At 60.3% G+C, this 50,595-nt stretch carries 43 protein-coding genes and 1 pseudogene; 12 read left to right on the top strand and 32 right to left on the bottom strand.

Annotation, left to right across the window (positions count from 1 at the left end; translation table 11 throughout):
• The coding region (locus C7I87_RS36285; RefSeq protein WP_246696516.1) for a LuxR C-terminal-related transcriptional regulator at window positions 1–125 on the top strand (125 nt) is incomplete at its 5' end.
• Here the strand turns inward: C7I87_RS36285 and C7I87_RS32835 are convergent.
• On the bottom strand, window positions 122–1,795 hold the full coding sequence (locus C7I87_RS32835) for a sensor histidine kinase (protein ID WP_246696515.1): 1,674 nt from the start codon (window positions 1,793–1,795) through the stop codon (window positions 122–124). The genes C7I87_RS36285 and C7I87_RS32835 overlap by 4 nt on opposite strands.
• Window positions 1,796–2,331: 536 nt before the next feature.
• Here C7I87_RS32835 and C7I87_RS32830 point away from each other — a divergent pair.
• Window positions 2,332–2,856, top strand: a complete 525-nt coding sequence (locus C7I87_RS32830; protein WP_246696514.1) for a helix-turn-helix transcriptional regulator — start codon at window positions 2,332–2,334, stop codon at window positions 2,854–2,856.
• Window positions 2,857–3,019: 163 nt separating this feature from the next.
• Here C7I87_RS32830 and C7I87_RS32825 read toward each other — a convergent pair whose 3' ends face one another.
• From C7I87_RS32825 to C7I87_RS32795, 7 genes are read right to left on the bottom strand one after another with little or no spacing between them, the layout of a single operon-like run.
• Window positions 3,020–4,600 (bottom strand): nucleoside/nucleotide kinase family protein, encoded by a 1,581-nt coding sequence (locus C7I87_RS32825; protein ID WP_149908105.1) that lies wholly within the window; start codon window positions 4,598–4,600, stop codon window positions 3,020–3,022.
• A gap of 30 nt (window positions 4,601–4,630) precedes the next feature.
• On the bottom strand, window positions 4,631–6,085 hold the full coding sequence (locus C7I87_RS32820; protein WP_149908104.1) for a lipopolysaccharide biosynthesis protein: 1,455 nt from the start codon (window positions 6,083–6,085) through the stop codon (window positions 4,631–4,633).
• Complete coding sequence (locus C7I87_RS32815; RefSeq protein ID WP_149908103.1) at window positions 6,082–6,885, bottom strand: hypothetical protein; 804 nt, start codon at window positions 6,883–6,885, stop codon at window positions 6,082–6,084. Before C7I87_RS32815 ends, C7I87_RS32820 begins: the two co-directional genes overlap by 4 nt.
• A 19-nt stretch (window positions 6,886–6,904) precedes the next feature.
• Entirely contained in the window at window positions 6,905–9,160 is a 2,256-nt protein-coding gene (locus C7I87_RS32810) for a GumC family protein (RefSeq protein ID WP_149908102.1), read from the bottom strand.
• A gap of 1 nt (window position 9,161) precedes the next feature.
• The gene (asnB, locus tag C7I87_RS32805; protein ID WP_149908101.1) at window positions 9,162–11,159 is read right to left on the bottom strand and encodes an asparagine synthase (glutamine-hydrolyzing); all 1,998 of its coding nucleotides are present in this window, start codon (window positions 11,157–11,159) and stop codon (window positions 9,162–9,164) included.
• A 1-nt stretch (window position 11,160) separates the two neighbouring features.
• Window positions 11,161–12,384, bottom strand: a complete 1,224-nt coding sequence (locus tag C7I87_RS32800; protein WP_246696513.1) for a polymerase — start codon at window positions 12,382–12,384, stop codon at window positions 11,161–11,163.
• A gap of 32 nt (window positions 12,385–12,416) precedes the next feature.
• Entirely contained in the window at window positions 12,417–13,631 is a 1,215-nt protein-coding gene (locus C7I87_RS32795) for a glycosyltransferase family 4 protein (RefSeq protein ID WP_149908109.1), read from the bottom strand.
• 442 nt (window positions 13,632–14,073) lie between these two features.
• On the opposite strand from C7I87_RS32795, the gene C7I87_RS32790 reads away from it, so the two are divergent.
• From C7I87_RS32790 to C7I87_RS32765, 6 genes are all read left to right on the top strand, one after another.
• Window positions 14,074–15,534 (top strand): calcium-binding protein, encoded by a 1,461-nt coding sequence (locus C7I87_RS32790; RefSeq protein WP_149908099.1) that lies wholly within the window; start codon window positions 14,074–14,076, stop codon window positions 15,532–15,534.
• Window positions 15,535–16,018: 484 nt separating this feature from the next.
• A complete protein-coding gene (locus C7I87_RS32785) occupies window positions 16,019–16,927 on the top strand; it encodes an MBL fold metallo-hydrolase (protein ID WP_149908098.1) in 909 nt (302 codons plus the stop codon).
• A gap of 10 nt (window positions 16,928–16,937) precedes the next feature.
• Complete coding sequence (locus tag C7I87_RS32780; RefSeq protein WP_149908097.1) at window positions 16,938–17,405, top strand: metallophosphoesterase family protein; 468 nt, start codon at window positions 16,938–16,940, stop codon at window positions 17,403–17,405.
• A gap of 113 nt (window positions 17,406–17,518) precedes the next feature.
• Window positions 17,519–18,358, top strand: coding sequence for an FMN-binding protein (locus C7I87_RS32775; RefSeq protein WP_149908096.1), 840 nt, complete (start codon window positions 17,519–17,521; stop codon window positions 18,356–18,358).
• A 31-nt stretch (window positions 18,359–18,389) separates the two neighbouring features.
• Window positions 18,390–19,106, top strand: a complete 717-nt coding sequence (locus tag C7I87_RS32770) for an FAD:protein FMN transferase (RefSeq protein WP_246696511.1) — start codon at window positions 18,390–18,392, stop codon at window positions 19,104–19,106.
• Window positions 19,103–20,614: an RnfABCDGE type electron transport complex subunit D gene (locus tag C7I87_RS32765; RefSeq protein WP_149908094.1), complete on the top strand. Its 1,512-nt coding sequence runs from the start codon at window positions 19,103–19,105 to the stop codon at window positions 20,612–20,614. Before C7I87_RS32770 ends, C7I87_RS32765 begins: the two co-directional genes overlap by 4 nt.
• On the opposite strand, the gene C7I87_RS32760 is transcribed toward C7I87_RS32765, so the two are convergent.
• From C7I87_RS32760 to C7I87_RS32720, 9 genes are all read right to left on the bottom strand, one after another.
• The gene (locus C7I87_RS32760; RefSeq protein WP_246696510.1) at window positions 20,593–21,756 is read right to left on the bottom strand and encodes a sensor histidine kinase; all 1,164 of its coding nucleotides are present in this window, start codon (window positions 21,754–21,756) and stop codon (window positions 20,593–20,595) included. The genes C7I87_RS32765 and C7I87_RS32760 overlap by 22 nt on opposite strands.
• A 203-nt stretch (window positions 21,757–21,959) precedes the next feature.
• Entirely contained in the window at window positions 21,960–22,625 is a 666-nt protein-coding gene (locus C7I87_RS32755) for a response regulator transcription factor (protein WP_149908092.1), read from the bottom strand.
• Window positions 22,622–22,951: a PepSY domain-containing protein gene (locus C7I87_RS32750; RefSeq protein ID WP_149908091.1), complete on the bottom strand. Its 330-nt coding sequence runs from the start codon at window positions 22,949–22,951 to the stop codon at window positions 22,622–22,624. Before C7I87_RS32750 ends, C7I87_RS32755 begins: the two co-directional genes overlap by 4 nt.
• 78 nt (window positions 22,952–23,029) lie before the next feature.
• Window positions 23,030–23,665, bottom strand: a complete 636-nt coding sequence (locus C7I87_RS32745) for a cytochrome b (RefSeq protein ID WP_246696509.1) — start codon at window positions 23,663–23,665, stop codon at window positions 23,030–23,032.
• Between the two features lie 313 nt (window positions 23,666–23,978).
• Entirely contained in the window at window positions 23,979–24,167 is a 189-nt protein-coding gene (locus tag C7I87_RS32740) for a hypothetical protein (protein ID WP_149908090.1), read from the bottom strand.
• Window positions 24,168–24,234: 67 nt separating this feature from the next.
• Entirely contained in the window at window positions 24,235–25,098 is an 864-nt protein-coding gene (locus C7I87_RS32735) for an SDR family NAD(P)-dependent oxidoreductase (protein WP_188394095.1), read from the bottom strand.
• The gene (locus C7I87_RS32730; RefSeq protein WP_188394094.1) at window positions 25,091–25,948 is read right to left on the bottom strand and encodes an SDR family NAD(P)-dependent oxidoreductase; all 858 of its coding nucleotides are present in this window, start codon (window positions 25,946–25,948) and stop codon (window positions 25,091–25,093) included. The genes C7I87_RS32735 and C7I87_RS32730 overlap by 8 nt, the downstream gene beginning before the upstream one ends.
• Window positions 25,945–27,300, bottom strand: coding sequence for a flavin-containing monooxygenase (locus C7I87_RS32725; protein WP_149908087.1), 1,356 nt, complete (start codon window positions 27,298–27,300; stop codon window positions 25,945–25,947). Before C7I87_RS32725 ends, C7I87_RS32730 begins: the two co-directional genes overlap by 4 nt.
• A gap of 42 nt (window positions 27,301–27,342) precedes the next feature.
• Window positions 27,343–28,791 (bottom strand): APC family permease, encoded by a 1,449-nt coding sequence (locus C7I87_RS32720; RefSeq protein WP_149908086.1) that lies wholly within the window; start codon window positions 28,789–28,791, stop codon window positions 27,343–27,345.
• Between the two features lie 194 nt (window positions 28,792–28,985).
• Here C7I87_RS32720 and C7I87_RS32715 point away from each other — a divergent pair, with 194 nt between their 5' ends.
• Window positions 28,986–29,588, top strand: coding sequence for a TetR/AcrR family transcriptional regulator (locus tag C7I87_RS32715; protein WP_188394093.1), 603 nt, complete (start codon window positions 28,986–28,988; stop codon window positions 29,586–29,588).
• 80 nt (window positions 29,589–29,668) lie between these two features.
• On the opposite strand, the gene C7I87_RS32710 is transcribed toward C7I87_RS32715, so the two are convergent.
• The 8 genes from C7I87_RS32710 to C7I87_RS32675 form a co-directional block, all read right to left on the bottom strand.
• A complete protein-coding gene (locus C7I87_RS32710; protein WP_149908084.1) occupies window positions 29,669–30,613 on the bottom strand; it encodes an ABC transporter permease in 945 nt (314 codons plus the stop codon).
• Entirely contained in the window at window positions 30,610–32,124 is a 1,515-nt protein-coding gene (locus C7I87_RS32705) for a sugar ABC transporter ATP-binding protein (protein ID WP_188394092.1), read from the bottom strand. Before C7I87_RS32705 ends, C7I87_RS32710 begins: the two co-directional genes overlap by 4 nt.
• A gap of 1 nt (window position 32,125) precedes the next feature.
• Entirely contained in the window at window positions 32,126–33,148 is a 1,023-nt protein-coding gene (locus C7I87_RS32700) for an ABC transporter permease (RefSeq protein ID WP_188394091.1), read from the bottom strand.
• A gap of 76 nt (window positions 33,149–33,224) precedes the next feature.
• Window positions 33,225–34,256 (bottom strand): sugar ABC transporter substrate-binding protein, encoded by a 1,032-nt coding sequence (locus C7I87_RS32695; RefSeq protein ID WP_188394090.1) that lies wholly within the window; start codon window positions 34,254–34,256, stop codon window positions 33,225–33,227.
• Window positions 34,257–34,336: 80 nt separating this feature from the next.
• On the bottom strand, window positions 34,337–35,362 hold the full coding sequence (locus tag C7I87_RS32690; protein WP_149908080.1) for a zinc-binding alcohol dehydrogenase family protein: 1,026 nt from the start codon (window positions 35,360–35,362) through the stop codon (window positions 34,337–34,339).
• 153 nt (window positions 35,363–35,515) lie between these two features.
• The gene (locus tag C7I87_RS32685; RefSeq protein WP_149908079.1) at window positions 35,516–36,436 is read right to left on the bottom strand and encodes a sugar ABC transporter substrate-binding protein; all 921 of its coding nucleotides are present in this window, start codon (window positions 36,434–36,436) and stop codon (window positions 35,516–35,518) included.
• Between the two features lie 87 nt (window positions 36,437–36,523).
• Window positions 36,524–37,312, bottom strand: a complete 789-nt coding sequence (locus C7I87_RS32680; RefSeq protein WP_149908078.1) for an ATP-binding cassette domain-containing protein — start codon at window positions 37,310–37,312, stop codon at window positions 36,524–36,526.
• A complete protein-coding gene (locus tag C7I87_RS32675) occupies window positions 37,309–38,352 on the bottom strand; it encodes an ABC transporter permease (protein WP_149908077.1) in 1,044 nt (347 codons plus the stop codon). Before C7I87_RS32675 ends, C7I87_RS32680 begins: the two co-directional genes overlap by 4 nt.
• A 146-nt stretch (window positions 38,353–38,498) precedes the next feature.
• Here C7I87_RS32675 and C7I87_RS32670 point away from each other — a divergent pair, with 146 nt between their 5' ends.
• On the top strand, window positions 38,499–39,401 hold the full coding sequence (locus C7I87_RS32670; RefSeq protein ID WP_149908076.1) for a GntR family transcriptional regulator: 903 nt from the start codon (window positions 38,499–38,501) through the stop codon (window positions 39,399–39,401).
• Window positions 39,402–39,468: 67 nt separating this feature from the next.
• Here C7I87_RS32670 and C7I87_RS32665 read toward each other — a convergent pair whose 3' ends face one another.
• The 6 genes from C7I87_RS32665 to C7I87_RS35475 form a co-directional block, all read right to left on the bottom strand.
• Window positions 39,469–40,278 carry a hypothetical protein gene (locus C7I87_RS32665; RefSeq protein WP_188394089.1) on the bottom strand — a complete coding sequence of 270 codons (810 nt, stop codon included), beginning with the start codon at window positions 40,276–40,278 and terminating at the stop codon, window positions 39,469–39,471.
• A gap of 234 nt (window positions 40,279–40,512) precedes the next feature.
• Window positions 40,513–41,094 (bottom strand): CatB-related O-acetyltransferase, encoded by a 582-nt coding sequence (locus tag C7I87_RS36915; protein ID WP_149908075.1) that lies wholly within the window; start codon window positions 41,092–41,094, stop codon window positions 40,513–40,515.
• A gap of 352 nt (window positions 41,095–41,446) precedes the next feature.
• On the bottom strand, window positions 41,447–42,883 hold the full coding sequence (locus C7I87_RS32655; RefSeq protein WP_149908074.1) for a methyltransferase domain-containing protein: 1,437 nt from the start codon (window positions 42,881–42,883) through the stop codon (window positions 41,447–41,449).
• A 76-nt stretch (window positions 42,884–42,959) separates the two neighbouring features.
• A complete protein-coding gene (locus tag C7I87_RS32650; RefSeq protein WP_149908073.1) occupies window positions 42,960–43,571 on the bottom strand; it encodes a class I SAM-dependent methyltransferase in 612 nt (203 codons plus the stop codon).
• A 33-nt stretch (window positions 43,572–43,604) separates the two neighbouring features.
• On the bottom strand, window positions 43,605–46,409 hold the full coding sequence (locus C7I87_RS32645) for a glycosyltransferase family 25 protein (RefSeq protein ID WP_149908072.1): 2,805 nt from the start codon (window positions 46,407–46,409) through the stop codon (window positions 43,605–43,607).
• Between the two features lie 1,252 nt (window positions 46,410–47,661).
• Entirely contained in the window at window positions 47,662–47,799 is a 138-nt protein-coding gene (locus C7I87_RS35475; protein ID WP_188394088.1) for a hypothetical protein, read from the bottom strand.
• A 74-nt stretch (window positions 47,800–47,873) separates the two neighbouring features.
• Between C7I87_RS35475 and C7I87_RS32640 the strand changes: the two genes are divergently transcribed.
• Together C7I87_RS32640 and C7I87_RS36275 are read left to right on the top strand one after the other, a co-directional pair.
• Window positions 47,874–48,188 carry a hypothetical protein gene (locus C7I87_RS32640; protein WP_149908071.1) on the top strand — a complete coding sequence of 105 codons (315 nt, stop codon included), beginning with the start codon at window positions 47,874–47,876 and terminating at the stop codon, window positions 48,186–48,188.
• An 86-nt stretch (window positions 48,189–48,274) separates the two neighbouring features.
• Window positions 48,275–48,724: pseudogene (locus C7I87_RS36275) on the top strand (DUF4347 domain-containing protein); the annotation flags it as partial.
• Window positions 48,725–49,068: 344 nt separating this feature from the next.
• Here the strand turns inward: C7I87_RS36275 and C7I87_RS36270 are convergent.
• On the bottom strand, window positions 49,069–50,595 hold a 1,527-nt coding region (locus C7I87_RS36270; protein ID WP_246696507.1), incomplete at its 5' end, for a DUF4573 domain-containing protein.

Below are 50,595 nucleotides of genomic sequence, written 5' to 3'. Positions count from 1 at the left end.
ATTTGGACATTGCCGAAGCGACGACGAAGATCCACGCTGCGGCCGTCTTGCGCGAGCTTGGGGTGCGAAACCGAACCGAAGCGGCCGTGTTGCTGCAAACCTGGCACGCGAAAAACGTGGGTTAGAATTCGATTTCCTTTCGCGATAGCCGCAGCGAATATCGCAGTCCGTGGTCCGTGATTTCCAGTTTTGGTGAATGCCCGACGAGCGGCGTACCGTCCAGGCCGATTATCATGGAACCGAAACCGTGACGCACGACGCTTGGGGTCATCCGCCTCCCCGATTCCACCCAATCGAACGCGACATCCTCAGTCGCGTCGCCGGATGCGAATTCCCACTTTACTTCAATCCGCCCGTGTGAATCCCCCAGCGCACCATATTTCACGGAATTGGTGGTCAGCTCGTGAAGAACCATGGCAAGGCTCTCCGCGGCGCCGGCCGGCAACATCACGGAAGGGCCAGCGATTGTTATGTTCCGCGTCTCCACAAAGGGTTTCAACTCCCGGGCAACAAGATCATGGAGCATCCCCGATGAGTTGGTGTGGCGTGAAAGGAGCAAATGCGTCGCTTCCAGCGCTCGAATCCGATCGATCAGCATATCTTTGTATTTTGCAACATTGTTCTCGGGAACATTGATCATCTTCACCAGCGCCGTGATCACGGAGAACAGGTTGCTGAACCGATGGCGTTGTTCGAGCATGATGCGCTCGCGTTTCTTTGCCGCGGCTCGCAGAAGCGTGGTCTGTCGACGCTCGGTCAGGTCAGCGGCCACGCCGACACGCAACAGACGGTCGCCATGTTTTTCCTGACGCCCGCGCAGGGCGACCCAGCGTATATGACCGTCTGCCCGCCGGACACGAATTTCAGTGTCGTAATTCAACACTGATGAGGGCCTTATCGAGGCTTCCAGCTTTGGCCAATCTGCCGGATGGACCACGGTCGAAAGCTCTTCCAAAGGGCGCATTGGAGCCGACGACAGGCCGAGAATATCCCAGAACTTACCCGAGCCTGTGACTGTCCCGTCCTTGACATCGATTCGCCATGTACCCAGGCGTCCGGCAGACAGGACTAGATCAAGCCATTCCTTCTGAGCCCGAAGCGCCTCGCGCGCCGTTCTTCGCTCCGAAATGTCGTCGACCACCACGAACACGCTCTCCGAGAGAACTCCGTCGGGCCGGGACGACGACAAGGTCAGCCGAACCCAGAGCGCCGCGCCGTCCTTTCTTAGCAGCCGGACCTCCGATCCAAACGAAGTCGCGTCATTCTCGAGACCTTCCAATAGCTGCTGCACGGAATCTTGATCGTCCGGGTGAACGAGTGCCTTGAGCGGCAATTGGGCAAGCTCCCGTTCCTTGTAGCCTGTCATCTCACAAAGACGCCTGTTGGATTGCAACACCTCGCCCTTCTTGTTGGTGTTTGCGAAACCCATCGCAGCACGCTCGAAGGCCCAACGGTAGCGGCTCTCGGTCGCCTCGACGGCAGCGAGCCTTTGCTCTGCGACCTCGAGCGCCTCACGCAAGTCTTGTCGCAGGCGGTGAAACACCGAGGCGATTACGCCACCCGAGACCAGGAGGAGGATGACGCGCGTCCAGTCTTCAGATGAGATGTGCGCGTTCAAGACGCTTCGCGCCCATAGGCCGGCAACCGCCATCGCAAGCGTCGCGGCTATCGCGGCCGCGCGGCCCTCAAGGTATACAATGATGATAATGGCAGGAATACATGCAATAAAGTCCCCACCTTGGCCAATATGTACTGAATTTGTTGTTTCGAATAGCACCGAAACTGTCAGCACCACTATGGAAGCCACATGGGCTAACGGTGTGCCTGACACGTAGGAATTCAACCAGCGCAAATACGACCCCATGCTCCAGGCTACAACCTTCTGACTAGATCGTCGAGACTAGACGCAAATGGGCAACCTAGTACCACTGCCGGATTGCCAGGCCTTTGCCGGCGAATAGAATCAGGTTGGTTGGACTTATCAGAAATACATGTCTCATCGAATGCGGCGGCTCTAAACCCGCCGCAAATAGGTACAGTCGTTTCGAAATTCAAGACAGGTGAATAATCCGCATCAATGAATCTTGGGAAACTAGGAGTAATTTTGAGGGCTTACTCCTCGCCGAAGACGATTAGGTTGGGCAACTAGGTTGGGGTCGAAAAATGAACGTGATTGACAGGCGCAACGATACGTTTGCGGGCGGACAATATATTGTGCTGAGGAATGGATATTCCCAACAGGCACACACAACGCAATCTTCAAATACTTCGGATCGGCCAAACGCTCGGGTTGACGGGTCGACGCGGCGCGGTTGGGAATCCGTCACCGGCATGCTTGACCGCATCGGCTGTGGCTATCTGGTACTGAACCGCGAAAAAAGAGTGATCGAGTGGAACGCGGCCGCCCAAAACACGCTTGAGCGCCCGGGCGAAGCGGCCAATATGGCCAGCGAACTTTCGGCTGCGCTAAGGCGGCTGGTTGCGAATGTTCCGGCCCATTTCCTGCCGGGGTCGCTCTCTTGGGTAGTGATCTGCAGCAGGGACGACAGGCCGGTGATCCTGAATGAAACGGGCCTCCTCGCACCTGACGGAACGTGTATCGTCGCATTGCTCGATCGCAAGAACAGATCGGCGGCAAATCCCGGGACCCTGCAGAGGATGTTCGGCCTGACGAGTGCGGAAACGCATCTCGCGTTGCGCCTGGCTCAAGGCGATGCGCCCCTGGATATCGCCCGCAGCTGGCGCCTCAGCCGCACGACGATCCGCTCCCAGCTTGCCTCCCTGTTCGCCAAGACCGAGACGAAGCGCCAGGCGGAACTGGTAGCCCTTCTGGGGCGCATTTCGGTCTTGCCGTGAGGGCTGCGCTCTAGGGGCCGAGGCCGATTAATCTGGTCGAATCGCCTGGATCATGCTCCGGATATGCATGATCCCAGGCGATCCTTATGGCGCTGTCGCGGCAGGCGAAAGACCGCCTCTGATCATGAGACGTTCCTCTCAATCGTGATTTCACATATCCAGCTCAAAGCATCCGCCAGATCGCGGCCTTGGCCGCGCGGATAACGTCGACCAGTGGTTGGCCGGCATCTACACTCACCACGGTTGCAGCTCGAAAGGTCAGTCGCTGCAGGGCCGGCACCCGCTTTTGAACGACCAGGGGATCCATGTCCGGCTCGCGCGACATGATGACTTCGGAGCTCGTCTGCAATTTGATCACGAGATCCGGCGGCAGACGGCGAGCAAACGCATAGGCGTCGGCCTCAAAACGCCGAAGCCAGGTCGGGACTTTGGCCAATCGGGGCAGCAGCGGAGCATCGTTGAAGTCTCCGATCTCGTCCTGGGGGAACCGGTCGGCGATGACAACCATTCCTCGATCCGCGCCACGTCGCGCGGCCACCAGCTTCATCAGCTTCTCCCAAGCGACGACAGTTGCCCAGATGGCAAGAAGAATGCTGTAGAAAGGCCCTGGTGCGCGGCCCGAGACCGTGCCGTGCGAGCTGCCCGCCGGCTTGGTTCCAAGCGCCAAGGTGGCCAGCGGTACCAGCAACTTGAACGGCAGCAACAGCAGCGATGGCTTGCCGCCACCTGTACCGAAATAGATGGGGAGCACGTCGACCTCCGACCCAAGCCATTGGCGGATCGCTGTGACCAAGGTTGTCTTGCCACTCCCATCGATGCCAACCACGGCCACGACGATACCACCGCCGGGGGCATGTCGGCCCCAGGGTCGGGGTACTTGGAAGAACCGTTTGTTCAGGCTCCCGACGGTCCAGAGGATCACTCGGCTGATGCGGCGCAGGGCGACCTCGGTGGTGTTGTAGGTTCGATACACCGCCAGGTCCTTGCGGACATGTCTGTGAAGGCGATGCTGGGTTGCGAGGGGCTGAGGCCCGGACATCGCACCGGCAATCGCTTCCGCCAGATCGTCTTTCACCAGTTTTGCCGCCAGATCACGAAGACCGCGGGAATCAACGTGCGGCGCCAGATGCAATCGGTCGAGTTCGAATTTCTCCTGCGTCGCCCGCCAGTCGCGAAGTGCTATGGGATCTCGGCGCCGGAATTCGAGACTGGCTCGCACCAACAGCAGAAGTGCTTCGCTTGTCGGGTCCAATACCCGAATGGGCAGGGTTGGATGTGGGATTGTCGAGGCCAGAATAAGCTGTTCCCAGGGGAGTTGATAGTTTCTCAGGAGGCGCTCGCCGACGACCAGGCGAAAGTGAATGTGGAGGTGGACGATGCGACCACTGGGCTCGTCATAGCCAAGAAAGCTCTGTATCGCGGGATGGCTGCGGCAAGGCACGGAGTCGAAGCGCTTGAAGCCACAGGCAAGTAGCACCTGAGCGGCCAGATGCTGGTCGGACCTTGCAACAAGCAGGTCGAGGTCCGACTCGCCCAGCAAGACTGCCTGCAAGCGCCGGCTGCTCTTCCAATAACAGCATTCGACGTTGCTTTGCCGCAAGGCGTCAAGCGCAGTGAGCAGAACATCCAGGACTTGGGATTCCCGCACGACGTTGGGGTCGCCTGCGATGGCGGGCGCGGAGGCGGCCTGAGAATTGGACTTCGACGGCGGAAACCCGCTGGCCTGATAACGGGCGAATGTCATGGCGCCAACCTCCAGCGGAGGGACATGCTGCTATCTCCACCGAACTGTGACTTGTCCCGACCTGACGGCCAAGGCAGCAAAGATCAGACCGGGCAGGATGTTCAATCGTTTGCGGATATAGAATGCCATCGCCGAGTTCCAGACGACCAAAGCGAGCACAACGCCCGCGGCCGCTCCGATCGTTCCGTCCAATTCCATGCCGATCGCACAGGCCACGATGTTGGCCATGGCGCCAGCAACCATCGTCGTTGCAGCGGCCCATTCGTGTCCGGTCATCGTCAGAAGATTGAGCTGGGGCCCACAGAGCGCGGTGCAGACGTAACCCATGATGAGGATCCGCGCGATCAGTGCTCCCGCCGCAAAATCCTCACCGAACCAGCGCAAGAGCGGTTCGGTGACCAGCAGCAATGGAACAGCGATCGCCAGCGCCCCACCGGAACTTAGAACGGCAGCGCGCGAAAACAGCCGTTGCAACGCTTCGTGATCCTTGCGGGCATGAAGATCCGCCGCTGTTGGCGAGAACATCGTGCTGACAGCGACGCTGGAAAGACCCACGAGCAGTGCCACGTTCAGGCCCAGGGCAAAAATACCGGCCTCGCGGACCTGACCGGTCCAGCCCAGAAGCACGACCCCAGTGCGGCTGATGAATACGTCGAGCCCGGTGACAAGCATGGTCGGGGGCACCGCCGACCACCATTGGCGCCCAGTGTAGGTCGCCTGAGTGTCTCGCAGGCCGGCCGGCCATAGTTTCATTGCTGTGACGAACACGAGCCCGACCGTGACGGCTGAGCTTGCAACGATTGCCATCATCGCCAACGGTGCATCCAGGGTCCACCAGCCCGAAAACGCCGCGCCACCCAATAGAGCCAACAGAAGTCCGTCGCGCGCAACGCGCTCGGGCAAAAGAGCCGACACCACGCCTCCAAAGGCACGAACCAGGGTAGCGCCAAGGGCATAGGCCGTGATCAGCGGCACGGCCGCCATACCGAGGAGCATTGTCGTCTGAAGCTCCTGGTGAAGGTGGTTCGAAGGCAGAAAGACGATGAGCGCGGCTCCGGTCAACCCCGCAAGCGTCGCCGCCGACAGCGACCACCACAACGCTGATGTGATTACCCCGCGAGCCAGGTCCAAACGCCCGGCAGCCTTGTATGCCGGCACGAAGCGAAGAAGCGAAATATTGAAGCCGAGCATCGAGAGCGAGGCGAGAACCGTGCTCCAAGCCAGAGAGTAGGAATAGATGCCGTAGCTTGTGGCGCCGACCAGGCGCGCGATGCCGAGTTGTGCCATGCTGGTCAGCCCGGCACCCCCAATATAGACCAGAAGGGCGAAGATGCTTGCATGAACGAGGCGTCGGCCAACGTCGTGACGCCGAGCAGGCACCGCAATGGAGGCGGTGCCCCCGGCGACGACAGACAGCGGCAAGATGTCGGCGACCGCGTCGGCTGCTTGATACTGAAGCGGATCTCCTTCGGAGCGGTCGTTCATACCTCGTTCTTTCTGTGCCTGCGCCTGATAGGCAATTCGCTTCGCCGCTTTTTGATGACGGGAACCGCGATCGGGGATAGCCGCGCTAGGATTTCCTCTTCCACCCGACACAGGCCACGGAAGGTCGATTGAGGATCAACTGGTTGAACCGACACGATGCTTCGGTGCGCCCTCGAGAGGACATCACCAATGTTGTCGAATACTTGAAAGGAGTTCATGTTGCCTGCGACATCCACTTCAAAGAGGCGCTCTGCCGCTGGTTCGGACATCATCCTTGCGTGCAGTCGCGCTTCCACGTCATCGCGCGGCACGGCCACCCGAACCACGAGATCGGCCTGAGGCGCGAAATGAAGCGCCTGTGCGATCGACTCGTCATCTGCCGCGCCGTTAAACATCGCCAGAGACCCGACCGCCTGAACGAAGCCCTGATCAAATATCGTTATGTCTGTCGATTTCCGCGCCTGCTCCCAGCAACTCGACAAACGAACCATGTACTGCCACATCCTAATACGCCATATAATACTTTTAGGCGGCATAATATTTACCAGACAACCAGCTGTTCTTAACTCTAATTTGGCCCAATTCTCTGAAAATAACACCGATACTATTGAAAATACCGCTGACGAAATTCTGGAAATTATTGAAAATACCCCGAAAAAACTCCAACTCCCACCCCTACTGCGAGGCTGATAGCAGAGAATGACCGTGGCCACGTATCCTCTGTCGCGCAAGCGGCTGGCGAGCGCATGCGCAAGGGTTGTTTTACCGGATGCGGGTGGTCCGAAGAATTCAATGATCATGCCAATTCAAATCCTGGAGTCAGCGGCCGGCGACCAAAACGTCGCCACCGTCCCCGAACCGGTATCTGGCGTGTTGCTTCAGATTAACCTGCGTTAGAACGCTGGCGGTGGAAGGGGGCGGATTCCAAGGCAGGTTCTCCTCGACGCCGATGAATTCCAAGACATTGCGAGCGATGTTCCGCGGCGTCTCGCCCCAGCGCACGGCCAAAAGGACGACGTCCGCCCAACTGGCCAGGTATCTGGTTTCCGGGCCCGCCAGCCCTGACGGTCCGTCTATGATCACGACGCTGTACTTCTCTCTTAACCTGTCCATGATCTTCACTGCGTCCGCCGTCGATACGAGGTGGAGGACATCGTGCGAATTCGGCGGCGCAGGCATGAAACTGAGCCGAATCTCCGGCATGTCTTCAACCGTGTCGGGCAGTGGCCGGTTGCCGATAAGGAAATCGGCAACCGTGCATTTGGTCTTGGATGTGCTGAACTCACTCCGAAACTCACGCGTCATCCGTGCTCCCTGCTGATCGAAATCGAGGAAAAGTACGCGCTCTCCGAGCCGCGCGGCAGTCAACGCAAGGCTCCATGCAAGCGATGTCTTGTCTTCGCCACTGTCGCTGGCCATGACCAGAATTATCCCTGGCAAGCGCAATCTCGCATTGGCCAGGGAAATCAGCAGCGACCCGACGGCACGCGTGTAGGGAGCCTTGTGTTGACCCAACAGCACACCGCAGAGTCGTCTTGCGCGCGGCCGAACTATCCTTGGAAGAAGACTGACGCACGGAATCCCCAGTGCGGCCTCGGCCTCGGCCGCACTGTGCAAAGTTCGATCGAAGCGCCGGCGAACGAGCACGAGAACGGCAGCGGCGAGGCCGAATACGATTGCCCCCGGAGGAACCAGAAAAATCGGAGATAACGTCACCGGACGCGCAGGCGGCCACGCCGCGGACAGGATAGCGACGTCCGACCTCGGGGTCCCGACCCGCTGCAGCAAGTCCTGTTGCCGCGTCAGCAAGTCGTTGTAGCGTTGAGAGACGACATCGGCCTGCAATTCGAGCGCGCGCAGGCCTGAAAGGCGGCTGACGGCGTCGGCAGCGGCAGCCTTGAGCGCTCCGCTCCGCTCCTCAAGCGATGCTACCTGTGCCTGATAGACGTGCCGTTCGACATCCAGGCGAGCGATCTGCCGTTCGATCTCGCGCGCGATTGCCAGGTGGTCCGGGACGCTCTCAGTCGCCGGGACGACGCCAGTGTCGTCCGCCGCGCCCGCCAGAGGGTCGATCGATACTGGCGACCCGATCGCATCCGCCAGCTCCGTAGCGGTGGCGTCGGTCTTGCGAAGGTCCCGGACGCGTTCGAGCCGCGCCTCGACCGCGGCGAGATTGGCTTTGACCAAGGATATCTGCTGCCCGAGTGCAACGATCTCCCGGCCGTTGTCATCGGCACTTCCACGATCGGGAGCACCATTGGTCAAACGATAGGTTTGCAACTGATCCGTGGCGCGCGCCAGTTCGCCCTGCATCTCGGACAGGCGAGAGACAATCGAGGCGAGATCGCGCTGGTCCGAGGCGCGATTTTGCTGCGCCGTGTTGTCGACGTAGACAGTGGCGACGGTGTTGGCAACCTGCGCGGCGCGTGCCGGATCGCGATCGGTGAATCCGATGCTGATAATTCTGGAACGCAGTTCCTGACCGACCCTCAGTTGATCTTTCAATGCCTTAAGCATAACGGCCTCCGCCGCTTGTGGCGTTGCAGCGGGAGCCTGCGGGCCGAACCAGCCCCCCCACAAGAGGCTGCTCAACTGAGCCCGCGCCTTCTGCACCATTGCAAGAACTGCGCTGTGTATAGAGCCTGGTTCGGTCTCGGCCGAGGCCGAGTGTGCCGGCCCCTGCTCCTCGTCCGCTTTGCGCAGAACGGCGAGCACGTTCCTCAGATGCGCTTCGGACGAAAGCACCGTCAGATGGCCGTCGACAATTGCGGCCAGCATATCCTGCGGTGCATTCGCCGTGCCGGTGGACGCACCGTTGCCAGGCAGGTCGACGATCATCTGCGTGCTGGCCTCATAAAGGGGCGAGCGCGCCATCCCGGCAAATCCGGTCAGGATACCACCCAGAATGGCCATTCCGAGGACGAGCCACTTTTTCCCCCAGACAGTGACCGCGACTTGCTGGAAGGGCGTTGAGTTCTCTGTTTTTTCGAAAGGCACACGCCGCAGCCGCGCACTGGATTCGTGCGTCGGCACCGACGTTTGCTTCGGCCGCAGAAATTGAATTTGGTTGACCATTTCAATCACCCAGCAACGCGTAATCTCGAGACAGGCTTGCTTCGGGCGCGCCCGGCCGCATGGCCTCGTCGCGCCACGCCTGGAACATCAGCACCGGCCACAGATCGCGAGCGCGGTCCTGTCTTCCATCGATGTGATCACGCCAGCAGGCATCGACCTTTGCCAAGTCGAGAATTCCGTCGCCCGAACGGCGTGCACCGGCAACAAGATCTGACGCCCATTCGCGCAGAGGCCCCTTGAGCCAGGCTCCAATCGGAACATCGAAGCCTTGCTTTGGCCGATCAGTCAGTCGCCGCGGTACGTAGCGACCCAGCAGTTGGCGAAGGATCCACTTGCCCTTGCCATTTCGGACCTTGGCGTTGGTCGGCAAGCGCCAGGAGAATTCAACCACGCGATGGTCGAGAATCGGGCATCGACCTTCGAGACTATTGGCCATGCTGGCACGATCGAGCTTCACCAATATGTCGCCAGGCATATAGCCGGTCATGTCGTCGAACAAGAGACGGGACAACAGGTCGCCGAGCTGCGGCGCGCTGGAAATCGACGGCGGCAGCTGGCGACGAACCAGGTTCTCGGTCGAAGATGCCATCAACCGCTGAAGCAGATCGTCCTCATTTGCCGCCTCGAGCAGGTTGGCGAGGCGAGTCAACCGGTCGCTTCGCAACGTGTGCCGCACACTTGCCGAAAGCGGCAAGCTGTCGATGAGATCGTGCAGCGGGTTCTGGGCCAGCAGCCCGGCCCCCGCGGCCAACATCCGGCGAAGTGGTGATGGAAGCTGCTGTTGCTTTCTCAGGCGGGCTGCCAGGAAGTGCCGGGAGTACCCAGCGAAACACTCGTCACCGCCGTCTCCCGAGAGAGCCACCGTGACATGCTGGCGGGCGAGCCGCGACACCAGCAGCGTCGGTATCTGGGATTCGTCGGCGAATGGCTCGTCCCAGATCCGCGGCAACTCTGGAATGACGTCGCGCGCGGCGGCCGGCGAGAGGTGAAGCTCCGTATGATCGGTGCCCAAATGCCGCGCAACCGCTGCGGCATGAGGCGCCTCGTCGAATCCGCCCTCACCGAAGGCAATGGTGAAAGTGCGCACGGGCTGGGAGGACTGCGCCTGCATCAGGGCAACAATGGTTGAGCTGTCTATTCCGCCCGACAGGAAGGCACCGAGCGGCACGTCGGCGACCATCCGTTGGCGCACCGCAAGGCCAAGCAGGTTTTCGAGCTCGGTCGTCAATTCTTCATCGCTGCCGGCGATCTGTTCCCGCCGTTCCTTCGCCGCGACCTCGGTCAACGACCACCAGCGTCGGATGTGATGCGTGAGGGAGGCGCCGTTGCGGGCGTTTGCAAAATCCGCGGCCGTCACGGATAGAACCGAACCCGGCAGCAACTTGAATACGTCGCGCCAGATGCATCGGTTGTCCGGCACCCATCCCTTCGCAAGCATCGTTGCCGCCGCATCGAGATCGAGTTCGGGAGAGAAACCGGGAAAACACTCGATCGCCTTCAACTCCGAGGCGAAGATAAGCGCTTCGCCTGTCGAGGCGACATAGAGGGGCTTTTTGCCCATTCGGTCACGGGCGAGATGAAGGACCCGTGTCTTCAGATCCCACAGCCCAAACGCAAACATGCCGGCAAAGCGAGCGAGCGCGGCGTCGAGCCCCCAGGTCTCGATCGCACACAGCATGATTTCGGTGTCGCTGGTGCCGCGGAAACAGTTGCCCGCACCTTCCAGTTCGCGGCGCAAATCCCGGAAATTGTATATCTCGCCGTTAAAGGTGATGACATAGCGCCCACTTGCCGACTGCATTGGCTGGCGACCTGCCTCCGACAAGTCGACGATAGCCAGACGCCGGTGACCGAAGGCAACACCGGCCTCGCGGCTCATCCAGAACCCCTCGCCATCCGGCCCCCGATGACGAAGGGCTGTGGTCATTTGCCCTATCGCCCTGAGTAGCTTCGCGTCGGCTGCATTGGGTGCAAGAAGAATTCCAGCAATCCCGCACATGCTAATTCCCCCAGCGGCGAACGGTCGCCGGGATCGTCTGCGGAGTTCCGGCCACGAGGGCCATGGTCAGCACAAACCATACAATCGGATGGCGGATGATCAGGTGCGGAATGCCGAAGACGACCGTCGACGCAAGCAGCGCCAAAAGGGCGTCGGACTTTGCGCGCCATGCGGATAAGGTGGCCGAGCCGACGATCCACACGAGGGCCAGGACCGCGATCAAGCCCCCTTGCGTATAGAGATCGATGACCGTGCTGTGGGCCTCGAAAGGCCGCGGCAGAAACTGCTTGTCGACGATGGGCGGCCGTTCAAGGTGCGGGCCTGGGCCAAGGCCCAGCGACCCCGATTCCCCTCCCTTGCCCAACGCTTCATCCCAGAGAAAAAGGCGCAGCGCGGCGGTTTCCTCGGTCGCCTCCCCGCCTTTGTCCTTGGTAAGGCTCTTGGCGAAACTTTCGACGCTGCTGACCTCCGCGAAGGCATAAGGGGTCAACGACATCGCCAGCGGAAGGAATCCGACCATCAGCAGGAGTGCAACCTGCCGTAAAAGGCTGGTATTGCCGCCGCCGGCAGCAAGCCAAGTCCCGACACGCAGCGCAACAAATATCAGGCAGGTCAGGATGCTTGTGTAAAGATAGGTATCGCTCTTTGTCAGCCTGCCGACATAGAAGGTCAGGACAAGGCAGCTTAGTCCAAGCAACCTGCCCCATGGACTGCTGGTGGTCGTCGCTAGGTGCAAGGCCAGCGGACCAAAGAGTGCGCAATAGAGCGCGAGTTGGTTTGGATTCTCGGACCAGCCACGGAAGCGGTCCCAATACCAGGGATCGACGCCGGATTGGTGAATCCAACCCCAGCCAACCCCTATCTGAATGACGAAGCAGGCATTTGCGATGGCGATTATCCACCAGGCACTGCGACGCAGATGGACGCCAGCGTCGGGCTCTGCGGCTACGAGACAGGTGACGCAGACCAACAGCAGGTAGGCTATCGTGTCATGCAAGAGCGGATCCAGGTACAGCACCGTTGTCAGAAAACCAACGATGGTACCCACTCCCAGGGTAAACGTCAGGATCAACCAGAAGCCAGCGAGCTTGGCCAGGGCCGGCGTCGCTTCCAGACGACCTCCGGCGAGGATCCGACCGATCGACAGCATGATCCAAAGCACGAGGAACAGTTCGCCATATCCAAACGGCAACCTCGGTATGTCGAGTTGCGTCGCATAGGACATTGCGACACCGCATGCCAGGAGCGCGTTGCGTATCATTGTCGCGCCTCGCCCAATTGCGGGTTTCCCGCCCCCTTTGCCGTCGAGATCGCGGGCGCCGAGTTGCCGTGGGTTCTGCCAGCGAGGACATCCTGGTACAGGTCGCAATACTGGTCGACGACGCCCGAAAGCCCAAACCGCTCGCGGACAGATTCGACGGAACGGGCGCCCATCATTTTTGCGCGGGCGCGATCGGACAGGACGTCGATTATCCTGGATGCAAGGCCGTTTGCATCACGCGGTGCGACGAGGTAGCCGTTCCACCCGTCTTCGACCACGTCATTGCAACCGGGCATCCTTGAGGCCACGATTGGCAGTCCGGCCAATCCGGCTTCCAGCAGGACGCGCGGGACACCTTCACGATACTGCGTGGGGAAGGCGAACAGATCAGCCATGGCAAGGAGGGCCGGAATATCCCGCCTCGGTCCAAGGCTGATCACATAAGGAGCGTAGCGGTCGATCTCTGCTTTGTCGACGGCGAACTGACCCTCGGATTCACGCGGGCCGACAAGAACGAACCGTGCATTAGGCCTTTCGGAGAGGATGCGGGGGATCGCCTCCAGCAGGGTCGGTATCCCCTTCTGGCGGGTCAATCGACCGACAAAGATGATGACCTCGGCGAACTGGAGTCCAAGCTCCTCGCGCATCGTCGCCGGCGAGGGACCGCTATGCCTCGCCACCGCGAACGCATCCGCATCGATTCCGGAACCGGCGATCAGCCGTCCCTTCTCCCGTCCGACCAGCCGATAGCGATCGAAGAAAGCCTGGTCATCCCGGTTCTGGAAGACGGTTACGGCTGTCCAGAAGGACGCAAGCCCCTGCAAGCCGCAAAGGACTGGACGCAAAGCCAGAGCCCGCGGCTCCCGCGAGGAGAAGGTCCAGCCAAGGCCATTGATCGTGCGGACAACCGGCACCTGTCCACGCATCGCCAGCGGCGTCAGGACGTTGGGCTTGGTGTCGAAACTTTGGACGATGTCCGGCCGCAGCTCGGAAATCAACCTGCGGACCGAGCGCAGAGCGCTCCATCCGCCACGGCCACTGGTAAAGCGATCGAACCCAAATCGGCGATGGGGAATGCCATGCGGTAAAAAGGCGGAGCCATCGTCACTGGACAGCGCTGTGACCCGAAATCCTCTTTCGCGCAACGCCGTCAGGAACGGGATTCTCAAGGGGTGATCCACGCCCCCCACGCAAACCAGGTGCGGGCTCATCCTGCCTCTCCCGAGTGCGCGCGGTGCCTCGATCGCACGAAGTGGCTGGCGTCTGGATTTGCTCTCATGGCCGGTCTGATCGCTTCCGTCCGAATAACACCCAACCCACGCTAGGGGCATGCTTGCCCACTGTCCTCGTCCGTTTGAATGAAGCAGAGTGCGTTCCGACAACGCGGCGAAGCGCCGGAACTGTTTCGGCGGCTACGCATCGGATCAGCCACCGACAGCGCGCCGAATTTGTATCGCATTCCAGGAACGACGGAACCGCCGTGGCAGGGACGGATCGCCACCCCAAAGGCTCGCTCCAGCCGCACGACTTCCCGCCGCGACCCTGCGCCTGATCACCTATTCTGACCAGGCGATAGCGGTATTTTACTTGTCGCTAACATGGCCTTCACGTAGGCAGACACAGGGCTTGGGCGAATCAGACGAGGGAAATCGGATGACAACGCTCCACTACACATCAGGGTCAGGCGGACTGGGCACCAACATTGCAGCGGCCGGATTCAATCTGGTTGATGTTCAATCCGTTGCTCAGCTCAACGCCCTGCCGGCTGGCATGAAGGGGCTCGTCTGGCTGGATGAGGTCAATGGGACATCATCCTCCTTTATCCAGAAGGTCACCCCATTCATTGGCAACCCGAATCTCTACGGATTCTTCCTCGTCGACGAGCCGGATCCCACCGGCAAGTGGGGGACCTATGCTTCCGCCGCGAATCTGATGGCGGAATCCGACTGGATCCACTCCCATCTGCCTGGCGCCAAGACCTTTATCACCATGATGAATATGGGGTCTTCCGCGAACCCGGACTTTACCAACACCTACAATCCCGCCAACACGCATATCGACTACTACGGACTGGATCCCTACCCGGTGCGCACAGGTACAACCACGATCGACTACAACATGATCGACAGAGCCGTGACCGCGGCAGTGGCGTCGGGCATCCCGGTCAGCCAGATCGTTCCCGTCTATCAAACGTTTGGAGGCGGCAGCTACACCACCGACACTGGCGGCCAATATGTGATGCCCACCGCGTCCCAGGAACAGACCATGATGGACCACTGGGCCTCGCTGGACCCGTCTCCCGCCTTCGACTATGCGTATGCCTGGGGTTCGCAGCAAGGCGACACCGCGCTTGGAAGCGATCCGACACTGCAAGCCTTTTTCCTTCAGCACAATCTCCAGGGTTCCACCACACCGCCACCCAGCCCGCCACCTCCGCCCCCGTCTAGTCCTCCGCCCCCAACCAGTGGCGGTACTTTCTATGGCACCCACGGCGCGGACGTTCTTCAGGGAACCACCGGCGCCGACACGCTGATCGGCGGCGCCGGCAACGACACCTACTACGTCAACAATGCCGGCGACAGGGTGATGGAGGCGATCGGCGGCGGCACGGACAAGGTGCTTGCCTCGGTGAGCTATGCTCTCTTGCCTGGCTCGGAGATCGAGTTTCTCGCTACCGCAAACCGATCCGGCACCACACCAATCAACCTGACGGGCAACGAATTCGCCCAGACCATCCAGGGCAATGCCGGCGCCAACGTCATCCACGGTGGCGGCGGCGCCGACACGCTGACTGGTTTTGGAGGCAAGGACGTCTTCGTTTTCAACACCGCGCTCGGCACCGGCAATGTCGACAAGATCACGGACTTCAGGGTCACCGAAGACAAGATCCAGATCGATCACACCGTGTTCAAGGGACTCCAGCCAGGTGCTCTGCCAACGGAGGCATTCCACATTGGCTCGGCTGCGCACACCAGCAGCCAACACATCATCTACAACAGTTCGACCGGAGCGCTGTCTTTCGACAACGACGGCGCCGGCGGCGCACATCAGATACAGTTCGCCGTCCTTTCTCCGCACCTCTCTCTCACGGCATCTTCATTCGTTGTGACCTGAGCCCTTTCGGCGAAACGCTTGGCTCTTGGGATGGATCCGACCGAGCGTTTCTCGAGCATTGCGGTGTTACGAACGCATACGGCACGGATCATCGGCAGGCGCAACGCTCGGGTTCGACACTTGCCCGCAGCCGCCTAATCGTGAGCGACGAGCGCAGTTGGCTGCTGATCATGCGTCCGCGCAAGCGCTGATGCCAAATACATGAATGGTGCAGTTTGCGGGCGCCGTGCACAAGTCGCCGTCGCTGTCGATTTTCAAGCGTCACCGTATGGTGTCAGCGCTCGTTGGGAAAAGGCCGTAGCGGTCTTCGGCCACATCGTACAACAGGCGTGGAAGCCGACGCATTGATCCGGTAAACCCCACAGGCGTTCTCGGCCAGCAAGTTCGCCGACAACTGTTGCGCCAAGCCGGTTACGCGAAGTCTATCCAGGACCGCTCCTTCGCCCGCTTTGAGGTCTCGTTGCCCGCGAGGTAGACTGCTCGCATGACCTTCAGGCTTATCTTCCTCGGCACCTCGGCCAGCGTGCCCTCGGCTGAGCGCAATCACCCGGCGCTGCTCGTTGAAGCCGGCGGTCAGCGGGTGCTGATCGATTGCGGGGAAGGCACCCAGCGTCAGCTTCTGCGCAGCGGCGCCGGATTCAGGCGACTTGATCGCCTGCTCCTCACGCACGCGCATTTCGACCATGTGCTCGGGATTCCAGGCTTGTTCTCGACGCTTCGGCTCCGGCAGAGCGATGACCTTGTTACCATTCATGGCAGCGCAGATACTCTCGACGTCGTCGCCCGCATGCTCGCTGGCCTGTGGGGTGAGGGACGCGCGCCGATCCCGCTGCAACTCGTGCCGCTTGTCCCCGAACGCGTGTTCGAGGTGGATGAGTTCACGGTCGACTGCTTTCAAGTCCGCCATCGCGACACCGACAGCTACGGCTTCGTGTTCGAGACACCGGCGCGTCGTCACCTCCGTCCGGACCGCTTGGTAGCTCTCCGTGTGCCAGACGGTCCGATCCGGAAGGACTTGGCCGAAGGCCGCTCAATCTCTCTCCCCGACGGCAGAACGATTGCTCCCGAAGCCGTCCTCGGACCACCCGAAGCTGGCAAGAAGCTGGTCATTGTAGGCGACACCGAAACCACCGATGGATTGGCCGACAAGGTGAGCGGCGCCGACCTGCTGGTCATCGAAGCCACATTCCTGGAACGAGATGCGGCGATGGCGCGCGACTACGGACATCTAACGGCTGCGGAGGCGGCATCGCTGGCAGCGACCAGCGATGTAAAACAGCTCGTCCTTACGCATATCTCCGGCCGCTACCCCGACGAAGAAATTCTCGCGGAAGCCGTCCGGAGGTTTACGAACAGCCTTATCGCAACGGATTTCACGACCCTTACCGTCTGATGGCAGAGCCATGACATTCAGGATTGGCATCATCTCGGACACGCACGGCTTGCTGAGGCCGGAGGTGGTGCGTCGCCTGGCCGGGGTCGACCACATCATTCATGGAGGAGACATCGGCCGCCCCGAGATCATCACAGCGCTTCGTTGTATCGCCCCGGTTACCGCAATCAGAGGAAACGTGGACACCGGTTGGTGGGCAGTGGAATACGCAGAAACCGAGCTCGTACGCCTCGCCGGGCGAGCAATCCATGTGCTTCATGATCTCAAGACGCTGCAGATCAGCCCCGTTGTCCAGGGCATCGATTTGATCGTGTCCGGTCACACGCATGTGCCGAGGATGGAGACAGTGGATGGCGTGCTTTATTTGAATCCGGGCAGCGCCGGCCCGCGACGGTTTAAGCTGCCCGTCACCCTTGCGACGGTCGACATTACTCGAGACAGCATGCAGCCGTCGATGCAGAGCTTGGCAATCGGCTGATCAATTCGCGCACGCTGACAGCCAGTTGTCAGCTTCGTCGTGGCATATTGCGTTTGGGATAAGCCTGCGGCGGCTTCACGCTCGCTGGCTTCAACGCGGAAATGCAGACACTGATGAAAAAGATTGCCTTATCGCTTTTCGTGATCGCTTCCTCGGGCGCCTATGTCTGGGAACAGGCGGGCAAGGTCCCCAGCGGCGATGCAATTGACACGGCAGGCCCTGCCAATACCGCCGTGGAAACTGTGCAACAGCTGGTCGGCCCGGCGCCTGCACCGGCCGCTGTGATTGCGGCGCCTGCCACGCCCCCACTGGCGATCAGACAGGTAGAACCTTGGGCGACGCCACCGGCCAAGGTTGGCATCGAAACCACGGCTGCGATCGCTGCGCCCATTTCGAAGCTATCGGCCGTCGCAGAACCGACAGTAGCCGAAAAGTCGCCGCTTGCAGTCGGCCGACCGCAGGCTTCCGTGGCGCCTGCCCCACCGGCGAAGCAGATGCCGGCTGAGCGCGTCGCCGATGCCACGCCGCAGACTGCAACGTTCGCCGCAACCCCTGCGGTCTACATACCCATTCCCCAGCCGAGGCCGGATTATCCGCAACCAACTGTCCGCATCATCAAGGCGGGCATGAAGCCATCCGTGAATTCAGGCATGAAGACGGTCGGCCACGGTTTTGCCGATGGCACATATGCCGGTCCTGTCGCCGATGCCTATTACGGACTCATCCAGATCCAGGCCTCCATCCAAGGCGGCCGTCTCACATCCCTGAAAGTGCTGAAATACCCGAATGACCGCCGCACCTCGGTCAACATCAACCGGCAGGCTTTGCCCATGCTGCGTGACGAAGCAATCAGCGCGCAGAGCGCCAATGTCGACATCATTTCGGGCGCAACATTGACCAGCAGGGCCTTCAGGCAGTCGCTCGCCGGCGCATTGAAGCAAGCATCGTCCTAGGTCTGTGCGCGAGACCAGGATATTGATGGGCATGCCCATCACCGTCGATATCGCCGGCGCCTCGGGTGCCGAGCTTGTCGACGCGGTCTTCGACTATTTCGGGCACATCGACCGGCGTTTCAGCACCTACAGAACCGACAGCGAGATTTCGGCCATCAACCGTGGTGACCTTCCGGTCCGCGATTGGAGCGGCGAGATGATGGAAGTGATGGCTCTTGCCGAACGCACCAAAAGCCAGACGGATGGATTTTTCGATATCCGCAAGCCCGACGGTTCGCTGGACCCGTCGGGCATCGTCAAGGGCTGGGCCATCCGCAATGCCGCAGAGATCGTTGGCAGGGCCGGTGTTGGCGATTTCTTCATCGAGGCGGGCGGCGACATCCAGTCCTGCGGCAGGAATGCTTCGGGCCTCGACTGGAGCGTCGGCATCCGCAATCCCTTCAATGCCGACGAGATCATCAAGATCGTCTACCCGCGCGGGCACGGCGTCGCGACGTCAGGCACCTATATACGCGGACAGCACATCTACAATCCGCATGGGATGGACGGCCCGATCACCGAGATCCTCAGCTTGACCGTCATCGGATCGGATGTGTTCGAGGCCGACCGTTTCGCCACCGCCGCCTTCGCCATGGGCCGAGATGGCATTCTTTTTCTCGAACAGACGCCGGGCCTCGAGGGTTACGTCGTCGACAGCAACGGCCGTGCCACACCGACAAGCGGCTTCGGAGCCTTTTGCCAATCATGATCAAGGCCATCGACCGGTTTCTCGACCATCAGACCATGTACCGGCTGGTCCTCTACTACTTGATCGCCTTGCTGGTTGCGGCCCTTGTGCTCGGTTTCTTCAAGCTCGTGCCGCATGATCCGGTCGCGCTGGCCTTCACGACAGGATTGATGCTGGCCGCCTGCTGGATCACCAACAAGGTTTTCGCGGCTGTCTTCAAGGTTCCGGCCAACAGCGAGTCCGTCTACATCACCACCCTCATCCTGGCGCTTATCCTCGATCCGGTGGCAGCCACCGACCTCAACGGGATCGGCGCGGTTGTGTTCGCTTGCGTCTGGGCGATCTCGTCCAAGTTCATTCTCGCCATCGGCAGGAAGCACTTGTTCAATCCAGCGGCACTGGGCGTTGCGCTGACAGCGTTGCTTCTCGACCAGCCGGCCACCTGGTGGGTCGGAGGCAATTTGCCAATGCTTCCCGTCGTACTTGGCGGCGGCCTGCTCATCGTGCGCAAGCTGCGCCGGGTCGATATCGTCGTCACCTTCGTCGCCGTCGCGCTGGCCACGACCCTTTCAACGACCGAGCCGTCGCAATATGCGACCGCACTGACGGAGACGCTTGGCTCGTCGCCGCTGCTGTTCTTCGCCTTCGTGATGCTGACAGAGCCGCTGACAGCGCCGACGATGCGCTTGCCACGCATCGCCTTTGCCGCGATCGTCGGCTTCCTGTTCGCCCCCAACATCCATGTCGGTTCGTTCTACTTTACGCCGGAGTTGGCGCTTCTTGCGGGCAATCTCTTTGCATACGCCGTCAGCCCCAAGGGACGCTTGGTGCTGACGCTCGAACGCATCGAACGATCGGCGGTCGACAGCTACGACTTCATCTTCAACTCACCGAGGAAGCTCGCCTTCGAGGCAGGCCAGTATCTTGAATGGACACTTGGTCTCGACCGTTCGGACAATCGCGGCAACCGTCGCTATTTCACGGTCGCATCGGCGCCCACCGAGCAAACTATACGACTTGGCGTCAAGTTCTATCCGCGATCGAGCGCCTTCAAGCAGGCGCTTGGCGCGATGAAGCCGGGCAGTACGATCCATGCCTCTCAGCTTGGCGGCGACTTCACCTTGCCGGCCGACCCCGAAACCAAGATCGCGTTCCTGGCCGGCGGCATCGGCATCACGCCATTCCGCTCGATGTTGCAATATCTCATCGACCGCTACGAAAAGCGCCCTATCGTCATTCTCTATGGAGCCGAGACCCAGCAGGACATCGCCTATCGCGACGTCCTCGGCACGGCAAAAAGAGAACTGGGCGTAAGGACGGTGCTCGCCGTCGCCAATGGAGCCGAGCGCGGCCAATATCCTGGCCACATCGACGCGCGTCTCGTGCGCCTCGCCGTCCCCGACTATCTGGAGCGGATATTCTATATTTCCGGCCCACAGGGCATGGTCAAGGCGCTGCGCAAGAAGCTGCTCGCCATGGGCGTTCGTCGCTCCAGGATAAAGGTCGACTATTTCCCCGGCTTTGCGTGAGTGCCGCCGTGCCGGGGCAAGGCGATGGTTACCACCAGGCCGGGATCGGCATTGGCCATTGTCAGGCGTCCGCCATAGGCTTCGACAATATCTGAAACGATGGCGAGGCCGAGGCCGCTGCTACCGCCCTTGCTGTCCAGTTGCACGCCGCGCGAAAGGGCCGTTTCCCGGTTCGCATCGGGAATCCCCGGGCCATCATCGGCGACCGCAATGCTCACCTCGCCGACCGTCGCAAATGCGCTGACCTGTACTGACGATTTTGCGAAGCGAGCAGCATTCTCCACCAGATTGCCCAGGATCTCCGACAGATCGCCTTCATCGACCGGCGCCATGAAATCATTATCCACGTCGATCACGAATGCGAGCTGCTTGCCCCCCGGCGTGCGCTTGATAACGGCGACAACGCCCGCCGCGGCTTCCCTGACCCGACACGATGCCTTGCCGGAAACGCCGGGTGCCAGGCGAGCCCGGGCCAGTTCTCGCTCGACATGGCGGCGGATCGCTCCGGCGCTCTTCTCGATCTCGTCGGCGAGTTCGGTTTCGCCCTTCTTGCGCAAGGCCCGAATGTCAGCCGACAGCACCTGCAGTGGTGTCTTGAGACCATGTGCCAGGTCAGCGGCTCGGCCCCGGGCTCGCGCGAGGGCCTTCTCCTGCGCATCGAGCAGACGGTTGATTTCGTCGGCGAGCGGCTGCACTTCGCTCGGCGCCGCTACGTCAAGGCGCGCCGTCCTTTGCGCTATCACGTTTCGAACTGCGATCCTCAGGTTTTCCAGCGGCGCAAGGCCAACGGTGATCTGGATGAAGAAAGCCGCCATGAGGCCTGCGGCCAGCACGATGAGCGCAGGCACGAGATCACGGACATATTCATCCACCGACACTTCCACACTGTGGTGGTCTTCCGCCACGGTGGCGCGAAAGGATCGGCCGTCAGCATCGGTGATGGTGCGCTCGACGGCAATGGTGAGTTCGCCTCCGGGACCTCTCAGCTCCTCGATCTTCCTTACCTCGCCGCCGCCGCCCCGAACGGGCAATGCCAGCGTTCCGTCCCAGAGCGAACGAGAGCGGACCAAACTTTGGTTCGCAACGTCCGACACCTGCCAGTAGTGGCCGGACAGCGGATTGTTGAAGCGCGGATCGGTCAAATCCGACTGGACAAGAAGGCGACCGTCTTTTCCGAAGCTGGTCGCGCCGATCAGTTCGTTGAGATCAACCGTCAGTTCACCGACGATACGCCGCTCGACATTCTTCTCAAACAGATACCGAAGTCCCAATCCGGCAATGGCAAGAGCAACCAGGATGGAGATGGTTGCCGCCGACCAGAGCCTGAAGCGGATGGAGTTGCCCATCAGGGAGGCCCGTCGGGCATGTAATATCCGAATCCGCGCCGCGTCTCGATCACGTCGTTGCCGAGCTTGCGCCGCAGGCGGGCGACAATGACCTCGATTGCGTTGGGATCGCGATCATTGCCGGAATCGTACAGATGCTCGGCCAGTTCGGTCGGCGCCACCACGCGCCCGGCATGGTGCATCAGGAACGCCATCAGCCGATATTCAAGCGGCGACAACGCGACGGGATCGCCGCGCAGCGAAATACGCATCTGGCGTGTATCCAGCACCAAAGGCCCGGATTTCAAGACCGGTGTCGCCTGGCCGGCCGAGCGACGCAAGATCGCGCGCAACCGCGCCAGCAGCTCTTCCATTTCAAATGGCTTGGGCAAATAGTCGTCGGCGCCAGCGTTGATGCCTTCGACGCGCTCCGTCCATAGCCCCCTCGCCGTCAGGATCAGGACGGGAAAGCGGCGCGCATTGGCCCGCCAGCGCTTCAGCACAACCAGGCCATCGAGCTTCGGCAATCCGAGATCCAGGATCGCCGCGTCGTAATTCTCGACGTCGCCCGCGAACCAGGCAGCCTCCCCATCGCGCATGATGTCGACAGCCATCCCAGCCGTCTTCAGGACAGCCGCGATGTCGCTCGCGATTCGCGGCTCGTCTTCAGCAAGAAGTATCTTCATCGGTCGCCGCCCCTGCCGCGCACGAGGACTCCAGCTCCGGCGTCCACATCCACAATTCTGCGGCGGCCGTCGGCGGAAACGATCTGGAATCGATAGACCCACCTGTCCCCCGCCCGGATGAAATCGATGGCCACGATGTCGCCGGGAGCCTCGGCGTGAACCAGTCCCAGCAGGTCGGACAGACCCTTTATTTCGCCACGTTCGTAAAGGTCGCGCGCCCGATCGTGATCGCCGTCATCATCGAAGTTCGCGCGCGCGGCGAGCGGCCAACTCACGACGAGCCCGCAAAGACCCACCATCACTAGCCACTTCAATATCGATTTCATCCAGGGACCATGTATCCAAGTCCGGAACCACAGCAATACCACGCTGCTTGCATATAACCGGTGTAGGCAGGACGACGATCAGGAGCCACGTGTCACGGGCAGCATTCGCTTGAGCACATCGTCCTTCCAGACATAATGATGCCAAAGTGCTGCAACGGCATGCAATCCGGCAAGGATGAGGATCAGGTTGGCGCAAAGGCTATGCAGTTCCCTGATGAAACCGGCCGTGGCGCGATCCGCGGAAACGGGAGCTGGGATGGTAAAGAGACCGAAGAAGCTCAAGGCATCGCCCCGATACCAGGTCAGCAGGATGCCGAGAACGGGTATGGCCACAAGCAGCGCGTAGAGCAGAAGATGCGCAACCTTGGCCAGCAACCGTTCAAGCTGTGACATTTCCAGCGGCAGACCCGGCGTTCCAAGCGCCAGTCGCAGGCCGATGCGCACGACAACCAGCATGAAAAGCAGCAGCCCGAACGAAATGTGAAGCCACCAGACGAACGCGCGACCGGGATCACCGCGTGGGAAGATATCGACGACGTAGGTCAGGCCATAAAGGCCTATGACTAGCAGAAAGATGACCCAGTGAACGGCTTTCTGGGAGTTGGCATAGGTAGGATTCATCCGAGGATTCCAGTTTTGAACATTTTCTAAGGCGGCAGCGATCTCGTCAAAGCTTTGTCCGGTGGGGGACACCAGGACGAATTGTGCTTGCAAGAACAATGGTCATAGTCAGTTGCCTGCGACAATTCCCGTTGATGATCACGCATAGTCAGCTTTCGTATGACGGCGAACTGTGGATCATCGAACCTGTCAGGACGCTGACAAACGACCCCGGATCTCGCCCCGGGCGCTGCCGCGAGGCCAGGGTCGTGCGGCCCTACAGCATGTCGCGGCGAATAGGATTCGCCCGATCTGCTGTAAGCTTCTGATTTTATGCATGTCGTTATCCCGGAACCGAGGGCACTTCCGGGCGACATGCATTAGCGTCTGTGTTTCTCGGTGCGAGCTGCTCTCGCCGCCACCTCGTTCAAGCCTTCGGCAGGGTAATGGGGCGGCTACCCTTGTCATACAACCAACGTTTGGTGAACTCGGAAGCGACAACGTAGAGAACTGTGATCGCAACCAGCCCGGCCAGCACAGGCAGAGGCAGCGGAACGAACCCGAACCATGGAGCAAGCGGGGTGTAGGCAAGAGCGACCGCGACGACCGCCAACATCGCCGACCGTCTTGGCATCACCGCCGGTACGGTCAAAGCTGGTCCTTCGCGTCTGGTTCGCGGTGGCTCAGTTGAGTCCGGAGACGACGCCCCCATGTACGGGCAGGATCACTCCGCTCACGTAGTTTGCTGAAGACGCGAGCCATGCGACAGCCTCCGCGACATCGTCCGCAGTGCCAAGCCGTCGCAGCGGGATCTCCTCAAGCACGGCGGCCGTTGCGGTCCCCACGTCGGTGCTGCGTGACCGAGCGATGAGTTCGAGTTCATGTGCGCCCATGTCAGTGTGGATGAAGCCCGGCGCGATTGCATTGACTCGGATGCCCGTCGGCCCCAACTCTGCAGCCAGAAGTCGAGTGAGACCGACAATCGCATGTTTCGAAAGAACGTAGGCCCCGTAGCCCGGTTGTGCCGCCAGTCCGAGCGTCGAGGCAATGTTGATGATGGTGCCCTGTCCTCCCCGGGACAGGTGCGGGATCGCCGCCTGGCACATCTTGACGGTGCCCAGGACATTGATCTCCCATGAGAGCCGCCAGGCACGGTCCTCTATGGTTTCGAAGGCGGCAACGCCAATGCCGGTGCCGGCGTTGTTGACCAGAATGTCCAGCCTTCCATGCGAGGCGACCGCGGCGCCGATCGCGGCGTCTATCTGCTGTTGATCGGTTATGTCGCACGCGACCGCCGTGGCCCCAACCCCGTGGTCACGCGCCATTCTTGCCGTTTCTTCGAGGTCCGCCATCGAATCGCCCAGACCGATGCCCTCGATCAAGATGTCCGTTCGCTTCTGGCCGACATCTGTGACGACGATGTCGGCCCCGGCCCGGGCCAGACGCAGCACGATGCCGCGTCCTATACCGTGTGGGCGACCGGCGCCGGTGACCAGGGCAACCTTGCCGACCAGCGGCCTGTCAGCGGGGATCATCGCGTCATTCATGCTTGGCTCGGTCCGAATCCCGACCCGCCTGCGCCACAACGGACGCATCGCCGGGTTTACGGGTTGGATTGTGGTCAACGACTTCATCTTCGCCGATCAGGGCGCCCAAAAGGGCCATGGACCAGCCCGCCGAACCTCCACCATCGACGTTGAGCGCCTGGCCAGTCATGGCCTGTGAGAGGGGCGAGGCCAGGAACAGGATGACAGCGGCGACCTCGTCCGCCGTCATCACCTTTCCCAGCGGCGAGGAAAGCCGGCTCAGCGCCCGTTCGGCGGCGGCATTGGCCTGCGCGTGCAACATCGGGGTCTCGACCGAACTTGGGCAGATGCAGTTCACCCGGATGCCACGCGGGCCGTATTCCATCGCGGCAGTCTGGGTCAGCGAGATGACCGCGGCCTTTGACGCCGCATAGGATCCATAGCCGGCAATGCCGACCATGCCGGCCAGTGACGCCGTATTCACGATGGTACCGGTGCCTCGCATCCAGCGCGCTCCATGCTTGATTCCGAAAAGCGTCCCCATGGCATTGACGGCCATCATGCGCTGAAAATCTTCCGCGGTGGTCGCGTCAATGGTCACCTCGCAGGTGACGCCGGCGTTGTTCACCAAGCCATGGATCGACCCCGTGATCGAGCCGGCCTCGCGCATGAGCGCCGCGACGCTGGCCTCATCGGACACATCGACGCGCACCGCGTGTCCGCTCAAGCTTTCCGCGAGATCCGCACAGTCGGCCCGATCCGCCAGAACCACCTTCGCCCCCGACCGGGCAAGAGCCCTGGCGGTCGCAGCCCCGATCCCCGACGCCGCACCCGTAACGACGATCACTTCGCCCGAGAACAGATCGGTCACGTTGCGAACCTTCCGTATCGTTCTTCGAGAGACGGTTGACTGAACTTCGCACGGACCTCATCCAGGATGTCGCAGTAGGTGTGAATGTCGACATAGGTCGCGTGGCGTGGAGTGTCGATGTACTTGTGGCCCCCTCGCAGGTCTGGACGATGCTCGCGCTTCATCCGACGGAATTCCTCTTTCTGCGCGCCGGCAAGCGAAAGATCCATGGCGATCAACTGCGCCATCGCCTCGAAGTGCCGGTAAGCAGCGTCAGCAAATTCAATGAATCCAACGACATACAAGGAGTCGACGTTCCGGTTGAAGATATTCAGATACAAACTGGGGTGATTGTCCTTCCACTCGAACAGGCTTTCATCAAGGAACGGAAGACGGTAGTCGTAGCCGGTTGCAAGCACGATCAGGTCGATCGCCTCGCGCGTGCCGTCAACGAATATGGCGTCACGTCCTTCGAGCCGGGCAATGTCGGGCTTGGCCTTGATGTCGCCATGGCGTAAATAGTGGACGATCTGGTCGTTGACGATCGGATGCGATTCGAGAGCCTTGTGATCCGGCTTGGCGATGCCCAATTTCGTCACATCGCCGACAATGCCATCCAGGAGCTGGTCAAGGTCTTCAGGCAGCACAAATCCGGCCGGCGGCTTTCCGCCATAATTCGAGAAGACGTCCAACGTCACCCCGAAAATATGTTTGGGGACGAAGCGATAGCCGCGACGGAAGCTGATGAACGCCGCCTCCGCACTGTTGGCGGCGTCGCAGGCAATATCGACGCCCGAGTTGCCCGCGCCGACGATCAGCACACGCTTTCCGGAGAATTCGGCGGAGTCATAATAGGTGGAAGAATGGCGGATCTCGCCCGTGAACCTGTCCTGACCGGCTAATTTGGGGACATTTGGATGCCAGGTTACGCCTGGAGCCGCGATCAGAGCCCGATAGTGTCTGGCTTGACCGTTCGCCGTAACAAGCCACGAGCCGTCCGGCTGCAGTTCGGCCTGCTCGACGCGAGAGTTGAACTGAACCAGTTTGTCCAGTCCTTCCTTCGCGGCGAAGTCCCTGATGTACCCGAGGATATGGCGCCACGATGGATAATCCGGAAAGGAAGCGGGCATCGGGTAGCCATTGAAGCCGCTGGTGTAACGCGAACTGATAAAATGGCAGGTCCGATAGATTGGACTGCCTTCATTCTCGGGATCCCAGATGCCGCCGACCGCCGAGTGCTTTTCGTAAATGTCAAACGGGATGCCCGCATATCGGAGTTGGCGGGCGGCGACCAGACCCGAAGGTCCGGCTCCAATGATGCACACGCGGTCTGGAGCAGTGGATTTAAACGCAGTCACGTTGGACTCTGTCATCGCTTTTCTCACTGTTGCTTTGGGTAACTTTCAATGGAACCGTCAATGTTCTGGGATGGCGTCGATGTCGGAGAATGTCCCGATTGCGGCGTAGATGGTCGGTCGGTTCGATCGCAGCCACAGCGCGTAGGCGGCGCCGAACAGCGCAACCGCTAGAAGCACGAAGGGCACGATGTAGATTGCGTCGCTGGTTGCGCCGGTCAGGACCTTGAAATTCTGAATGGTCAACGCGGAGGCGACGATCAGCGCAACGGCCGCGATCGCGGGGCCGATGATCACCATCGACTTGGCGGCCGCGCCATGCTTCCAGAAATAGGAAACGATGGCGATCGAAGCTGCGGCCTGAAGAATGAAGATGCCCAGCGTGCCTAGGCCGATCATCGACGTGGTCATCTGCAGGTAGGGGTCCAGGCCTAGTCCCGCGTAGAAGATGATCGCCACCACCGTAATGGCTGTTTGCACCAGGCTGGCCCGGCTCGGCGTCTTGCGGACTGGGTGGGCGTGGCCGAGCCAATGCGGCAGCAGCCTCTCCCGGCCGATCGCGTACATGTACCGGCTCGCCGCATTGTGAAGCGCAAGCTGCGATGCAAACAGGCTGGTGACGACCGTGAGCGAGAGCACGACGGAGAGGCCTTTGCCGACGAACTGATCGCTCAGCATGAAGTAGACGCCGCCCTGCATGTCCTTGGCCACATCCGCTGCCTTGTCGATACCCAACGCGCCGATGGTGACCCAGGACACGAGCGCAAAGAACAGCGAAACCACGATAACCGTCAGATAGGTTGCCTGCGGAATGCTCTTCTGAGGGTCGGCCGTCTCCTCGGCATAGATTGCGGCCGATTCGAAACCGATGAATGACGACAGCGCGAACATCAGACCCAACCCGACCGAGCCGGTCGTGAAGATTGCGGTGGGGTCCAGCGACACCAACGGAAAGGCGGCAGCGCCTTTTTGAGCAATGATCGCCAGCACAAGGACAAGCAGGATTCCGAGTTCCAGCGCGATCAGGATCCGCAGGATCGAGCCTGCAAGTTCGGCGCTGCGATAGCCCAGAACGGCAATGATAGCCGTGGACACGAACGCGAACAGCCACCACGGCACGTCAATTCCCGCCATATCGTGCATGTTGAGCGACGCGAAGTAGCCGACCCCGGACACCAGCGCCAACGTCATCGCATTGTAGGCAACGACAGCGACCAGACCTGCCCCTGAGGCCGAGGTGCGCCCCAGGCCCCGGGCGATGTAGTCATAAAAGCCGCCGGCGCCCGAGACATGCTGGCTGATGGCGGCATAGCCGACCGAGAACAACAGCAGGATAATTCCGGCAAACACATACATGACCGGCGTGGAGGCACCCGCCCCCAGGAACAATGTCAACGGCACCATCCCGAGGACAGCGCCCAGTGGCGCCGCGGCTGCCACCACCATTGCTACAACTTTGAGTGTCGACAGATTGCCACTCAACGCGCCACCTTGAACGTGCTGCGTCATGACCGGAATCCTCCCCTTTGTTGTCGAAGACAGTTGCGAAGATACATTTCTTTGACTTGGTGATGTTAATCATGGTCAGTTGACCAAGTCAATCGACCATGTCATACGACCTAAACGACGGTCGGCGGGTTGCGGAACGTTGGCCTTTGGACGTAAGACGCGGCCAGCCAATCGCTTCCAAGCAAGGAGATCTCATGATGGCCCGCATTGCCGCGGCGGAGCGCAGACAGCAGATCCTGGAAGCCGCCTTTCGTGTGATCTATCGTGATGGGGTAAGCGCCGGTTCGACCCGTGCCATCTGTCTGGAAGCTGGAGTGCCTCAGGGCGCTTTCCACTATTGCTTTCATTCGAAACGGGAGATGCTCGAAGAGCTGATTACAATCGCCGTCAAGGATCTGGCAGAAGCGTCCGTGCCTTCCGCCGATTTGCCTGAAGGCGCCAACTTCGTGCACTCGATGTTGATCGGGCTCTGGAGGGAAGTCCTTCAGCATCCACAGCGTCAGTTGCCGCTTTTTGAACTGACCCTCACGGCCTTGCGTGACCCTGATTTGGCGGACCTTGCCCGGTGGCAATACCGCACGTATTTCGAAACTATGGAGACGACGCTCGGAGACATCGAGCGTGCCCGCAAGATCGAATGGACGATTCCTCGGCCTCGGCTCGCACGGATGATCGTGTCAGCTTTTGACGGGCTTGTACTGGGATGGCTTACCGATCGGGACGACCAAGCCGCGGAGGCCGCTCTGGCAAGCTATGGCACTGCATTCGCAAGTTTGTCGAAGCCGATTGAAGATTAAGCGGATCGATGGCGCGGCCTGGCGAACATTAGCGACGCAAGGAACACTCCCCGACTTTGTCAGCCCCTTGTTACGGCAGCTCATTTCAGCTCTCCCAGGCCGAGCGCAACCACGATGATGGCGCCCTTTGCCATCAATTGAATGTCGATCGGGACGTTGAGGATATTCATCCCGTTGCTGACGACGCCGAGGAAGAGCAGCCCGACGACAGTGCGAGCGACCGAGCCACTGCCGCCCGCGATGCTGGTTCCACCGAGGACGACAGCCGCGATAACGTCCAGTTCCGTCCCGAATGGCCCGTAAGTCGCGGCGGCGGTATGCACCTGCGAGGACTGGACTATGCCGGCCAAAGCAGCACCCAAGCCGGAAATGCCGTAGATTGTCACCTTGGTGGCAGCAATCTTATGGCCACTGAGATAGGCGGCGCGTTCATTGTCACCGATTGCCGCGACAAGAAGGCCGAGCGGCGTACGGCGCTGGACGAAGATCATCGCCAAAGTCACCGCCACAAACAGGATGATGGAGAACGGCAGTCCGAAAAGGGTACCGGTGCCGATAAAGGTAAAGGCCGGCTCGTCGCGAATTAGGTGCAGGTCCGGACCGCCGAGGATCAGCGCCGCGCCGCGCACCATACTGAGCGTGGCCAGTGTGACGATGATAGGCGGCAGTTGCAGGAAGGCGACAATCGCTCCGTTTACCACGCCGATCGCCAAGCCAAGCCCCAGACCCGTGGCAAGGACAATGGGCAGCGGCATACCCGCCTGCATGGTGAAAAACGAGACCAGGCCGGCCGTGGCCAGCACAGGCCCGACCGAAAGGTCGACGCCGCCGGTCATGATGACGAAAGTCGTACAGACTGCCATGATTCCGACCAGCGTCATCTGGCGCACGATGCCGATCAGATTCTCCGGCTTGATGAAGGCCGGCTGGGCGATCGAAAAGACGATGACGATGACGAGGATCACCAGCGGCAAGGCATGGGGAACCAGGCGGCGCCCGACCGCTCCAGCGGAAACGACCCTCATGCCGCGCTTTCCCCGATATCGCGGATGATCTCAGCGCGTGTGACCTTGTCGGCATCGTGAACGGCAGTGAGTTTGCCTGCCACCATGATGGCGACGCGGTCGGCTATCGTCATGACCTCCTCGATATCGGAAGAGACGACGAGAACCGCGGCGCCGCGATCGCGTTCGGCACGAAGCATGGCATAGATTTCGGCCTTGGCGCCGACATCGACACCCACTGTCGGTTCGTCCAGTATAATGAGGCGGGGCGAAAGGCTTAGCCATTTGCCGATCAGTACCTTTTGCTGGTTGCCGCCTGAAAGCAGCCGCACCTGCTTGTCGCCGTCGGGCGGCTGGATGTCGAGGCTCGACACCGAACGGCGCGAAGCATCGGCCATCTTGCGCCGATCTAGCAGGCCGAAGCGGCGGTAGCGGCCCAGCGCCGACATTACAAGATTTTCGGCCACGGAAAGGCCGAGCATCAAGCCGTCCCGGTGCCGGTCCTCGGGCACAAATCCGATGCTGGCGCCGATCGCCTGCGAAGGGTTTCTGAAGACGGCCGGTTTGCCGTCGAACTCGACGCTGCCACTGTCGAAGCGGTCGGCGCCAAACAGGGATCGGATCAGTTCAGTGCGTTTCGAGCCAATCAGCCCGGTAATGCAGAAGATCTCGCCGGCGTTGACATCGAAACTGATGTCTCGGAAGAGGCCGCGCTTGCCCAGTCCGCGGCATCGCAGCCGGACAATCCCGTTGCCGCGCGGGATGCGCTTTGCCAGCGACGCACCGGCCGAACTCTTGGCGAGATCGTCGCCGACCATCAGCGCGACGAGACGCGGTCTGTCCATGTCGGCCACATCGACCTCCGCAATGACGTGGCCATCGCGCATCACCGTCATGGTGTCGCAGACGGCGAAAATCTCATCGAGCATGTGACTGATGTAGACGATGCCGACGCCGCGAGCCTTGAGGGCGCGGATGCTGGCGTGCAGCTTCCTGACATCGGCGGCGGCCAGCCAGCCGGTGGGCTCGTCCATCAAGATCACCTTGGCGTCGAGTGCCAGCGCCTTCAGGATCTCGACCTCTTTCTGCTTGACGGTAGGCAGGGCTGCGACGGTGGCATCAAGATCAAGGTCGATCGCGAAACGTTGCATCAGTTCCCGCGCCTCTCGGCGCTGGCGCTTGCGGTCGACAAACCCGAAGCCCAGGGTCGGCTGGCGGCCGAGAAAGATGTTGTCGAGGACCGGCATTGCCGGAGCGAGGTTCGAGTGCTGGTAGATGCAGGCCACGCCGCGTCGGATCATCTCAGGCGGACTGCCGAGGCGCACCGGTTCGCCGGCCATCTCGACGCTACCTGCCGTCGGCATGACGGCGCCGGTCAGGATCTTGATTAGCGTGGATTTCCCTGCGCCGTTTGAGCCAATGAGCGCGCGCACCTCGCCGGCGCGCACGCTCAGATCGGCGTCGTCGAGCGCGACGAGGTTCCCATAGACCTTGCCAAGCCCAATGCCACGGATCAGGGGCGGTTCCACCATCTCAGGCTCTCTCGGCCAGGAAGACGGCGGTGCGGCGCTGCCGCCGCACGACCAGCAATCGGTCATAGCCGATGGCGCCGAGCAGGATTGCGCCGGTCAGGATCTGCTGTACGAACTGGGAAACGCCAAGCAGTGTCAGTCCGAGAAGGATCACGCCGAGCAGGAACGCGCCGATGGCGGGCCCGAACACCGATCCGACGCCACCCGATAGGCTGACGCCGCCGATGACGGCAGCGGCGATGGCCGTAAGCTCCATGCCGGTACCGAGCGCTTCGGTCGAGGTGGTGAGCCGCGCCACCAGAATCAATGCCGCTATCCCGGCGCAGAATCCGCAGATTGCGTAGGCCGCGATGGTCGTGCGCCGGGTGTTGATGCCCGCCAGCCTCGCTGCCTCCAAATTGCCGCCCACCGCGTAAATGTCGCGACCGAACCTCGTCGTGATCAGCACACTCTGGAACACGGCCAGCAGCGCGAGCATGACGAAGAATGACAGTGGGAACCATGGGAACTTGATGAAACGCGACAGGCCGACCGCGGAGCCAAGGTCGTAGTACGTCTCAAGGTCGGTGATCCAACGGTCGGTGATTGGCGTTGTCGAAAGTCCACGCACCAGTTGCCGGCCCGATATCGAATAGACCAGGCCACGATAAACGGCGAGCGTAGCTAGCGTGGCGATGAAGGGCTGCAGCCGCAGATAAACGATCAGTGCCCCATTCAGTGTGCCAGCCAGTGTGGCGGCGGCAAGAGCGGCCGGCAGCACCAGATAGCCGGGAACATGGAAGATCAGCGTCAGATCGAAGGCGACCATTCCCGCCAGCGCGACGATCGCGCCGATGGAGAGATCGATGCCGCGAAGCAGAATGGGGAAGGATTGGCCGATGGCCAGAATAGCCAGGAACGAGAACCCCGACATCAGGTTTTCCATATTGCTGGCGGTGGCAAAGCGCGGCGCGAAAAGGCTGAAGAACAGGAATGTTGTGCCGAAGAACAGCAACAACGCCAGGGTGGTTGGCCGTACGCTCATCGTCACTCGCCTCAAGGGATTCGTAAAAAGTGGGCCGTGGCTGTTGCGGCCACGGCCCAACACGCTGGAGTGGAGATTACCAGCGCTGGGAGGGCTGAATCTGGCCGACAGTGTCCTTGGTTGCGATGACGTAGGGCATGAGCAGATGTCCCTGCTGGCCGAACGCTGTCGCGGGAACAAGTCCGGTGGCGAGCACTGTCGCCGCAGCCGCGGCAAGCCGGCCCTGCTGGTACACATCCGTGTACTGGGTGCCCGTCAGATCGCCGGCGGCGATGGATTCAAGCGCGTCGGTTTCGCCGTCATTGCCGAAGATGACGAGCTTGCCGACAAGGCCCTTTTCTTTTGCCACGTCGACGGCACCGAGCGCCATGGAATCATTGACGCCGTAGACGCCGCCGAGATTGGGATTGGCCACGAGAATGGTGTTGAGTACATCCTGCGCTTTCTTGCGGTCCCAGTCCGCAACCTGGTCAGCGACGATCTTGATGTCTGGATGGTGCTGCTTCAAGCCATCCACAAAGCCGTTGGTGCGCTGGTCGCGGATGATGATACCCGGAGGTGCGTTGAGGATCGCCACCTCTCCCTTGCCGCCCATGGCGTCGCCGAGTGCCTTGGCGATGTCCATGGCGCCGAAATAGTGATTCATTTCTACGTGCGCGGCGTGTGCTTCCGTGGCATCGATGTTGAGCGTGATGACGGGAATGCCGGCGCGCTTTGCCTTGGCAATGGACGGCGCCAACGCAACGCTATCAATCGGCTGCAGGAAAATGGCGGCGGCGCCCTGGTTAATCAGCGTTTCAATGAGGCTAACCTGCACTTCAACCTTGTTTTGGCCGTCGAGCAGTTGGTAGTCGATGACCTGCTGGGTCTTCAACACCTCTTCGATGCCCTTCGACCATGCGGCAGGCACAGTATGCGGCTGCCACTGGATAAAGCTCATCTTGATATTGGTCGCTGCGCGAGCTGGCTGGACTCCGACCGAGCCTGTCGTCACGTCGATGCCGCCAAAAAGACCGGCGGCGGCACCGCCGATGGCTGCCGAGCCAAGGGCAAGGCCTTTCAGAAAGTTGCGTCGTTGGTCGTTTGTCTTCGTCGTAGCTTCAGTCATGTCTTCCTCCCTGGTGTTAAGTCTTGTCTGTGCAGTTTCTTCCAAGTGGCTGCGTCCGTTTCGATCCCAGAAATGGCTCCTCATGCGGTGCCTCCCACGAGGATGACCGCTTTGATCAAGCCCGACTTCTCGTGCGCCCAGCGGGCAATGTCGCGGGGGCTTTCTTCGAGCGTCGTTTTGTGCGTGACCAACTTTGCCAACGGGATGGCACCAGCTTGGATCGAAGCCGCGACGTGATCGAAATCGGCGCGGGTGGCGTTACGGCTGCCGATCAGCATCATCTCGCGCTTGTGGAATTCAGGGTCCGAAAATCTGATCTCGTCCTTGACGATACTAACCATGACGAGCGCACCGCCATGCGCAACATGCGCAAAGGCGGATTGGACGGAGCCGGTATTGCCGGTGGCGTCGAAAACGACGTCGAAGCCTTCGCCGTCGGTACGCCCGCTCAATGAAGCGCTCGCTGTTGCAAGCAGGTTGTCGACCACGGCGAACCCGAGTTGTCGCTCGGCGAAATCCAGTCTTGCGCGGCTAACGTCGAGCACTGTCACTTCATGACCGGCGATCCTGGCGAATAGAGCGGTGCCAAGCCCGATCGGGCCGGCGCCGATGACGAGGGCGCGCTTGCCAAGGCCGGCTTGAGATCGGCGCACGGCATGGGCGCCGATAGCAAGGAATTCGACCGCGGCAGCATCGGCTAACGACAATCCATTGGTCTGGTAGAGATTACCCGCGGGAACCAGCAACTGCTCGCACATTGCACCGTCGCGATGGACGCCGAGCACTTCTATGGCGATGCAGCAATTCGGCTTTCCTTGCCTGCACGCCACGCATCGGCCACAGGCAATGTACGGATTGACGATCACCGTCTGCCCGGTTCTCAGTCTGGCGCCTTCGCCTATCTCCAGAACCGTTCCCGATATCTCGTGACCCATGACGCGCGGATAGGCGAGGTAGGGATGTTTGCCTTCGAAGATATGATAGTCGGTGCCACAGATGCCGACATGGCTGACGCCAACAAGAGCCCAGCCGGCCGGCGGCGCATCGGGCCAGGGCCGGTCTTCCAGGGCGAGCTCGCCCGGAGCAAGACAAACGACGGATTTCATTGCAAAAAACCACTGTTTTATGCGTTTCGAGCAGTGCGGATGCGGCGCGATCCAACGACGCAAGGCTCAGCCTCTCGAGAAGACCTGTCGAGCCAGCCAGAACGAATGTGGAGATGCCCGGAGGATTGGCGTCCGCCGGGCACTCCCGCTTCGCTATTCGAAGTCCTTGACGTTCTTGAGCGTCACTAGGCCGGCGCCGGTATCGACATTGACATTGACTGCTTCGCCGCGAATGGCCTTAGCGACCGTATCGATGCCGAGTTCACCCATCTTTGCCGGGAATTGCGCAACGCTGGCGTCTTCCGCCCCCGACTTGATGGCTTCGATTTCACCGCAGCAGGCATCGAATCCAACCAGGATGATCTTGTCGTTGGCGATGCCGGCATTGCTGATCGCCTTGACGGCTCCCGGGATGGGCGGACCGCAGGCCGAGTAGATTGCCTTCAGATCGGGATGGGCTGTCAGAATGTCTTCCGCGACGGATGTCCCGAGTTCGAGTGTGCAGTTGGTCGCCCCTTTGCCGACGACATCGACCTTGAGGTCGCCAAGGCCCTGCATCATGCCGGTGACACGATCGTCGAGCGCGGGAACGCCCGGAACCCCTTGCAGGATGCCGATCTTGTCGCCGCTCTTGAGCACGGTTTTCAGGTATTCTCCGGCAATCTTGCCGCCGTTGAGGTTGTTCGTCGAAACAAGTGCCGTGGCACCCTTCCAGTTGGGGATGCTGTTGTCCACGAGCACCACCTTGATGCCTGCCGCAACCGCCTTGTCCAGCGCCGGAGCAACAGTGGGATCGACGGGTGTGATCGCCATCCCCTTGACGCCTTGCGTGATCATCGACTCGATCAGTGCGATCTGCCCCTCGATGTCCGTCGCCGCTTGCCCCTGTCCGGTCACCAGTTCGATCTCCGGATGGGCGGCCGCGTATTTCTTGGCGGCCTCTTCCATGGTCGAGTAGAACGGCACTGGAAATTTCGTGATCAAGCCGATTTTTACCTTGTCGGCCGCGTGGGCCGGCAGGGCGAGTGCGACGGCGATCGCAAGCCCTCCTAGCAGTCTCAGTTGAAGTCGCATTCTCGTTCCTCCCTTGGTTCTGGAGCGTCTTCCGGCGGAAGGCCTCCATTCGTTTGCGCGCTGCCGAGGCAGCCCGCAAAACTGCTTTCAGGCTCCGACGATCATCGAGACCAGTTCTTGTTTGTTGTCTTTCGTTGGCACGAGTTCGCCTACCTTGCGGCCCTGGCGCAGCACCACGGCGCGGTCGGCCAGTTCGATGACGTGCTCCATGTTGTGCGTGATCAGGATCACGGCGTTGCCTTGGTCGCGCAGCGTCGCCACGAGATCGAGCACCTGCCGGGATTCGCGCAGGCCGAGCGCCGCGGTAGGCTCGTCCAGGATGACAACCTTGCGGGCAAAGACGGTGGAGCGCGCGACCGCTATGGCCTGCCGCTGACCGCCCGACATCATCGCCACGACCGCGTCGAGCTTCGGCAGCGTCACCTTGAGATTGCCCAGAAGCGCCTCGGTTTCGGCGTCCATCCGCCGTTGCTTGAGGAAACGCAATCCGCGCGGCAGCCACTGCGGGCCGGAAATTTCACGGCCGGCGAAGAAATTCTGCGCTGGCGTAAGATTGTCGAACAGCGCGAGATCCTGGTAGACCGTCTCGATGCCGGCGAAACGCGCCTCCCCGGGGGAACGTATCGTCGTTATGGCCCCGTCGATGATGATCGAGCCCGAATCGAAGCGATGCACGCCACTGATGCACTTGATCAGCGTGGACTTGCCGGCGCCGTTGTCGCCAAGCAGACCGAGGATTTCGCCACGGCTTACGGAAATGTCGATGCCGGCAAGCGCCAGCACCGAACCGAACCGCTTGCTTGCGCCCCGCACGCTAAGCACCGGCGGGCTCGCTTCGTCGGCCTGGGCGGTTCGGCTGGCGAAAACGGCGTTCATGCCGGTTTCCCCGCCTGCATGACACGCACGCGTCCTTCGAGATAGTTGCGAAGAACGTCGCTCTCGACGGCGATGACAATGACCACGCCAATGGCGATGAGCTGGAAGAAGATGTTGACGTTGAGCAGGTTCAGCGCGTTGCGGATGACGCCGATCATGATGGCGCCGATCAGTGCGTTGCCAAGGTGGCCGCGGCCGCCGAGAAAGCTGGCGCCTCCGATGATGACCGCCGCGATCGTATCGAGCTCGAGAAGATTGCCGAACAGGGGCGAACCGGCATCGGTGCGTCCGGCCAGAAGGACCGCGCCGATGCCGGCGCAAGTGCCTGAGACCACGTAGGTCGAGACCAGTACCCAGGACACGGGAATGCCCATGCGCAACGCGGCATCAGGCCTGCCGCCGACTGCATAGATCCAGCGGCCCCAGACCATGGTTCGGGTCATCACGAGCAGCAGCGCCAGCACGCCAAGCACCACAAAGACTGAACCCGGCAGACCACCGATGGCGTCCGTACCCAGGGCACTTATTGCCGGCGGCATGCCGGGAATGGCGCGGCCATCCGCGAGCTGAAGGGCAAGCCCCTTGGCGATACTCAATGTGGCAAGCGTGATGATGAAAGGATGTGGCAGCCGCCCGAAAACGAAGAAGCCGCCGTTGATGGCACCGACCGCGGCGCCCGAAACGATCATGACGAAAATCACGGCAGCCGCCGAGCCCCCGGCGTGGAACGTCAACGCACCGACTACCGAAGCCAGGGCAAGGTTGGAACCAACCGACAGGTCGATACCCCGCGTGAGGATGACCAGATGCTGGCCCATCGCCACGACCGAGATCACCGCCGTCTGTGCCAGAATGTTGCCGATGTTTCGCTGCGTAAGGAAATAGGGCGACAGGAAGCTCAACAGGGCAATGAGCAGGGCCAGCACTAAAATCGGACCGACGCTCAGCACCTTCAACCCTAGCGCCAGCCCGGTTCCTTGCGACGCCGAAGTCGGATGATCGGCCTTGATGCCAGACTGATTTACAGCTTCAGGCAACATCTTCCCCCCGCCGGGCGCGTGCCGGTGTCAACGTTTTGATCGGCATTCCTTTATCGATAAAAATCAAGACTTATGGCGTTGCGTCAAGTTGTTTTTTATGGATAAAAAGTAGGGCAAAAAGGACATGGTATGCGGAGGGCAGTCCGATGAAGACGGATACGGTCTACAAGAAAGCATTCAACCGGATGCTCGACTTGCTCGCCGAGAGCCACTTGGAAGCGCGCCTGCCCTCCGAAAACGAGCTCAGAGGCAGGATGGGCGTCAGCCGGACGACCATAAGAAAAGTGCTGAAAGAACTGGCTGAGCGCTCGATTATTGCTGAAGAAGAGGGAGTTCGAACGATCGGAAGGTCGATCGACCGGAAGGACTATTTTCCGGACGCGGAGACGACCCCACGCAACCAGCATGTCGAGCAGCATTTCATGGAGTGGATGCTGCGCGGCGACACCAAGCCAGGCACATTCATCAATGAACTTGAACTGGCCCGGCAGTTCGGTGTCGCAACCAATGGCATTCGCGAATTCCTGATCCGATTCAGCCGCTTCGGACTGATCGAGAAGCGGCCGAATTCCGGGTGGCATTTCAAAGGCTTCACCGAAGCTTTCGCGCTGGAATTGTTCGAGATAAGGATGATGTTCGAACTAAGGTCGGCGCGCCTGTTTGCCCAACTGCCGGACTCATCACCGCTATGGGCGAACCTCGAAGCCCTCAAGACGGCACATGACGAACTGCGCGATGATATCGAAAGCCGATTCCACGATTTTTCCAGGCTTGATAACCGGTTTCATCGACTCATAAACGAGGCTTCCCCTAACCGCTTTATCGACGATTTCTATGATATCATCACCTTCATTTTTCACTACCACTATCAGTGGAACAAAAGGGATGAGAAGCAACGCAATCTAGCTGCGTTGACTGAACACATTGCGTATATCGATGCTTTGTTCAGCAGGGACCAAAGCCGGATTGAATCGGTCTGCCGAGCCCATCTTGCATCAGCTAGGCAGACGCTGATTCAGTCACTGATAGGATTTGAAGACCCGTCTTGAACCGCGCTGGGATTTCCGGAGGCCGTTTCGGCCGTATCTCCGCTTCAGGGTGGCAAGTCGCGCAAAGCTATCGCAGCAACAGCTCGCGCAGACGCAGCGGCAGTCGGGGCGAGGCTTGCAGTTCCGCACAACTCGCCTCCCATCGCTTCAGATACTCATCGATCGGGACACCGGTGCGGCCGGGCCAACGATTGAGTGCACCCAGCGCCTCGACGCAATCGGGCGCGCGGTCGTATTCGGCTAGGACAGTCACCGACATCGCCTGGGCGAACGGATTGAGGGCGGGCATTTCGATCTCTCCGCGATGATCGGTGAACCACGCGGCGGCGTTGCGAATGAGCCCTTGGCTTTCGGCGAGCGCCGCGTAGCGGTCGATGATGTCCTGGCGGTACCGGGCGATGGCATCGCCGAAGGCGTTGTCGCCGGCGAAGGGCGGGGCCTCCTTCCAGCTTTTCGCCAAGCGCCCGAGCCCGCGCAGCGAGTGGGCCTCCACCATGGCTTCCTCGAGCCATTGGCAGGGGGGGGCCGGCTTGGCGTCCGGCTGCCAGCTGTTGCAAAGGACATGGCCGAGCTCGTGGCCGAACTGGTAGGCGAGCTTCGACCAATCACGCTCACCGATGTCGACGATGATCCACGCCATATTGCCGCCGTCCGGATGCAGCCAGATAGCCGGCGTGCCGGAAGTGTGCTCGTCGACACGCAGGCGGCTGGGCTGGCGGTCTGAGAGCAGGCGCACGCCATCCAGGCAGGCATGCCGCATGCGCTCGACGACCTGCTCGGCCGAGCGCGGGAGCATGTGGCCCCAATCGCCGGCGAGTTCGATGGGGGCGGTGAGGAGTGTTCGCAGTGGGGTGGCCGAGGGAGATTTGGGTGACATGGCTGCGTAGGCTTTCCGCGAGCGGCTCCACAGCGTAGCTGGTGCCACGCTAGTCGCCAATGAGACGGCAGCAAGCATGCCAAACTTTCGCCTGTTCGTCAGTTGGTGCCCCCTTGTCCGAACAATTGGCGCCTGTCGCAGGGCAGTACCGCAATCCCACAACCATGGAACAACGCTTAGGCTGAACCTGCAAAAGGGGCAAGTGATGAATCGCGGACTTGCTAGCGCAGCAGCTTAAGAACCGTGCTCATTTGGAATGCCGCAGGCATCGAAGAACAGCGAAATATTTCCTGATAGGAGAAGGGGGAGGGTGTCACGGATTTGTCTTTCCTCCCAATCCCACCAGCGAATCTTGAGTAGAGTTGCGACCTCCCTCTCGGAAAAACGCAATCTCACAGTCTCTGCCGGATTTCCCACAACGATTCCGTATGGCGGAACATCACGCCGGACGACGCTTCCTGCCCCTATGACCGCTCCGTCTCCGATCCTTACACCAGAATGGATCATTGCATGGCTCGCGATCCAAACGTCGTTTCCGATAATGACATCGCCCCTGGTCGATGGGTGTCCGGATATATTTTCGGCCTCGGGCCAGTGGGCGATGGCGGAAAAAGGATAAGTTGTTATCCAATCCGAGCGGTGGTTCCCTCCAAGAAATATTTCAACGCCGTCTGCGATAGAACAAAATCTTCCGATCTTTAACGATGCTTTTTCACCCCACCATCGGACGATGGGAGCTCCATAGCTAAATTCTCCAATGTCAAAACCTCGGCCCTCCAACGCATCTCGAGTGAAGATTGGAATGACCTGAGGCATCTTTTTTCGACCTTAACGCAGAGAGGGCCTTCTTCCCGAGACTTTGCCTTGCGGCAATATCCGGTAGTTGTAAGCCATCACCTCGACCCAGTTTGTCGTCCGTAGTATTAGACCAGGATGATGACGCGCAAGCGGGATGACACAAGAACTGTCAGAGGTCAGAGACGGTTGCGCGACATCCAGTGAATATTCTTCGCAAAATTTGAAAAAATCATTCGGGATCAAATAGAACTTCAATGTCATCGTCCAGAAAAAAATCCCTCATAAATGTTATGCAATTCCGTCGCCTCGAATAGCCGTTTGGCAGCATGCATCTTTGAACGACCGCCCCAATCGTGGGCTCTACCGTAACCTACGCGCGGATATCGCCCCGCATTTGGCGCCCATAGGCACGCTCAGCCTCAGTTAGTGACCGCTTGCGCAGCACCACATGCATCTCGTCTACCGCCCGCGGGCAACGCAAAATCTCGTCATGTGAAACGCCTCGTGCTGCCAGCTCATGCCCCAACGAGCTATAGCGAAAGGTCTGCTCAATCAAATCGAATCTAGCTTCTGTCCATCCAAGATACCAATGCCATTCGCAATAGTAGAGCCAGCTCCGCTCATTAAATGCGTGCACATGCGTGGGATCTTGCCAAGCGCCGTATGACAGATCATACGGAACGGTTATGTGAAAAATACCACCGTATGCCAATAACTTTAAGCAATTTTCCATGGCGTGGACGAGATCATCGACGTGTTCAAGTACATGCGAGGCCGTAACGCTCGCAAACAACTCCGACTTTAGGTGAACAGTACCAAATCTCTCTGATATAAATTCGGAATTAAATAGCTCACGATCCGAAATGTCGGCAACAATATCAGGATTCCATTGCCTGCTAATGTCGATATTCAACTGGTTCGGATTGTACATCTTGCCACTGCCGATCACTAAATCGCCTGGAAGACGTGGCAAATCAACCCGGGCCAGCGCTTCAGAAAGTATTTTCTTGGCGCTGCGTTGACTAAATGCCTCGAAGCCTGCTGCTGCTACTTTATCGCGTCGATCTGGGTCGTTAACTAGCGCCTCAGTCGCATCGACAAGGTTCTCGTAAGGGGCTGGAACAAACGCGTTGGCCAAATCGTCGTCCACCAGTTCGCCGGGGTTTACTTCGCTTACTACAGCGCGCTTATTCGCCAGCAAGTCGGAAATGCGAATGATCTCAAGCTGACCACTATCATAGAAGTGCAAATTCAGCACCACTTTCGATCGCGCGATTAATCGGTCAAGTTGATCGCCGAATATGTTATAGACTGCTTCGACGCGCAGCCCGCGCGCACGCATTTCGTCAATTATTTTAGATCGCCTATCATTAAAGGAACCATAGAATAGAACGTCTATGTCCGGATTCTGATAATTTATCCGTGAAAGATCGCTCACATAGAACATTTTTAGGTAATGCACTGGCCGACCTATTCTATCGGACATGATTCTGGTATTGCTTTGATTGAAATCCCAAACAGTAAATCTTCGTAGAAGATTTTCGTATTCGTTAGAGATCCATTCGGATGCATGATTTTCAACGTTAAATATGACAGAATTAGTTGGCAATTTGGCTAAACCAGCCTCCCCGTAAAGGTTAGCACCTAGTACGATTGCCCGCCCGTTGAATCCCTGCGGCAACTCGTGGACGATGTCAGTTTCGATGGAAATCTCACGCAAACCACCCGCCAGCATCTGAATCAAGCTTGCGAGCACCTTCATCATCCCTGGATGAACGAGAAGTGTGATGTGACCTGCGATATTCACGCCGTTCTCCCCGAGACTGGTATCTTACCTGTTATGTTGCCTTCGCGAGCGTTTGAACCGGTAATGGCATGGTTCCTCACGCACCGATTTGCGCCATGTCCCACAGACACATCGCCTTCGACGCGTAGTGTTCCTCTGGCATGATCAGGAGTGGCAGCGGCAACGAGAATGGCGCTTGCTGTAAGTTGAGAAATCCGAATCCGCCCGGTTCCGCCGCGATGTCCTGTGCCGAGGTCGAATGGCTTGAGGTGAACAGCCAGCGCGCGCCGCTTTTCTTGAAGTTGCGCAGCACACGCCAGATATCGGGCTCGGTCAGATGCTGCAGACAGTCGCGTGAAAAAATAAGGTCGACGTTCGGCAGTGGATCGGCAGCCAGATCGAGTACGCAGAATTCGCGATTCGCGTACCGCATCCGGTTCGTTTCAATGACTTCCGGAACGATATCGCAACCGATGTAATGCGTTTTGGCCACGTCGACGAAGCGCATCCAGTTGAAGTCGCCGCAGGGCGCATCGAGCATGGACTTTACGTCCAATGCGCGCAAAAGCATCGGCAATACGGTTCGCACGCGATGCGTCGTCGCGTACGCTGAGCCGAGTCCGGAGCGCGATTCCGCGGAGCCCCACTCGTTGCCTTGATAAATGCGCGCGAAGGCTTCGCGGGAATCATCGGGCGTGCTTTGCGTCATCGAATGCGACCTATTGTGCTTCCAAAGGACAAACTAGCTCGGCTCTCTGTGATCTGCGTCGGTCCGGTCTGACGGCGGTTCATTATCGTGAATGACGAGTGGTGGCATGCAAAGGAAAGCTTGCATTGAGCCATACGCCGCGCACATCGCGCAATCGATACCCGTGTCATCGAGGATGACGGCAGTTCCAGGAAATGGGACCTGTCTGCTTCGTAGCGGCAGACATTTTTCCAGAAGTATTCGTGCGCCTCTTGGCGTGACTGTGTAGGCCTGGATTCCAAATGAGTGCTCTACCCTGACGAGCGAGCGCGAGAATCTCTCTGCTTGAAACAGGGCAGGTTTATTCTTATGCCGACAGTCGTAAAATTCCAGTTTTGCTTTGGAGAACCCGAAATCTAACCAGAGAAACAATGGGTCGAATATATACCCCCACTGTATCAAGTCCCAATCCGCGGGCGCTTGAGATAAAATATCGGCGGATTCCTCCATGAATCGAAACGATGATCGAACATCGTCTTCAAAAATGGTTATCGCCTTGTTCTCTGAAGCCGACAGCTTCCACAAGTTGATATGCGATAGAGCGCATCCCAGCGTGCCCGGGGGGTACGGACAATCACTGGTAATCAGCCCTTCCTTGATGAGCGCCCCCCTGTCGAGAGAAGTGCCGTCAACGGCCGATACGCGAACCGTATTGTGCATCAGATGCCAGTTGTTGCTTTGATAGCTGCTCCAGCGCTCGACGCTGCGGTCGAGGTTTATCAGGTGTATTTTCGGCGAATCCTTCGGCTCGACAGGTCGATCCGGCATCGGTAGGAAGCCCGGGAGCGTGACGCCAGTGGATACGGAGGTATCGCCCGCACCGTGCAACAGCGTTCGGGCGCGCTCGATCCCGTCACTCACATGGTATTGGCCGTCGCCGAAGGTGATGTAGCCGTAGACCTGCCGGTTGTCCATGTACTGGACGATGCGGGCCTTCCTGGCGCTGTCGGCAAAGATGACATACTCATACCTTGACGTACCGTCATCATATGTCAGTTCCGTTAGCACGTCGGCGCGCACGAGATAGGTGCAGTGCACGAGCGGCATCTCGATGACGCCGCGCACATGCCGGTTGAGCACCCACCCATATTGGTCGCATTGCATGTAATAGCCCTTGGCATCGACCTCTGCGTGGTAGTTCGAATAATATTGGCCGGGCGAGATGGAGCGTAGCAGCGGCGCGACGATCGGCAGGTCGAGCGCGACAAGCTCCCGTAGCGTGGCCGGTCGCACGAAATTGTCGACGTCGGCGACGAAATAGAAGTCGCAATTGTGCTCAAGGGTCTTCCCCAGGCTGATGTTGCGAATTCGGCCGAGTACCTTGAAGCGCGTCTCGTTCCATTCGTGTTCGCGAAACTGCTCGACCCGATCAGCCACGTCCGAGGCATCGAACTCAACCGCCGCGTAGAGGTGGCGTACACGCTCCACCCATTCGCGGAGTATGTGCTCGGTCCTGTCGGTGTTGTTGTTTGTCCTGATGTAAAGGACGATCGACCCCTTCGGGTAGTCGAGCGCCTCGATGCACTCGAGGTAAAGGGGGAGTGCCGGCTCTTTCTGCTTTGCCAGGATCGTTACCAGCACGCGAGGCGTGCCCTTCATGCGCGATCGCAACGAACGCTGCGGGATGAGCTTGTGCTGCTCAACCAAGCCCTCGGCGCCAAGCTTTCCTAAATTCGGTGGCTCGCTGACCTGCAGCTTGTCGGCGGCAAAGCGCGCGTTGGCCACCACTCGCTTCAGCATGTCTGGTGGCAACTTGTCGCTGGCCAGTAATTTCAGGCAGGCATCGAGTGATTCCCGGTATGCGCCTGACCAGTAGGCGTTGATTGAAAACTCATCGAGAAGCCCATAGTCGTAGACCCAGGGCTGAACGAAAAGGCCCGCAGGCACATCGAGACTCAAGCCGCGACGCGCATGCTCACGGCCCTCTGCGTTTCGGCCCTGCTTGCGGCAGTAAAGGCTCGCCGCATGCAGAGCCTCCGCTCGGGAAGGTACAGTCTGGGTTGCACGCTCATATATGCCGATGATGTCTTCGAATGGCCTGTCCAGGGTCGCCATCAGGTTACCCGCCTCCAGCAGGCTTACATAGACCTCCTCGTTCCAAAATCCTTGGTCGGCACGCTTCAGATAGTGCTCCAGCGCTTTTTCACGTTCACCGCAGTCTCTATAGCTCTGCGCCAAATAAAATGTGTACCGCGAAATCAGGAACGGATCGGTTTCGGTTCGGAGGACATTCTCCAAAACTGCCGCATCGTCCTGGTATTTCCGTGGATTTTGACTGCGCGCTCCGCCACGCCCCGTCGCTATCTTGAAACCCTTGGCAGTCTGACGAGTAATGGGCCCGGTAGGAGCCTCGAGATATTCGTGCAGCACACCCTTGAAGGAGAAGGGCAGTCGGTTGCGACACATCTGCGGGCGATAAAACGAAATGCCGCCGTGAGACACCTCGACGTCATATAGATCGTGTTCCATCTGCGACTTGAAAGTGTTCGGATCGAAGCTGGGGTCCAAGATTAGGACATCGTCCGCATCGATGATCATTGCATAGTCGACCGTCTCGACTTCACGCAACCGATCAAGGGCGAATGTACGGTTGTATGCGAAGTCCCGCCACGGCTCGTCGATGACTACGCCCTTGACATTGTGAGCGGCGAGGAAGCTGCGGATAATTTCTTGCGTACCATCCTCGGAACCTGTGTCGACGACGAGCACATAATCTACAAGGGGGAGCACGCTAGCGAGGCATTGCAGAATGACCTTCGCCTCGTTCTTGACGATCATGCATAGGCCGATGGTGCTCATGCAAATCCCTCGATCATGTTGAGGCAGAGGCGCTTGACGTTTGTCATCTGTGAATCGTCGGCTCTCTGTTTCAAGTGCTGCTTTGCCTTGCCTTCGGGATGGGACTGCCTTGGTGCGCCAGCATAATCTCTATTCCCAAATATCGGATCATTCGTTCTATCGGTTTCTGCGGGGTCGTTCCCGGGAAACCTTGCTTAACCTTATCCATCATGGTTAACCCCGAGCCGTTCGTCCAGCGGCAGCACGGACCATGCGGGCGCGATTGCGGATGTTGTGCGCTGCAACCCCGTTCAAACAGCGATACCTCATCACAATTGCTAGCAAGCGCCAGGCCGCCGCAACGGTCGACACGTTGCCTCCTTGCAAAGGTGTGACGCCGTCGCGCAAGGCGGTCCTTGGTCGAGTGCATCTGAGGATCGGCCGGAATCGAAACCAAGCCTTTGCGTCCAGGTTCTCGGAATCTGCAACGGCACGAAACTTCGACGGGCTGTCGCCAGCTTTATCGTCCATTGCCCATTTCCTCCATTCATAGTTTACAAATCACTAATTTTTGAACTACTAATATAACGTATTGGATGGTCGCAAGTCTCATGGCCTGGTCAGCCGCGAGGTCTACCAACGTTGTGAGGAATGCGCCGGGGGTTCTGGCAGTAAAGCCAAATCGCGTATGAGGAGAGGGCGCGCAGCAGGGCGTGCCTGATGTTGGCGACGTCAACCTGTCCTTCGGCGGAAGGCAGACGGCTTAGTTCTGGAATTCCCTCACGAGTTGTCGCCGAGACATCGGCGTCATCGTTGACGGGAGTGGGTATTGAATCGAGTCTTGTCACCTGCGTATGGAGCAGAGCCTCGGCTCGGCTCGCCGCAAAGCCATTCGCGGTCAACGGCCGATGGCGTCTGCGAACTGCTTTTCGCCGATTCCGCGATATCCGACGTCCGCGAACGCGGCGCAGGCCCGGCGGTGGTAACTTCGATTGTCGCAGATCACTTGTGGCTCCCCTTCATTCATTCGAAGGACGACGGACTTCCAATCCCGGAGTTTCCTGACGAGCTGACGCCGAGCCTTCGGCGTAGCCTGGAGGGATTGCGTAGTGGGTGGGATGACATTGCCTGCCGACCGGCGGTGCCGTGGGGCAGCACCCCGTTTCGAACGGCTCAAATCCATTTGCAGACAAGCGCTGGAAACGATCGGCCAGACGCTGCAACCGATGCTTTGGATATCGGCGGCCCTCCCTTCATGGCAGTTGCAGGCAGCTCACGGCGGGGTCGTCCACGCTTCGATGATCCGCCCCACGACCACCAATGTGGCGCCGGCCGATGCCACGACGCCGCCAACCCGACAGAGACTATCCGCCTGCTCGAGCCCGCCGACGAGATCGTCAGGCGCAGGCATTCGGCGGCGGCTGCAAATTGAGGGTGAGGACAGAAAACGCCGCGGCGCATTCGTCGCTGACCAGGGAGAGTATTATGAGCTACGCAGCAGGGTTTGCGGTTATGGAAGTCACCGTTAGGGGCGTTTTGCCGATCGGCGAGACGACCGAAAATGTGACTTATTTTATCCTGGACACCGCCAAGAGCGCGATCGTCGGCCAGATCGTCCTTCCCAAAGCCGTCAAGCGAAGCCTCGCCGTCGCTCTCACCGTCAAGGTGCCAAGCACTGCCGGCTCATTTGCGATTGGCGCCTTCGACGATGGTGGGAATTTCCAGGCCGCCAGCTTCCTGCGGGTAGAGACCCCCGCCGTGGAACGTCCCGACGGTGCCGTCGGGCCGTCCGGAAGATGACCGCCTAACCTTCTTGTCCTTACCACGCCCCGGCCAAGCCGGAGCGTGCTTTCCGTTGATTGAATTCAAGCCAACAGGAGCCAGTCATGGCCCGTGCCTCTGAAATTCTCTTTGTCGACCCTTCGATCTCCGACCTCGAGACTGTTATCGGCAACCTTAGGCCCGAAGTCCTGGCTGTCGTGCTCGATGGCCGCCGCCCGGCGGCGCGGCAGATCGCTGCCGCGCTTGCGTCGCACGAAGGGCTCGAGGCGATCCACGTCATGGCCCATGGCGCTCCGGGCCGTGTCAACTTCGCCACGGGAGAATGGTCGGTCCGGACACTGGACGCAGCAGCGGACGATTTCGCCGCAATCGGCAGGGCCCTTGCCGCAAACGGCGAACTGCGGCTGTGGAGCTGCGAAACGGCGTCAGGGCATGCTGGCGAGGTCTTCGTGGCGGCGCTGGAAGAGGCCGTCGGCGCGGATGTCCGCGCATCGAGATCGTTGGTTGGCAGGGCCGCCCTGGGCGGCGCCTGGGAACTTTCAGCACGCGCGAGCGCGTCCCCGCCCCTGCCGCCGCTGACCTCGCATGGGCTGGCTAGTTACGCCGGTGTGCTTACGGCGGGTGATCTGACACTGACCGGCGCGATAGCAAGCGGAAACTCTAAAAGTATCAATACGTTCTATCTTGTAGATACAACCACAAGCCCGGCAACTGTCGTCGGAAGCTTTGTTCTTCCTTCCTCAACTAATAGCATTGCTTTCAATTTCGCCGTAACAATCACAATTCCCGACACAACTCACACGTACCAGATATACGAGAGCGGGTTTAATCTATACGGGACGCTAACGCCTAGCGGCGGTAGTAATTATACGTTTTCAACGGATGCTGGAAACAACGGTCATAATGGCGATACGTTTGCTGGCGGTAGTCTTGCCATCACGAGCGCAGGTGCAGCGGGTCCGACCGGGCCCACGGGCCCCACGGGCGCCACGGGCGCCGGTTCCACGGGAGCAACAGGTGCGACTGGTGCTACCGGCTCGACTGGCGCGACTGGTGCTACCGGCTCGACTGGCGCGACTGGTGCTACCGGCTCGACTGGCGCAACCGGAGCGACCGGCGCCACGGGTGCTAGCGGCTCGACCGGCAGTACCGGCGCCACAGGCGCTACGGGCGGAACTGGAGCGACAGGCGCTACCGGTGCTAGCGGCGCGACAGGTGCGTCTGGCGCAAGCGGCCCGACTGGTGCTACCGGCTCGACTGGAGCAACGGGCGCAACCGGAGCGACCGGCGCCACGGGCGGAACTGGAGCGACAGGTGCTAGCGGCGCGACGGGCGCGTCTGGCGCCACCGGTGCGACCGGCAGTACAGGTGCGACCGGCGGAACCGGGGCCACAGGCTCGACAGGAGCAACTGGCTCCACGGGTGCGTCTGGCGCAACCGGCGCCACGGGTGCTAGCGGCGCGACCGGCAGTACCGGCGCCACAGGTGCAACAGGCGCTACGGGCGGAACTGGAGCGACAGGTGCTAGCGGCGCGACAGGCGCGTCTGGCGCCACCGGTGCGACCGGCAGTACAGGTGCGACCGGCGGAACCGGGGCCACAGGCGCGACCGGTGCAACCGGCTCGACCGGGGCGACCGGCGATACCGGAGCCACGGGTTCGACCGGAGCAACCGGCTCGACTGGCGCCACGGGTGATACCGGTTCTACCGGTGCGACGGGCTCGACCGGTGCCACAGGCTCGACTGGCGATACCGGGGCCACAGGCTCGACCGGTGCCACTGGCTCGACCGGGGCAACCGGCTCGACAGGTGGGACCGGCGCCACTGGCTCGACCGGCTCGACCGGGGCCACCGGCGCGACTGGCTCGACCGGAGCGACCGGCTCGACCGGAGCGACCGGCTCTACCGGTGCGACTGGCTCGACCGGGGCAACGGGTTCGACCGGGGCAACCGGCTCGACTGGTGCAACCGGCTCTACCGGAGCGACCGGCTCGACTGGTGCCACTGGTTCGACCGGTGCAACGGGTTCGACCGGTGCGACTGGCTCGACTGGAGCGACTGGCTCTACCGGAGCAACCGGCTCGACAGGTGCAACTGGTTCGACAGGTGCAACTGGTTCGACCGGAGCGACCGGCTCGACCGGGGCAACGGGTTCGACAGGCGCCACTGGCTCGACCGGAGCGACCGGCTCGACCGGAGCGACCGGCTCGACTGGTGCCACTGGTTCGACCGGGGCAACGGGTTCGACCGGGGCAACGGGTTCGACCGGTGCGACTGGCTCGACTGGTGCGACCGGCTCAACGGGTGCAACCGGCTCTACCGGTGCGACTGGCTCGACCGGGGCAACGGGTTCGACCGGGGCAACGGGTTCGACCGGTGCCACCGGCTCTACCGGAGCAACCGGCTCGACCGGAGCGACTGGCTC

This window comes from Mesorhizobium sp. SARCC-RB16n (genome assembly GCF_008520305.1).
Lineage (GTDB): Bacteria > Pseudomonadota > Alphaproteobacteria > Rhizobiales > Rhizobiaceae > Mesorhizobium.
This window is presented reverse-complemented; position numbering and strand designations above follow the sequence as displayed.

Bases quoted from the DNA above. Each gene is read 5' to 3' on its own strand.
- C7I87_RS32830 (WP_246696514.1), top strand. From the start codon at position 2,332: ATGCTTGACCGCATCGGCTGTGGCTATCTGGTACTGAACCGCGAAAAA.
- C7I87_RS32825 (WP_149908105.1), bottom strand. From the start codon at position 4,600: ATGACATTCGCCCGTTATCAGGCCAGCGGGTTTCCGCCGTCGAAGTCC.
- C7I87_RS32820 (WP_149908104.1), bottom strand. From the start codon at position 6,085: ATGAACGACCGCTCCGAAGGAGATCCGCTTCAGTATCAAGCAGCCGAC.
- C7I87_RS32815 (WP_149908103.1), bottom strand. From the start codon at position 6,885: ATGATCATTGAATTCTTCGGACCACCCGCATCCGGTAAAACAACCCTT.
- C7I87_RS32810 (WP_149908102.1), bottom strand. From the start codon at position 9,160: ATGGTCAACCAAATTCAATTTCTGCGGCCGAAGCAAACGTCGGTGCCG.
- asnB (WP_149908101.1), bottom strand. From the start codon at position 11,159: ATGTGCGGGATTGCTGGAATTCTTCTTGCACCCAATGCAGCCGACGCG.
- C7I87_RS32800 (WP_246696513.1), bottom strand. From the start codon at position 12,384: ATGTCCTATGCGACGCAACTCGACATACCGAGGTTGCCGTTTGGATAT.
- C7I87_RS32795 (WP_149908109.1), bottom strand. From the start codon at position 13,631: ATGAGCCCGCACCTGGTTTGCGTGGGGGGCGTGGATCACCCCTTGAGA.
- C7I87_RS32790 (WP_149908099.1), top strand. From the start codon at position 14,074: ATGACAACGCTCCACTACACATCAGGGTCAGGCGGACTGGGCACCAAC.
- C7I87_RS32785 (WP_149908098.1), top strand. From the start codon at position 16,019: ATGACCTTCAGGCTTATCTTCCTCGGCACCTCGGCCAGCGTGCCCTCG.
- C7I87_RS32780 (WP_149908097.1), top strand. From the start codon at position 16,938: ATGACATTCAGGATTGGCATCATCTCGGACACGCACGGCTTGCTGAGG.
- C7I87_RS32775 (WP_149908096.1), top strand. From the start codon at position 17,519: ATGAAAAAGATTGCCTTATCGCTTTTCGTGATCGCTTCCTCGGGCGCC.
- C7I87_RS32770 (WP_246696511.1), top strand. From the start codon at position 18,390: ATGCCCATCACCGTCGATATCGCCGGCGCCTCGGGTGCCGAGCTTGTC.
- C7I87_RS32765 (WP_149908094.1), top strand. From the start codon at position 19,103: ATGATCAAGGCCATCGACCGGTTTCTCGACCATCAGACCATGTACCGG.
- C7I87_RS32755 (WP_149908092.1), bottom strand. From the start codon at position 22,625: ATGAAGATACTTCTTGCTGAAGACGAGCCGCGAATCGCGAGCGACATC.
- C7I87_RS32750 (WP_149908091.1), bottom strand. From the start codon at position 22,951: ATGAAATCGATATTGAAGTGGCTAGTGATGGTGGGTCTTTGCGGGCTC.
- C7I87_RS32740 (WP_149908090.1), bottom strand. From the start codon at position 24,167: ATGTTGGCGGTCGTCGCGGTCGCTCTTGCCTACACCCCGCTTGCTCCA.
- C7I87_RS32735 (WP_188394095.1), bottom strand. From the start codon at position 25,098: ATGAATGACGCGATGATCCCCGCTGACAGGCCGCTGGTCGGCAAGGTT.
- C7I87_RS32725 (WP_149908087.1), bottom strand. From the start codon at position 27,300: ATGACAGAGTCCAACGTGACTGCGTTTAAATCCACTGCTCCAGACCGC.
- C7I87_RS32720 (WP_149908086.1), bottom strand. From the start codon at position 28,791: ATGACGCAGCACGTTCAAGGTGGCGCGTTGAGTGGCAATCTGTCGACA.
- C7I87_RS32715 (WP_188394093.1), top strand. From the start codon at position 28,986: ATGATGGCCCGCATTGCCGCGGCGGAGCGCAGACAGCAGATCCTGGAA.
- C7I87_RS32710 (WP_149908084.1), bottom strand. From the start codon at position 30,613: ATGAGGGTCGTTTCCGCTGGAGCGGTCGGGCGCCGCCTGGTTCCCCAT.
- C7I87_RS32705 (WP_188394092.1), bottom strand. From the start codon at position 32,124: ATGGTGGAACCGCCCCTGATCCGTGGCATTGGGCTTGGCAAGGTCTAT.
- C7I87_RS32700 (WP_188394091.1), bottom strand. From the start codon at position 33,148: ATGAGCGTACGGCCAACCACCCTGGCGTTGTTGCTGTTCTTCGGCACA.
- C7I87_RS32695 (WP_188394090.1), bottom strand. From the start codon at position 34,256: ATGACTGAAGCTACGACGAAGACAAACGACCAACGACGCAACTTTCTG.
- C7I87_RS32690 (WP_149908080.1), bottom strand. From the start codon at position 35,362: ATGAAATCCGTCGTTTGTCTTGCTCCGGGCGAGCTCGCCCTGGAAGAC.
- C7I87_RS32685 (WP_149908079.1), bottom strand. From the start codon at position 36,436: ATGCGACTTCAACTGAGACTGCTAGGAGGGCTTGCGATCGCCGTCGCA.
- C7I87_RS32680 (WP_149908078.1), bottom strand. From the start codon at position 37,312: ATGAACGCCGTTTTCGCCAGCCGAACCGCCCAGGCCGACGAAGCGAGC.
- C7I87_RS32675 (WP_149908077.1), bottom strand. From the start codon at position 38,352: ATGTTGCCTGAAGCTGTAAATCAGTCTGGCATCAAGGCCGATCATCCG.
- C7I87_RS32670 (WP_149908076.1), top strand. From the start codon at position 38,499: ATGAAGACGGATACGGTCTACAAGAAAGCATTCAACCGGATGCTCGAC.
- C7I87_RS32665 (WP_188394089.1), bottom strand. From the start codon at position 40,278: ATGTCACCCAAATCTCCCTCGGCCACCCCACTGCGAACACTCCTCACC.
- C7I87_RS36915 (WP_149908075.1), bottom strand. From the start codon at position 41,094: ATGCCTCAGGTCATTCCAATCTTCACTCGAGATGCGTTGGAGGGCCGA.
- C7I87_RS32650 (WP_149908073.1), bottom strand. From the start codon at position 43,571: ATGACGCAAAGCACGCCCGATGATTCCCGCGAAGCCTTCGCGCGCATT.
- C7I87_RS32645 (WP_149908072.1), bottom strand. From the start codon at position 46,409: ATGAGCACCATCGGCCTATGCATGATCGTCAAGAACGAGGCGAAGGTC.
- C7I87_RS35475 (WP_188394088.1), bottom strand. From the start codon at position 47,799: ATGCCTGCGCCTGACGATCTCGTCGGCGGGCTCGAGCAGGCGGATAGT.
- C7I87_RS32640 (WP_149908071.1), top strand. From the start codon at position 47,874: ATGAGCTACGCAGCAGGGTTTGCGGTTATGGAAGTCACCGTTAGGGGC.